Annotated in this window: 54 protein-coding genes, 6 tRNA genes, 1 other RNA gene, 3 pseudogenes and 1 riboswitch (2 of these 65 cut by a window edge); of the genes and pseudogenes, 34 read left to right on the top strand and 30 right to left on the bottom strand. The window is 41.7% G+C overall.

Annotation, left to right across the window (positions count from 1 at the left end):
- Window positions 1-11 carry the 5' portion of an All-trans-nonaprenyl-diphosphate synthase gene (gene sdsA / locus LZZ98_RS03610; RefSeq protein WP_237786688.1) on the bottom strand. Its footprint begins 967 nt before the window's first position, so the window shows 11 of its 978 coding nt (coding positions 1-11); it begins with the start codon at window positions 9-11; the stop codon falls past the left edge of the window.
- A gap of 425 nt (window positions 12-436) precedes the next feature.
- Between sdsA and rplU the strand changes: the two genes are divergently transcribed.
- The 9 genes from rplU to LZZ98_RS03655 all read left to right on the top strand — a co-directional run bounded on the left by rplU (window position 437) and on the right by LZZ98_RS03655 (window position 8,600).
- Window positions 437-748 (top strand): 50S ribosomal protein L21, encoded by a 312-nt coding sequence (gene rplU, locus LZZ98_RS03615; protein WP_086176296.1) that lies wholly within the window; start codon window positions 437-439, stop codon window positions 746-748.
- Between the two features lie 19 nt (window positions 749-767).
- Window positions 768-1,025 carry a 50S ribosomal protein L27 gene (gene rpmA / locus LZZ98_RS03620; protein ID WP_237786689.1) on the top strand — a complete coding sequence of 86 codons (258 nt, stop codon included), beginning with the start codon at window positions 768-770 and terminating at the stop codon, window positions 1,023-1,025.
- 219 nt (window positions 1,026-1,244) lie between these two features.
- Entirely contained in the window at window positions 1,245-1,940 is a 696-nt protein-coding gene (gene lolA / locus LZZ98_RS03625) for an outer membrane lipoprotein chaperone LolA (protein ID WP_237786690.1), read from the top strand.
- 274 nt (window positions 1,941-2,214) lie between these two features.
- Window positions 2,215-3,711, top strand: coding sequence for a carotenoid oxygenase family protein (locus LZZ98_RS03630; protein WP_237786691.1), 1,497 nt, complete (start codon window positions 2,215-2,217; stop codon window positions 3,709-3,711).
- A 134-nt stretch (window positions 3,712-3,845) separates the two neighbouring features.
- On the top strand, window positions 3,846-4,634 hold the full coding sequence (locus LZZ98_RS03635; RefSeq protein WP_237786692.1) for a DUF3298 domain-containing protein: 789 nt from the start codon (window positions 3,846-3,848) through the stop codon (window positions 4,632-4,634).
- Window positions 4,635-4,753: 119 nt separating this feature from the next.
- A complete protein-coding gene (gene serS, locus LZZ98_RS03640; protein ID WP_237786693.1) occupies window positions 4,754-6,025 on the top strand; it encodes a serine--tRNA ligase in 1,272 nt (423 codons plus the stop codon).
- Window positions 6,026-6,115: 90 nt separating this feature from the next.
- Window positions 6,116-7,492 (top strand): siroheme synthase CysG, encoded by a 1,377-nt coding sequence (gene cysG, locus LZZ98_RS03645; protein ID WP_237786694.1) that lies wholly within the window; start codon window positions 6,116-6,118, stop codon window positions 7,490-7,492.
- Between the two features lie 37 nt (window positions 7,493-7,529).
- Window positions 7,530-8,009, top strand: coding sequence for a tRNA (cytidine(34)-2'-O)-methyltransferase (locus LZZ98_RS03650; RefSeq protein WP_237786695.1), 480 nt, complete (start codon window positions 7,530-7,532; stop codon window positions 8,007-8,009).
- Window positions 8,010-8,207: 198 nt separating this feature from the next.
- Window positions 8,208-8,600 carry a hypothetical protein gene (locus LZZ98_RS03655; protein WP_237786696.1) on the top strand — a complete coding sequence of 131 codons (393 nt, stop codon included), beginning with the start codon at window positions 8,208-8,210 and terminating at the stop codon, window positions 8,598-8,600.
- A 133-nt stretch (window positions 8,601-8,733) separates the two neighbouring features.
- On the opposite strand, the gene LZZ98_RS03660 is transcribed toward LZZ98_RS03655, so the two are convergent.
- The 6 genes from LZZ98_RS03660 to rpoD form a co-directional block, all read right to left on the bottom strand.
- Window positions 8,734-10,131, bottom strand: coding sequence for an APC family permease (locus tag LZZ98_RS03660; RefSeq protein WP_237786697.1), 1,398 nt, complete (start codon window positions 10,129-10,131; stop codon window positions 8,734-8,736).
- Between the two features lie 265 nt (window positions 10,132-10,396).
- Window positions 10,397-11,581 (bottom strand): iron-containing alcohol dehydrogenase, encoded by a 1,185-nt coding sequence (locus tag LZZ98_RS03665; protein ID WP_086176288.1) that lies wholly within the window; start codon window positions 11,579-11,581, stop codon window positions 10,397-10,399.
- A 1-nt stretch (window position 11,582) separates the two neighbouring features.
- Window positions 11,583-12,116, bottom strand: a complete 534-nt coding sequence (locus tag LZZ98_RS03670) for a hypothetical protein (protein WP_237786698.1) — start codon at window positions 12,114-12,116, stop codon at window positions 11,583-11,585.
- Window positions 12,117-12,193: 77 nt separating this feature from the next.
- Window positions 12,194-12,853 carry a lipoyl(octanoyl) transferase LipB gene (lipB, locus tag LZZ98_RS03675; RefSeq protein WP_237786699.1) on the bottom strand — a complete coding sequence of 220 codons (660 nt, stop codon included), beginning with the start codon at window positions 12,851-12,853 and terminating at the stop codon, window positions 12,194-12,196.
- 165 nt (window positions 12,854-13,018) lie between these two features.
- On the bottom strand, window positions 13,019-13,306 hold the full coding sequence (locus LZZ98_RS03680) for a YbeD family protein (protein WP_237786812.1): 288 nt from the start codon (window positions 13,304-13,306) through the stop codon (window positions 13,019-13,021).
- Window positions 13,307-13,420: 114 nt separating this feature from the next.
- The gene (gene rpoD, locus LZZ98_RS03685) at window positions 13,421-15,307 is read right to left on the bottom strand and encodes an RNA polymerase sigma factor RpoD (RefSeq protein WP_237786700.1); all 1,887 of its coding nucleotides are present in this window, start codon (window positions 15,305-15,307) and stop codon (window positions 13,421-13,423) included.
- 374 nt (window positions 15,308-15,681) lie between these two features.
- Between rpoD and LZZ98_RS03690 the strand changes: the two genes are divergently transcribed.
- Both LZZ98_RS03690 and LZZ98_RS03695 read left to right on the top strand, forming a co-directional pair.
- The gene (locus tag LZZ98_RS03690) at window positions 15,682-15,891 is read left to right on the top strand and encodes a PA3496 family putative envelope integrity protein (protein WP_086176283.1); all 210 of its coding nucleotides are present in this window, start codon (window positions 15,682-15,684) and stop codon (window positions 15,889-15,891) included.
- A gap of 69 nt (window positions 15,892-15,960) precedes the next feature.
- Window positions 15,961-16,485, top strand: a complete 525-nt coding sequence (locus tag LZZ98_RS03695) for a YecA/YgfB family protein (RefSeq protein ID WP_237786701.1) — start codon at window positions 15,961-15,963, stop codon at window positions 16,483-16,485.
- A gap of 141 nt (window positions 16,486-16,626) precedes the next feature.
- Here LZZ98_RS03695 and LZZ98_RS03700 read toward each other — a convergent pair whose 3' ends face one another.
- The 4 genes from LZZ98_RS03700 to trhO form a co-directional block, all read right to left on the bottom strand.
- Entirely contained in the window at window positions 16,627-17,040 is a 414-nt protein-coding gene (locus LZZ98_RS03700; RefSeq protein ID WP_237786702.1) for an ABZJ_00895 family protein, read from the bottom strand.
- A gap of 29 nt (window positions 17,041-17,069) precedes the next feature.
- Window positions 17,070-17,687, bottom strand: a complete 618-nt coding sequence (locus tag LZZ98_RS03705; protein ID WP_237786703.1) for a DedA family protein — start codon at window positions 17,685-17,687, stop codon at window positions 17,070-17,072.
- An 83-nt stretch (window positions 17,688-17,770) separates the two neighbouring features.
- Window positions 17,771-18,055, bottom strand: a complete 285-nt coding sequence (locus tag LZZ98_RS03710; RefSeq protein WP_237786704.1) for an FUSC family protein — start codon at window positions 18,053-18,055, stop codon at window positions 17,771-17,773.
- A 194-nt stretch (window positions 18,056-18,249) separates the two neighbouring features.
- Window positions 18,250-19,182: an oxygen-dependent tRNA uridine(34) hydroxylase TrhO gene (gene trhO, locus LZZ98_RS03715; RefSeq protein WP_086176278.1), complete on the bottom strand. Its 933-nt coding sequence runs from the start codon at window positions 19,180-19,182 to the stop codon at window positions 18,250-18,252.
- Between the two features lie 205 nt (window positions 19,183-19,387).
- Here trhO and LZZ98_RS03720 point away from each other — a divergent pair, with 205 nt between their 5' ends.
- Window positions 19,388-19,876, top strand: coding sequence for a DUF1289 domain-containing protein (locus tag LZZ98_RS03720; RefSeq protein ID WP_237786705.1), 489 nt, complete (start codon window positions 19,388-19,390; stop codon window positions 19,874-19,876).
- A 58-nt stretch (window positions 19,877-19,934) separates the two neighbouring features.
- Window positions 19,935-20,546 (top strand): annotated as a pseudogene (locus LZZ98_RS03725) (LysE family translocator).
- Between the two features lie 53 nt (window positions 20,547-20,599).
- On the opposite strand, the gene ribB reads toward LZZ98_RS03725, so the two are convergent.
- From ribB to LZZ98_RS03785, 12 genes are all read right to left on the bottom strand, one after another.
- Window positions 20,600-21,259 (bottom strand): 3,4-dihydroxy-2-butanone-4-phosphate synthase, encoded by a 660-nt coding sequence (gene ribB, locus LZZ98_RS03730; protein ID WP_237786706.1) that lies wholly within the window; start codon window positions 21,257-21,259, stop codon window positions 20,600-20,602.
- 94 nt (window positions 21,260-21,353) lie between these two features.
- Window positions 21,354-21,514: riboswitch (FMN riboswitch) on the bottom strand.
- Window positions 21,515-21,663: 149 nt separating this feature from the next.
- Window positions 21,664-22,044, bottom strand: coding sequence for an aspartate 1-decarboxylase (gene panD, locus LZZ98_RS03735; protein ID WP_086176275.1), 381 nt, complete (start codon window positions 22,042-22,044; stop codon window positions 21,664-21,666).
- A gap of 143 nt (window positions 22,045-22,187) precedes the next feature.
- Complete coding sequence (gene pth / locus LZZ98_RS03740; RefSeq protein WP_237786707.1) at window positions 22,188-22,769, bottom strand: aminoacyl-tRNA hydrolase; 582 nt, start codon at window positions 22,767-22,769, stop codon at window positions 22,188-22,190.
- Window positions 22,770-22,788: 19 nt separating this feature from the next.
- The gene (gene rplY / locus LZZ98_RS03745) at window positions 22,789-23,082 is read right to left on the bottom strand and encodes a 50S ribosomal protein L25 (protein WP_237786708.1); all 294 of its coding nucleotides are present in this window, start codon (window positions 23,080-23,082) and stop codon (window positions 22,789-22,791) included.
- 100 nt (window positions 23,083-23,182) lie between these two features.
- Window positions 23,183-24,136 (bottom strand): ribose-phosphate pyrophosphokinase, encoded by a 954-nt coding sequence (locus LZZ98_RS03750; protein ID WP_086176272.1) that lies wholly within the window; start codon window positions 24,134-24,136, stop codon window positions 23,183-23,185.
- A 36-nt stretch (window positions 24,137-24,172) separates the two neighbouring features.
- Window positions 24,173-24,247, bottom strand: a tRNA-Gln gene (locus LZZ98_RS03755).
- A gap of 91 nt (window positions 24,248-24,338) precedes the next feature.
- Window positions 24,339-24,413 (bottom strand) — tRNA-Gln (locus LZZ98_RS03760).
- A gap of 41 nt (window positions 24,414-24,454) precedes the next feature.
- A tRNA-Gln gene (locus LZZ98_RS03765) sits at window positions 24,455-24,529 on the bottom strand.
- A gap of 27 nt (window positions 24,530-24,556) precedes the next feature.
- A tRNA-Gln gene (locus tag LZZ98_RS03770) sits at window positions 24,557-24,631 on the bottom strand.
- 1 nt (window position 24,632) lies between these two features.
- Window positions 24,633-25,463 carry a 4-(cytidine 5'-diphospho)-2-C-methyl-D-erythritol kinase gene (ispE, locus tag LZZ98_RS03775; RefSeq protein ID WP_237786709.1) on the bottom strand — a complete coding sequence of 277 codons (831 nt, stop codon included), beginning with the start codon at window positions 25,461-25,463 and terminating at the stop codon, window positions 24,633-24,635.
- Window positions 25,464-25,488: 25 nt separating this feature from the next.
- On the bottom strand, window positions 25,489-26,070 hold the full coding sequence (gene lolB, locus LZZ98_RS03780) for a lipoprotein insertase outer membrane protein LolB (protein ID WP_237786710.1): 582 nt from the start codon (window positions 26,068-26,070) through the stop codon (window positions 25,489-25,491).
- Window positions 26,071-26,078: 8 nt separating this feature from the next.
- Window positions 26,079-27,791 (bottom strand): tetratricopeptide repeat protein, encoded by a 1,713-nt coding sequence (locus LZZ98_RS03785; protein WP_237786711.1) that lies wholly within the window; start codon window positions 27,789-27,791, stop codon window positions 26,079-26,081.
- A gap of 78 nt (window positions 27,792-27,869) precedes the next feature.
- Here LZZ98_RS03785 and hemA point away from each other — a divergent pair, with 78 nt between their 5' ends.
- The gene (gene hemA, locus LZZ98_RS03790; protein ID WP_237786712.1) at window positions 27,870-29,159 is read left to right on the top strand and encodes a glutamyl-tRNA reductase; all 1,290 of its coding nucleotides are present in this window, start codon (window positions 27,870-27,872) and stop codon (window positions 29,157-29,159) included.
- A 22-nt stretch (window positions 29,160-29,181) separates the two neighbouring features.
- On the opposite strand, the gene LZZ98_RS03795 is transcribed toward hemA, so the two are convergent.
- On the bottom strand, window positions 29,182-31,089 hold the full coding sequence (locus LZZ98_RS03795; protein ID WP_237786713.1) for a DNA primase: 1,908 nt from the start codon (window positions 31,087-31,089) through the stop codon (window positions 29,182-29,184).
- 201 nt (window positions 31,090-31,290) lie between these two features.
- On the bottom strand, window positions 31,291-32,322 hold the full coding sequence (locus LZZ98_RS03800) for an outer membrane protein assembly factor BamD (protein WP_237786714.1): 1,032 nt from the start codon (window positions 32,320-32,322) through the stop codon (window positions 31,291-31,293).
- A 71-nt stretch (window positions 32,323-32,393) separates the two neighbouring features.
- On the opposite strand from LZZ98_RS03800, the gene rluD reads away from it, so the two are divergent.
- Genes rluD through LZZ98_RS03815 form a run of 3 tightly spaced genes read left to right on the top strand, consistent with a single transcriptional unit; the run spans window position 32,394 to window position 34,829 of the window.
- Window positions 32,394-33,446, top strand: coding sequence for a 23S rRNA pseudouridine(1911/1915/1917) synthase RluD (rluD, locus tag LZZ98_RS03805; RefSeq protein ID WP_237786715.1), 1,053 nt, complete (start codon window positions 32,394-32,396; stop codon window positions 33,444-33,446).
- A gap of 51 nt (window positions 33,447-33,497) precedes the next feature.
- Window positions 33,498-34,238: a peptidoglycan editing factor PgeF gene (gene pgeF / locus LZZ98_RS03810; RefSeq protein ID WP_237786716.1), complete on the top strand. Its 741-nt coding sequence runs from the start codon at window positions 33,498-33,500 to the stop codon at window positions 34,236-34,238.
- A gap of 39 nt (window positions 34,239-34,277) precedes the next feature.
- Complete coding sequence (locus LZZ98_RS03815) at window positions 34,278-34,829, top strand: flavodoxin family protein (RefSeq protein ID WP_237786717.1); 552 nt, start codon at window positions 34,278-34,280, stop codon at window positions 34,827-34,829.
- 69 nt (window positions 34,830-34,898) lie between these two features.
- Here LZZ98_RS03815 and smpB read toward each other — a convergent pair whose 3' ends face one another.
- Window positions 34,899-35,378 (bottom strand): SsrA-binding protein SmpB, encoded by a 480-nt coding sequence (smpB, locus tag LZZ98_RS03820; protein ID WP_131288808.1) that lies wholly within the window; start codon window positions 35,376-35,378, stop codon window positions 34,899-34,901.
- 138 nt (window positions 35,379-35,516) lie between these two features.
- On the opposite strand from smpB, the gene coaD reads away from it, so the two are divergent.
- The 4 genes from coaD (at window position 35,517) to LZZ98_RS03840 (ending at window position 36,833) form a co-directional block, all read left to right on the top strand.
- A complete protein-coding gene (gene coaD / locus LZZ98_RS03825) occupies window positions 35,517-36,008 on the top strand; it encodes a pantetheine-phosphate adenylyltransferase (protein WP_237786718.1) in 492 nt (163 codons plus the stop codon).
- A gap of 1 nt (window position 36,009) precedes the next feature.
- Window positions 36,010-36,273, top strand: a complete 264-nt coding sequence (locus LZZ98_RS03830) for a YfhL family 4Fe-4S dicluster ferredoxin (RefSeq protein WP_237786719.1) — start codon at window positions 36,010-36,012, stop codon at window positions 36,271-36,273.
- Window positions 36,274-36,299: 26 nt separating this feature from the next.
- Window positions 36,300-36,683: RNase P RNA component class A (rnpB, locus tag LZZ98_RS03835), an RNA gene on the top strand.
- A gap of 73 nt (window positions 36,684-36,756) precedes the next feature.
- A tRNA-Met gene (locus LZZ98_RS03840) sits at window positions 36,757-36,833 on the top strand.
- Between the two features lie 66 nt (window positions 36,834-36,899).
- Here LZZ98_RS03840 and LZZ98_RS03845 read toward each other — a convergent pair.
- Window positions 36,900-37,309 (bottom strand): annotated as a pseudogene (locus LZZ98_RS03845) (hypothetical protein).
- Between the two features lie 177 nt (window positions 37,310-37,486).
- Between LZZ98_RS03845 and LZZ98_RS03850 the strand changes: the two are divergent.
- Window positions 37,487-37,563: transfer RNA gene (locus LZZ98_RS03850), tRNA-Met, on the top strand.
- A gap of 89 nt (window positions 37,564-37,652) precedes the next feature.
- Here the strand turns inward: LZZ98_RS03850 and LZZ98_RS03855 are convergent.
- A complete protein-coding gene (locus tag LZZ98_RS03855; protein ID WP_237786721.1) occupies window positions 37,653-38,678 on the bottom strand; it encodes a hypothetical protein in 1,026 nt (341 codons plus the stop codon).
- A complete protein-coding gene (locus LZZ98_RS03860; RefSeq protein WP_237786722.1) occupies window positions 38,671-40,296 on the bottom strand; it encodes an NAD+ synthase in 1,626 nt (541 codons plus the stop codon). The genes LZZ98_RS03855 and LZZ98_RS03860 overlap by 8 nt, the downstream gene beginning before the upstream one ends.
- A gap of 263 nt (window positions 40,297-40,559) precedes the next feature.
- Here LZZ98_RS03860 and LZZ98_RS03865 point away from each other — a divergent pair, with 263 nt between their 5' ends.
- Window positions 40,560-41,033, top strand: coding sequence for a type IV secretion protein Rhs (locus LZZ98_RS03865; protein WP_442862683.1), 474 nt, complete (start codon window positions 40,560-40,562; stop codon window positions 41,031-41,033).
- Between the two features lie 97 nt (window positions 41,034-41,130).
- On the opposite strand, the gene gltA is transcribed toward LZZ98_RS03865, so the two are convergent.
- Window positions 41,131-42,408 (bottom strand): citrate synthase, encoded by a 1,278-nt coding sequence (gene gltA, locus LZZ98_RS03870; RefSeq protein ID WP_086176257.1) that lies wholly within the window; start codon window positions 42,406-42,408, stop codon window positions 41,131-41,133.
- Between the two features lie 1,016 nt (window positions 42,409-43,424).
- Between gltA and sdhC the strand changes: the two genes are divergently transcribed.
- From sdhC to pgaA, 11 genes and pseudogenes are all read left to right on the top strand, one after another.
- Window positions 43,425-43,823 (top strand): succinate dehydrogenase, cytochrome b556 subunit, encoded by a 399-nt coding sequence (gene sdhC / locus LZZ98_RS03875; protein WP_143002188.1) that lies wholly within the window; start codon window positions 43,425-43,427, stop codon window positions 43,821-43,823.
- Window positions 43,823-44,188, top strand: coding sequence for a succinate dehydrogenase, hydrophobic membrane anchor protein (gene sdhD / locus LZZ98_RS03880; protein WP_237786723.1), 366 nt, complete (start codon window positions 43,823-43,825; stop codon window positions 44,186-44,188). Before sdhC ends, sdhD begins: the two co-directional genes overlap by 1 nt.
- A gap of 12 nt (window positions 44,189-44,200) precedes the next feature.
- A complete protein-coding gene (sdhA, locus tag LZZ98_RS03885) occupies window positions 44,201-46,099 on the top strand; it encodes a succinate dehydrogenase flavoprotein subunit (RefSeq protein ID WP_237786724.1) in 1,899 nt (632 codons plus the stop codon).
- A gap of 14 nt (window positions 46,100-46,113) precedes the next feature.
- Window positions 46,114-46,824 carry a succinate dehydrogenase iron-sulfur subunit gene (locus tag LZZ98_RS03890; protein WP_086176254.1) on the top strand — a complete coding sequence of 237 codons (711 nt, stop codon included), beginning with the start codon at window positions 46,114-46,116 and terminating at the stop codon, window positions 46,822-46,824.
- Between the two features lie 585 nt (window positions 46,825-47,409).
- Window positions 47,410-47,500, top strand: a pseudogene (locus LZZ98_RS03895) (hypothetical protein); the annotation flags it as partial.
- A gap of 153 nt (window positions 47,501-47,653) precedes the next feature.
- On the top strand, window positions 47,654-50,494 hold the full coding sequence (locus LZZ98_RS03900) for a 2-oxoglutarate dehydrogenase E1 component (RefSeq protein WP_237786814.1): 2,841 nt from the start codon (window positions 47,654-47,656) through the stop codon (window positions 50,492-50,494).
- Window positions 50,494-51,711 (top strand): 2-oxoglutarate dehydrogenase complex dihydrolipoyllysine-residue succinyltransferase, encoded by a 1,218-nt coding sequence (odhB, locus tag LZZ98_RS03905; RefSeq protein ID WP_237786725.1) that lies wholly within the window; start codon window positions 50,494-50,496, stop codon window positions 51,709-51,711. Before LZZ98_RS03900 ends, odhB begins: the two co-directional genes overlap by 1 nt.
- A gap of 61 nt (window positions 51,712-51,772) precedes the next feature.
- A complete protein-coding gene (gene lpdA, locus LZZ98_RS03910; protein WP_086176251.1) occupies window positions 51,773-53,206 on the top strand; it encodes a dihydrolipoyl dehydrogenase in 1,434 nt (477 codons plus the stop codon).
- Window positions 53,207-53,376: 170 nt separating this feature from the next.
- A complete protein-coding gene (sucC, locus tag LZZ98_RS03915) occupies window positions 53,377-54,543 on the top strand; it encodes an ADP-forming succinate--CoA ligase subunit beta (RefSeq protein ID WP_237786726.1) in 1,167 nt (388 codons plus the stop codon).
- A gap of 13 nt (window positions 54,544-54,556) precedes the next feature.
- Complete coding sequence (gene sucD, locus LZZ98_RS03920) at window positions 54,557-55,447, top strand: succinate--CoA ligase subunit alpha (protein WP_086176249.1); 891 nt, start codon at window positions 54,557-54,559, stop codon at window positions 55,445-55,447.
- Between the two features lie 429 nt (window positions 55,448-55,876).
- Window positions 55,877-57,671, top strand: partial view of a poly-beta-1,6 N-acetyl-D-glucosamine export porin PgaA gene (gene pgaA / locus LZZ98_RS03925; protein ID WP_237786727.1) — the 5' portion only. It continues 626 nt past the right edge of the window; only the first 1,795 of its 2,421 coding nucleotides appear in the window; the start codon lies at window positions 55,877-55,879; its stop codon lies off the right edge, out of view.

The raw sequence follows: 57,671 nt of genomic DNA on the forward strand, positions 1-57,671 counted from the left end.
TCGATGGCCATATGAAGAGAAACCTCTAAAAATTGAATTGCTTATTATAGTGTAACAACTATAGTGGATATAAAGCTAAGATCTTAATATAGTTGTTTAAATCCTGACTAGGCAAATGGTTTTAAATTTGACTGGATTCTACTATTACACCAGATATGTGATCAAACTAGCATGGGTGTTTTATAGTAGCGAATTGATTTTAAAAATCTATTACATTTTATAAAATGTCAGCTTCAAATCTTCATGGTTATTTTTAATCAGTCTTAATCGTTTATAAAATCAGCAACAGCTAGGTGCAAAAAAACGCTGAAATGGCTTGTTGTTTGATTTATTATCACTTAATATGTTTGCCCTTAGATATCCCCCAGTGGCGTTCGTATTAAGATCGATATATTCCTTTATCGGCACGACGACACGGGCATGTTTGGAGTACATTATGTACGCAGTAATCCAAAGCGGTGGTAAACAACACCGTGTTGTTGAGGGTGAAACCCTTAAAGTAGAATTGTTGAAAGCTGAAACTGGCTCAACCGTTACTTTTGATGACGTGTTGATGCTTGTAAACGGCGAAAGCATTCAAATTGGTGCTCCAGTTGTTGCTGGTGCTACAGTAACTGCTGAAGTAGTTAGCCACGGTCGTCACGACAAAATCCGTATTGTTAAAATGCGTCGTCGTAAACATTACCGTAAACAACAAGGTCACCGTCAATGGTTTACCGAGTTGAAAATTACTGCTATTTCAGGCTAATTACGAGGAGTAAATAGACATGGCAACTAAAAAAGCCGGTGGTTCGACACGTAACGGTCGTGACTCAAACCCTAAAATGTTAGGTGTTAAAATGTACGGTGGTCAAGCTGTGACTGCTGGTAACATTATTGTTCGTCAACGTGGTACAGAATTCCACGCTGGTTTAAACGTAGGTATGGGCCGTGACCATACTTTATTTGCTACCGCTGATGGCGTGATCAAATTCGAAGTGAAAGGTCAATTTGGCCGTCGCTATGTATCTGTTGAAACTGCATAAGTTTTAATGGTACGAAAAACCCACATTTGATGTGGGTTTTTTTATGTCTGTAAATCGGTGAAATAATGGTTACCATCTTCATCATGATGTAGAAATGGCTACATTGGCTATTAATAACAATACAAAACTTCTTATTTTCTCAATTATTAGGATTAAAAATTGGTTTAAGATGGACGCATTGAACAAATTGCGATACCGCAAATAAAAAAAGGTGATGATATGAAAATGCTTCGTAAAACCCTGTGTGCGATGACCTTGGGTGCTGCAACGCTTGCACCGGTAATGAGTACAACTGTTTTTGCTGCCCCTGTAGCAGCATCGGAGCAGCAAGCAACCAACAATCTGGTGAAACAGTTAAGTAATATTCGTACTTTGTCAGCTAACTTTGAACAAACCACTAAAGCGACTTCGGGCAAAGCGCCGCAGAAAAAAGGTTTGACCGGACAACACATGAACCAGACCTTTAAAGGGGTGATGAAAGTTGCACGTCCTGGCAAGTTCTTCTGGGAAACCACCAGCCCATCCAAACAGACCATTGTGACTTCCGGTAAAACCGTATGGATTTATGATCCCGATTTACAGCAAGCAGTCCGTCAAAGTTTAGATGAGCAAGTGGCTAATACCCCTGCATTATTATTGTCGGGTAATACCAGCCAGATTATGAAGTCTTATCGGGTGACTCAGCCGGATAAAGGCAAGACCTATTACACCTTGTATCCAAAAGTTAAAGACAGTGCATTCCAAAGCCTGACCATTAGTTTTGGTGCGAATAAGGCACCAAGTTTGATGATTTTGCAGGATTCATTGGGTCAAACCACCTATGTACGCTTTAATAATGTGAAGTTGAATCCATCTATTGCTTCATCAACCTTTAATTTCGCACCGCCGAAAGGCACCGATATTATTGATCAATAATCAATTGATTGATCACTATTGAATTAAGTACTTATATCATTTAAAAAGCAGTCCTACGTGGCTGCTTTTTTAAATTTTATTGGCTAAAAAATACGAGGCATTTCGGGTAAAGCCTAATTATGCAAAAAGTTATGCAAAAATAAACACAAGATGTCTGGTTCATACAGCCATGTAGCCTATATACAGATAAGTAGATAGACATAAGCAGCAAAGGGAAAAATACAAAAAATAAGCTTGACCTAAAACAAAGATAAAAGCTCAGGAGGAATAAAAAGTGGAAAATAACAATACAGGTGCCTCAACCTTGGATTACCCACGTTTCACCAAATTAAAATCTAAGTTCAATACGTATCGTCAAAAAGTCATGGGGCTGGGTGTGACCTGGCTGCAAAGAAGATCAAAAAATTCAGCTAAAAACTCATCTAAAGCTAAGGCAGAAAATCCTTATCTGCATGGGATATTTGCTCCGGTAGAGGAGGTTGAGAAAAGTGAGTTTAGTGTGATTGGTGAAATTCCACAGCACTTAACCGGACTGTTATTAAGAATAGGTCCTAATCCCGTTCATGTTGAGAATCAAGATTTATATCACTGGTTTGCTGGTGATGGAATGCTGCACGCTTTAAAAATTGAACAGGGTCGAGCAGTATGGTTTAAGAGCCAGTATATCGAAACGGATTCCGTGCAAAAGCTAAAGCATGAACCAGTTAAAGCCGGATTTTGCCGTGGTCCAGGGGATGTAGTGAATACTAATGCTTTTTATCATGCCAATAAAATCTGGGCCAGTGTAGAAGCGGGTACTTTGCCGGCACGGCTGGACTTAAATTTAAATACGGAAGAACACCGTCTTTTTAATACCGATGCAGACCTGCCTTTTACTGCTCATCCACATAAAGACAATAACACAGGGCATTTACACGCCATTTGTTATGATGCCCTGGATATTAAACATGCCTATTATGAAGTGATTGATCAGCAAGGAATGTTGCTGCATTGGGCTAAAATTCCTGTCCAGCACGGCCCCATGATTCATGACTGTGCCATTACCGAGCAAGATGTTTTAATTTTTGATTTGCCGGTCACCTTCTCTTTGAAGCAACTCATCAAAGGAAATCCGTTGCCTTATGCATGGAATGAAAAGCATGTAGCACGAATTGGCATTTTGCCTAAATATGGCCGTGCCGATGAAGTACAGTGGATTGCTGTAGAACCGTGTTTTATTTTTCATGCCGCCAATGCTTATCGCAATGATCAACAGATCATTATTCTGGATGTAGTCGTTCATCGCTCCATGTTTAAAAAGTCCCATCAAGGTCCGTTTGAGCAGCAAAAAACACAATTGGAGCGCTGGGCCATTGATCTGAAGCGAAATGCGGTAGATCGCAAGGTTATTGATGAGCAGGCACAGGAATTTCCACGAATTGATGAGCGCTATACGGGGGAACGGCATCGTTATATTTATAGTGTCAGTTTTGATCCTTTAAACATAAGCAAAGCCAATCATTTGGTTTGTCATGATATACATACACAGGAAAAAACCACGTATGCCTATGGAGAACAATGGGTGACGGGAGAAGTGGTATTTATTCCCGAGTCAGTTGATGCCAAAGAGGGCATGGGCTATTTGTTATCTTATGTGCATCATATCCATAAAGAATCATCCAAAGTGGTGATTCTAAAAGCGCAAGGTTTAATGCTTCAGCCTCAAGCTGAAATTATCCTGGGTGTACATGTGCCCTTGGGCTTTCATGGTAATTGGGTAGATTTGTCTTAATTTAAGCTGATTTTCATCTTTTTATGGATATATAAGTCTATCTTTTTTGAAGATACATATTTTAAATTTCATTTGCTTACTGAGCTTTGTATAGTGAAGCCGCATGATAATAGGCACTAGGTTGTAAAAATAAAATGGAAACACGCACGAATAAACAATGGCTATGGGCTGTTCCAGTTTCTTTGGCAGCACTCGTCATAACGGGATGTCAGGAGCGACCAGCTCCAAAAACAGAACAGGCAAGTACTACAAAACAGAAAAACGTTCAGACAATTCCATTAATTCAAGCCAAAGTTGTTCCTGTGAAACTGAGCAAACCGGAAGCATGTGATGCAGAAGGATGTACCCAGTATGAAATTCAGACGGTAAAGAGCAACCTGAAATGGGTGGATGACTATTTTATCGATCGGGTAAAAAAAGCCGATCCGATTGCATTTTCTACAGCTCCCAATCAAAAGGTCAATACTGCCGATGGGGCGGCACCCAATTTAAGTCAAAGCTCGACCTATATCCGCTTTGTCAGTCAGCAGTATGACCGGGCAACTTTTGCCATTCAAACCTATACCTATTCATCCGGTGCTGCGCATGGCATGTATCATCAGGAATTTGTCAATTTCGATTTGAAAAACAAAAAGCGTCTGGCACTGCAAGATATTATGCTCAAGGGCACAGAACAGCAGTTACTGAATACCTTATATGATTCAAACAGCATCTGGCTGGAGCAGCACAGTATCGAAAGAGCGAAACTGAAATTAAGTGATAATTTTTATTATGGTGCCAATGGTATTGTATTTGTTTATCCCTTGTATGAGCTGGCTTCCTATGCAGAAGGCATGACTGAGCTGACCTTGCCTTATTCGGCCTTGGGCAAACTGATTAAAGTGGAATATCTGCCAAGTTTGCCCAAGTATCCAACGTCATAATTTCAGCTTAAATCGGGTAAATTTGCTCTAATAAGCCCCAGCTATCCGCTCGATCACTGTCTTTTTTAGTGTTTAGCGCTTACACTATAGCCAGTTTTTTTCTTTGCAAAAGATTGGCTATGATCGACCCGAAATTAATCAGAAATAATATTGAGGCTGTAAATTTAGCCTTGGCAAAACGTGGTGTACAGCTTAATGTAGAAGAGTGGGCTTCACTCGAAGCTCGCCGTAAAGAGCTCCAATCGAAAACAGAAGCTTTACAGGCAGAGCGTAATTCGGGTGCTAAACAAGTTGGCCAAATTAAAAAATCTGGTGGCGATGCATCTGAAATCATGGCACGTATGGCAGCCATTGGTGATGAAATTAAAGCTGCTGAAGTTGCGCTTGCAGAATTGCAAACTGAAATTGAAACCAAGTCTTTAACCATTCCCAATATGCCGCATGAATCTGTACCTGAAGGTAAAGATGAAGATGATAATGTTGAAATTTTAAAATGGGGCACACCACGTCAATTTGATTTTGAAATTAAAGATCATACTGACTTAGGTGAATGGATGGGCGGTTTGGAGTTTGAAACTGCGACCAAATTAACCGGTACACGTTTCAGTGTTCTTAAAGGTCCATTGGCGCGTTTACAACGTGCGTTAACCCAATTCATGCTCGATACCCATACGCTTAAAAATGGTTATACCGAAGCGTATGTGCCTTATTTGGTGAATGCGGATTCTTTGCGTGGTACAGGTCAGTTGCCTAAATTTGAAGAAGATTTATTCAAATTGCAGGGTGAAAAAGAGTATTACCTGATTCCGACTGCCGAAGTGCCAGTGACCAATTTCGTGCGTGATGAAATTGTTGATCCAGACCGTTTACCACTAAAATATGCCGCGCATACGCCATGTTTCCGTAGTGAAGCAGGTTCATATGGCCGTGATACCCGTGGTTTAATCCGTCAACACCAGTTCGACAAAGTTGAGATGGTGCAGATTGTAAAACCTGAAGATTCTATGCAGGCTTTAGAAGAATTGACCGGTCATGCTGAAGGCATTTTGCAAGCATTAGGTCTGCCATATCGTAAAATCATTCTTTGTGGTGGTGATATGGGCTTTGGCGCCATCAAGACTTACGATTTGGAAGTTTGGGTGCCTAGCCAAAATACTTACCGTGAAATTTCAAGTTGTTCATGCATGGGTGATTTCCAGGCACGCCGTATGAAAGCACGTTATCGTGTAGACCAAAAGAAAACTGAATTTGTGCATACTTTGAATGGTTCAGGTTTGGCAGTCGGTCGTACCTTGCTTGCAGTGATGGAAAATTATCAACGTGCAGACGGTTCGATTGAGATTCCTGAAGCACTTCGTCCATACATGGGTGGTGCAGAATTTATTGATTAATCTTCGGATTGATCAATAAATTGATAAACGGCACAGTTTTGTGCATAAAAATTGCTTAAGACAGTCAGATCTAAAATACTGAGGTAGTTCGTGGATATCTTTCCAATCTCTTTAAAGTTGCAACAGCAACCTTGTCTGATTGTCGGTGGTGGACATATTGCCTACCGGAAGGCAGTCCTTTTGGCAAAAGCAGGCGCAGTTATTCACGTGATTGCACCTGAAATTGAAAGTAATTTACTTGAGATTGTTGAATCAAGCCAAGGGCAATATGTCCAAGCCCCTTTTAGCCCAGATATTCCATTACGCCATTACCGTTTGGTGATTGCGGCAACCAATGATAAAGCGACCAATATCCAAGTTTTTGAAGCTTGCGAAGCTGAAAAAATTCTGGTGAATAGTGTCGATGATCCACCGCATTGTCGTTTTATGGTTCCTGCGATTATTGACCGTTCACCTTTGGTGGTCTCCATTGCCACCAATGGCACCTCACCCGTGTTATCACGTCAAATCCGAACCCAGCTGGAAGCTGCTATTCCTCATGGCATGGGCAAACTGGCAGATTTTTCTGGAAAATGGCGTGCTGCGGTGAAGGTAAAAATTGAAAACCCAGATGAGCGCCGTATTTTTTGGGAAGACTTATATGCAAGTCCGCTCAAAGAACAGGTGTTTAATGACAACATTGCCGAAGCTGACCGTTTAATTGAACAAGCTTTAATGGAGTGGAAAGCGCCTAAAGGCGAAGTCTATTTGGTGGGTGCGGGGCCAGGTGATCCTGAACTGTTGACTTTAAAAGCACTGCGTTTGATGCAACAGGCAGATGTGATTATTTACGACCGTTTGGTTTCACCGCCGATTTTAGACTTGTGTCGCCGTGATGCAGAAAAGATTTATGTGGGTAAAGCCCGTTCCAATCATAGTGTTCCTCAAGAAGGGATTAATGCACTATTGGTGGAATATGCTGCAAAAGGTAAACGTGTCTGCCGTTTAAAAGGCGGTGATCCATTTATCTTTGGTCGTGGTGGTGAAGAAATTCAGGAACTGTTTGCTGCCGGTGTGGCTTTTCAGGTGGTGCCGGGGATTACCGCTGCTTCTGGCTGTTCAGCCTATGCCGGTATTCCTTTAACGCATCGTGATTATGCTCAAAGTGTCCGTTTCCTTACTGGACATTTGAAGGAAGGTTCACCTGAGTTGCCTTGGAGTGAACTGGTTTATGAAAATCAGACCTTGGTGCTGTATATGGGCCTAGTTGGATTGGAAAAAATATGTGCGCAGCTGATTGCACATGGCCAGCGTCCGGATATGCCGGTTGCACTGATTTCTAAAGGTACTACACCAGAGCAAAAAGTGGTGGTGGGAACTTTAGCCGATATTGCGTCGAAAGTGGCAGAACATCACATTCAAGCGCCGACCCTGACCATTATTGGTGAAGTGGTAAAATTGCGCGAACAATTACAGTGGCAAGGCTAATTCAGGCCTTGTTGCGTTGAAAGAGTAGAGAAATCCTGTGATTCATGTTGTTTTGTATGAGCCTGAAATTCCTGCAAATACTGGGAATATCATCCGTTTATGTGCCAATACCGGTGCGCAGTTGCACTTGGTAAAACCGCTTGGTTTTGAGCTGGATGATAAGAAGCTCAGACGTGCGGGTCTGGATTATCATGAATGGGCACATATGAAAGTGTGGGAAAATTTTGCAGAGTGTCTGGCTCATTTAAAAGAGCAAGGTATTAATAATGATGCAATTTATCCTTTAACCACCAAGGGTTTTGAAACACCGCATACCTCAAATTTAAACCGTCCGGTTGCCTTGTTGATGGGGCCAGAAACCCGAGGTTTGCCTGAAGATGTGCGCATGATGTTCCCGAAAGAACACTGGATTCGTTTACCGATGGCAGTAAATTCACGCAGTTTGAACTTATCCAATGCTACAGCAGTTATTTTGTATGAAGCTTGGCGTCAACAAGGCTTTCAAGAATTGAAGTAAAGATTGAGCCAATCATTAAAAACCACCTGAGGGTGGTTTTTTTTATGTAAGTTTGACTCATTTTATCTTCTCCATTTGATCAATTTTAGTTATAAAAAGAGAATAAATAAGAACTAAAGTGAGTACACTTTGAACCTGAGAAAGAAATATACATTTTTTATTACTGGGCTGATTGCTCTTGCAATCGTTACAGCTATTATGCCGGCAACTTCTTTTGCGGAATCTCCAGTTGCTCATCAGGCAGCAACGGAAACAGTAAAACCGATTACTCAAGCCGAAATTCAGCAAGGCTTAAAAGACATGCAGCAACGAATGAATCAGCAAATTGAAGCATGGGGCAAGACTTTAACGAGTGATGATTTTGAATGGAGTTGGACTGGGCGGCAGCTTAAAAAAGAAAAACGTCAGCAAGTGTGTGGTATCTATCAAAATATCATTAATGACATCTATGGTCTGGCCGTTGAAAATAAAGCACGTTTGAGCGAGCAAGAGCAAAAACTGTTGCAAGACCGCAATGCTTTTATTCAGGCGCTAGGCTATCAGGACAATCTTGTAGATAGCAAAATGGGATTTAATTGTCGGATTAAATAGCTTGGCGCTTAAAAAATGACTTGATGAATAGGTATAAAAGGGAAGGATGAAGCCTAAAAAACTCCTGATAAAAAAATCAATGACCATAAAAAAGACGCATCAAGCGTCTTTTTTATTAAATGAAAACATTTATTTAGTGGTGAGTATCATCAAATTCATTATGTTGTGGAGCAGGGTGTTTAAAGCCCTTGGTCTTATAACCAAGATACAAAATCCCAAACATTGCCCACCATAGACCGAATTTCAATGCAGTGTCTTCAATTTCAAGCCACATGGCAAAGATACTGATGAAACCGAGCATCGGAATAACCACAAAGTTAAGTATATCTTTAAAGTTTTTAGTACGGCCATCACGCAATGCATAACGTGAAATCACCGATAAATTCACAAAAGTAAATGCGGTTAATGCTCCGAAACTGATCATGGAAATCACGATATCCAAATTAATGAAGCCGGCAGTTAAAGCCACAGCACCGACAATGAGGATATTGTAAACAGGGGTATAGCTTTTAGGACTGATGTGACCGAATATTTTTTTATTGATCACACCATCACGACCCATTACGTACATCAAGCGTGATACGCCTGCATGTGCAGAAATACCGGATGCCATAACAGTCACAATAGCGAAATAAAGCACCACGGTTTTAAATGCAACGCCGCCAACAGCCTGAAGAATATCTGGCTGAGTTGCAGCTACATCTTCAAAGTAAGTTTTAGGATCATTGGGGAAGTAAATTTGCATGAAGTAAGTGCTGATGATGAAAATCACCCCGGCAATTAATGCAGTCAGGAAAATTGCTTTAGGTAAGGTTTTTTCAGTATCTTTGGTTTCTTCTGCCAGTGAACTCAGTGAATCAAAACCTGTAAACGAGAAGCACAGTAAAGTTGCTCCTGTAATCAAGGCACCCACAGAAGTCATTGAATTCCAGAAAGGTTCCAGACTCCATAACTGATACTTGGCATTCACCAGTGAACCATCGGCATTTACACCACCAGCCAGCAAGCTATAAACCATCCAAGTGAAGTAAACGATGACAGCGATTTGAACGAGGACAATCAGACCGTTAAAGTTCGCAACGAATCTGGCGCCCCGGAGGTTCACCGCAGTCATAAATGCAGTTAAGCCTATAACCCAAATCCAGTGATTAATATCGGGGAACAAGGCTTCCAGGTAAATTACCGCCAAAATGATGTTGACCATTGGTGACAACAGGTAATCTAGCCATGATGACCAGCCCACCATAAAACCGACATTGGGATGAATCGATTTTTGCGCATAAGTATACGCAGACCCGGATGACGGGTAACGGCGGATCATATGTCCGTAACTGATGGAAGTAAATAGAATTGCAACCAGGGCAATAATGTAAGACGTTGGTACATGGTAATGACTTTCTTCGGAAACCAGACCGAACGTATCAAATAATGTCATTGGTTGAATATAAGCTAAACCAATAATAATAATGTGCCAGAGTCCAAGCGTTTTTTGCAGTTTAGCTGCCGGTTGAGTCCCAGAGATATTTGTCAACGGCGTTATCCTCTTAATCGTTGATCAAGGATCAGTCATGTTTACAAGGATCGTTTGAGACGAACGATCCCCCCTAAATGAATAAAACAAAAGTGCGCCAATCTACTCTAGTTTGTTACCTTTTGCCAATATCTTTATGATTTTTTAATGCAAAAAATATGCCATCTGGTATAAAAAATCAGCTTTAATTTTCCACAAAGCAAAAGCCTGATGCTTAAAAAAACATCAGGCTAATTTTTAGCTATATTCGCTTAATTTTCAATACTTACCAAGCTTTTTCTAAAATCGCTTTTAAATCACTAAACGTGGCTTCTTTAGGATTATAAATAATGGAACCATCATTTAATGCTTTATCTGCTACTTCATCCAATTGTGCTTCTGAAACTTTGCCAGTTTCACGTAAAGTACGCGGCAATTTGGTTAATGCATATAAGCGATCACGCATGGTTAGAATAGTAGCAATAGCTTTGTCAGCACGTAAATGTGCAGGCGTTTGTGCATAAATATCCGCACCGGCCAAAGGCAGCAATAATTCTGCAATTTTGTCACCATTGACTTCCTTATTGTACTCAAGCACATAAGGCAGGAACAGGTTCATGCATAGACCATGGGGCAAATGAGCCACCGCACCTAAAGCATGCCCGAGCGAGTGTACCAAGCCAACCATGGAGTTAGAGAATGCAATGCCGGCCATAGTCGAAGCTTGTGCCAATTCCAGGCGGCCAAATTCATCTGTTGGATTATCCAGAACATTGAACAGGCTGTTGCTAACTTTTTTAATGGCAGCCGTTGCATAGGCATCACTGATTGGATTTGCTGCCATGCAGGTATAGGCTTCAACCGCGTGGGTCAATGCGTCCATAGCCGTCATGGCAGTTAAATGTGGCGGCAAGGTTTGCGTCATGCGCGGATCAAGAATCGCAGCATGCGGCATCAGGTAATACGATGCAAACGGCATTTTGACATTTTTTTCAAGATCAGAAACCACAGCAACCATAGTCACTTCTGAACCTGTACCTGATGTAGTCGGAATAACGAAGAATGGTTTTAATGGTTTTGGCAGGTTATGTGCGCCTGAATACTTAAGCAGATCATCACCACCTTCAGTCACCAAAATGTTGGTTGCCTTGGAGGTATCAATCACTGAACCGCCACCTACGGCAATAATCGCATCACAACCATTGTCACGATAGGCTTGTGCTGCCTTACGTACGGTTTCTACGCTCGAATCTGGTGGAACATCATCAAAAATAGCACCAATCACCGCCTCTGTAGATTCAAAAGCAGCTTCAATTGGAGCAAGCAGGTTATTGCTGCGTACGCCTTTATCGGTAATGATCAGTGGACGTTTTGCACCTAAAGTGGCAAGTTCAAAAGGAATGTGCTCTAACGCGGCATGACCTGCGATCACTTTTACCGGACAGAAAAATTCGTAATAAGGCTTAGCCATGTTATGCACTCCGTTTAAAATATGATTGAGCTAGTTTCAAATAAATATTTGCAGCTCCAGTAAGTTTTTCTTTTAGGCTTAATTCTGTTGGATATTGTTTTACAGCAAGCTCAGCCAGGAGTTTAGGTAAAATAAGCGCTTCCATTTTGTTTAAGCAACGTACCAGACGAATGGCAAATGAAATATCTCCATCAGCAATCATGCGGTCGTGAGCAAAAGCCTGTGCCGTGCTTTCCTGAAAAGAAAACACTAAAAAAGCATGAGTTAAGTGCTTAAAAGTAATGGTAAGGTCAGGCTTGCTGTTTACAGATTGAAGTAATTGTAATTGATGGTCTTCCGTGACTTTTGCAATAAAAGCTGGGCCATTGGGAAATACTTTCATCGTTAGAACGAAACCCACAGGGAATTTAGCAACTTCCTGTTTTACTTCGGCGTCGACTTGACTCGCCATTACCAGACCTCTGCCAATCACATCCATCATGAGTTTGACGTAGGTCAGTTGTAAAGCGGGCTTAACGGATTTGGTTGAAATCACTCGCGTATCCCTTATCTAAAAAATATTTTATTAGTTTAGAGTAAATACTCTAATTTATTTTTATGTCAAAAGCAAAGTTATTGTTGCATGACTTGAACTTCATTAAAGTAACCGCTGTTGTGTAAAGTTTCAATGATATCGACGCATAAGTTCTCGAATTTAGGGTAGTCCTGCACTAAATCCTGAATGCGGACCATTTCCAGACCGGCATAACCACATGGATTAATGGTGTGGAAACCAAACAGGTCACAATCAATATTCAGTGCCAAACCATGATAGCTGCGCCCTTTACGGATTTTAAAGCCTAAAGACCCAATTTTGCGCTCGGCTACATAAACACCCGGTGCATCCGGCTTGGCATAGGCTTCAATGTCGTATTTTTTCAGCAGTCCAATCATTAAATTTTCAGCATAGGACACTAAAGTACGTACATTCCAGCCCAAACGGTTTAAATCAAACATGAAATAGGCCACCAGCTGACCAGGGCCATGCCATGTCACTTGTCCACCGCGGTCTGTTTGCACGACTGGAATATTACTCGGCAGCAGAATATGTTCCGGTTTACCTGCCTGTCCCTGGGTCAGTACATCATGATGCTGTAAAATCCACAGTTCATCCGGCGTGTTTTCATCGCGGTTTTCAGTCAGGTTTTTCATGTCCTGAAAACGGTCGAGGTAGGGAGTAAGCTGGTTAAATTGATGAATAATCAGTTTGGGTTTTAGAACAGCATCAGTCACGTGAAGTGCGTCCTTAAAAATTTTCAACAGGATAGAATGATTATAATGAAATCATACTGGGATAGGGGATGATCGCTGGACGATTTAAAGTTTTTTTCAGATTTAGTCATATTTTTATTGTTATATAAATAAAAAAAACACGCCTGAAGCGTGTTTTTTATGTTCTTAAAGTGCTGTTTTAATCAATGGGCAGGCTGCCAAGTCAGCATATAATGCATGAACCTGTTCCAGCTCCACAAAGACAATCTGAGCAGTTAAAGAATGATATTTCCCGGTACGTGAAGGTTGTACCTTAATACTGGTACCATCGAAGTCGGGAAAATGTTTTACCAGGATTTCTACAACGGCAATATGTAATTCTGTGCTGGCTTCACCAATCAGTTTAATTGGATAATCCATTGGGAAGACCCATAGATCTTCTCGGAGTTCGCGAGATGGCGTACGGTCTAACATGGTCATAGTAGTCCCCTTATATCAAACGCCTGCATGAATGCAGGCGTTATATGTCTTGAATACTAGATGGAGATACTTGGCTGTTTTTCAAGTCTCCATCGGTATCACAATGGCTTAGTCATTTTCCAGGAATGAACGTAAGTGTTCAGAGCGGGAAGGGTGACGTAATTTGCGTAATGCTTTGGCTTCAATCTGACGGATACGTTCACGTGTTACGTCAAACTGTTTACCGACTTCTTCCAAAGTATGGTCAGTTGGCATATCAATACCAAAACGCATTTTCAAGACTTTCGCTTCACGTTCAGTCAGGTTTTCCAGTACTTCTCGAGTCGCTTCTTTTAAGCCTTCTGAGGTTGCAGCATCAATCGGAGAGGTGATGTTGCCATCTTCAATGAAGTCACCCAAATGCGAATCTTCATCATCACCAATCGGCGTTTCCATAGAAATCGGTTCTTTGGCAATTTTAAGCACTTTACGTACTTTGACTTCGTCCATTTCCAGACGTTCGCCCAATTCTTCAGGCGTCGGTTCACGCCCCATTTCTTGAAGCAATTGACGTGATACACGGTTGATCTTGTTAATGGTTTCGATCATGTGTACTGGAATACGAATGGTACGTGCCTGATCCGCAATTGATCGGGTAATCGCCTGACGAATCCACCAAGTTGCATAAGTCGAGAATTTATAACCACGACGGTATTCAAACTTGTCCACGGCTTTCATCAAGCCGATGTTACCTTCTTGAATCAAGTCAAGGAATTGCAAACCACGGTTGGTGTATTTTTTCGCAATCGAAATTACCAGACGCAAGTTGGCTTCAACCATTTCTTTTTTCGCACGACGGGCTTTGGCTTCACCAATCGACATACGTTTAGAAATGTCTTTAATGTCCTTAACATTCAAGCCCAATTCTTTTTCGATGTCGGCAATCTTTTGCTGAAATGCTAGTACATCTGGACGTACTTTTTCTAAATAAGTTTTTTGCTCGGCAGGTGCTTTGGCAATTTGCTCATCTAACCAGGCTGGATTCGACTCCTGACCCGGGAAAGAAGTGCGGAACTGGGTACGGTCCATACGGCCACGACGTACCGCATAACGCATGACTTCACGTTCAGAAGTACGGATCTGTTCATGTGTGCCACGAATCATTTCAGAAATAATGTCAAATAAACGCGGGGTAAATTTGAACATCATAAACACGGTTGCCAATGCTTCAAGCGCTTCTTCTGCCTGCTTGCTATTACGGCCATGCTTTTCAATTGCAGCTTTAGTTAGTTTCCATGCATCTTCCAATTCGGTGAAACGAATACGGGCAATTTCTGGATCAGGACCTGACTCGCCTTCAGAATCATCATCACTTTCAGACTCTTCTTCGTCATCATCGTCCAGTTTTACATCTTTGGTTGTTTTAGAACTTGCTTCTTCATCTTCATCGATTTCAGCTTCCTCTTCTAAAACTTCTGGAATTTCTTCATCAGATTCCGGGTCTAAATAACCCGATAAAATATCAGCAAGACGACGTTCACCTTCAGTGACATCGTTATATTCTTTTAATACAACTTCAACTGCATTTGGCCAATACGCAATAGAATGAAGAACGTCACGAATACCTTCTTCAATGCGTTTAGCAATGCTGATTTCACCTTCACGCGTTAATAGTTCAACCGTTCCCATTTCACGCATGTACATACGTACTGGATCGGTCGTGCGACCAGGTTCGCTTTCAACTGACGCAAGAACAGCGGCCGCTTCTTCTTCAGCAACTTCATCGGTTGTTTCAGTATTCGAGCCATCGAACATGGTGTCATCAGATTCAGGCGCACGTTCATGCACAGGAATGCCGACGTCTTGAAGCATCTGAATAATGTCTTCAATCTGTTCGCTTTCCGTGATCGAGTCCGGGAGATGATCGTTAACCTCAGCGTAAGTTAAGTAACCTTGCTCTTTGCCTCGGCTAATCAGAGCCGCTACTTGCGAAGTAGGGGAAGTCATATCGCTCATCTTTGCTTACTCTTCGTTGAATCTGTGGCAGTGAAAAACCGTGCATGATAGCACAATTCGATTAAAATTGTTTTGAATATTGATTGCTCAAGTCTCATTTAAAAAACATGAATTTGATTTAACAATTGTTTTCAATATGGGGCTGGAATTTTTTTTTTCAAGGCCGGGTGAGGGATCGCCTACAAAATATTTTGAGTTTGCTTTATCCGGCGTAATAAAAATTCTCAGCGTTCATAAATACACAATTTTAGAGGTAAAAAACAAGATAAAATGGTGTTTCTAAGATAAAAAAATAAAAATACTTGACAAAATTACATAAGTGCGATAAATAGCGCCTAGGCCCATTCACTTTTTTTCACCATGAGGTAGTTTTAGTGTCTTCTACAGATTTTGAACTAGATGATAGCTACAGTGATGATGATGTTAGTTTTGATGAAGTATCAAGCAAAATTAGTGCTAAAGAGTCGTTAGAAAAACGTCGTCTCATTGATGACCTTCTCGCACAACGTCGTTTAGAGCGTGAACTGAAAGATTTTGATTATGATCTTGATGACGACGACGATTTTGATGATGAAGAAGACTAAAATAGGATTCTGCACAGCCAGCTAAAATGCTATGCTATGCGGCAGTTATTTTACAAACCTGGATTTTAAATGAGTGCTTTAGATTTAGACCTTTTGAGCGATTATCTAGATGGCGACCAAAATGAATATGGTCTGGATTTTGCGGCAACTCATGGTTTTCTGTGTGCAATTGCAGTTGGCCCTGCTTTTGATAAGTGGCTCGATGAACTCTTTGACAATAATCAAAAGAAAGTTCCGAGTGAAATTGTTGCACAAGTAAAAGCCTGGTTAGAATCGATTCGTCAGAATTTGGCGAACGAAGAGGGAATTGAATTTCCTTTTGAAATAGAAGAAGCAGATGTGGATTCAAGTTTAGGCGACTGGAGCGTTGGTTTTGTCGATGCCATGTTCTTAAACGAAGATGCTTGGTTTACACCAGAACATGAAGAGCAACTGGTAGATTTAACTTTACCGATGATGGTCTTCAGTGGTGTAGATGAAGAAGATCCACAAATGGAATCTTTCCGCCGCAATGGTCAGCTCATGGATGAAATTGCTGAAGAAATTCCAGATAACTTGAATGAATTATATTTAATGTACCATACGCCAGCGTGATGGTGCGCCTTGCGCCGTTCCAATCGCGGCTTATGTATCACACAGCAAATTAATTCGTTAAATAAAAAAGCACCTTGGGGTGCTTTTTTTAGGCGCGAATTTCCATTTTTATAGTGGATAGAGAAAATTTCTCAGCAAAAGTTATTTATATTTATTCAAAGTGTATCGGGCATAACCATTATAAGCGATATGAAAGATCAGCCCATGTAAAGCAATGGCACCCGCCACCAGCAATGAATTGCGGGCTCTCCCAGCATAACCCATGGTCATGAGAATTTCCTCAGCACGTGGATGCATAAAAATCAAAATAAACATCACGATAAAGCCCATGGTCATGGCGATGATTGTTGATCCCCAAACCAGGGTATTTTTTTCTTTGGCATTCGGTAAGCGCTGTTCTTTTTTGACAAAATGTCTGGCGCTCAGAAAAGCAGAAGCGATCAAGCCAGGCAGCAGGGTGATGACACCGAGCTTTAGCGCATAAATCAAGATGCTGACCAACAGGATTAAGGCAATACTATAAACGGCTGCAAAATATTTAAGATAATGCGACATCGTTTTAGTCTCCCTCGGGTAACCTTTGTTCATGATGGGCGATTTTTACGCTGCTGTCTACGGTATACAATCCAGCCAATAAGGAGCACGACAATGACAATAATCACATCACTGACTTTACTGAAAATTTGCTGCATGAGCTGCTGATTTTCACCAAAATAAAATCCGACACAGGCCAGAAAAGTGGTCCAGATGATGGTACCCAAGCTGCTATAAAACATAAATTTCCAAAAGGGCATGTGGCTCATGCCCGCTGGAATACTAATCAGGGAACGTACGGCGGGAATCATGCGGCCAAAGAATACGATGCGATGTCCATAATGCTCAAACCAGCCCAGTGACTTTTTCACATCTTCAGATTTGATAAACAGATATTTGCCATAACGGTCTATAAATCGAAAAATGCCTTCATGCTTGAACTGATAGCCAATCCAATATAGAAAAGCTGCAGCGAGCAGTGAACCGAAACAGCCTGCGATAATGACACCAAGGAGTATGAGCTGACCTTGTGAGGCTGAGTAACCTGCGGAAGGCATAATAATTTCAGAAGGAATCGGAGGAAATACATTGTCGAGAAACATGAGCAGGGCAATACCGAGGTAGCCCAGTTGTTCCATAATGGAAATAATCCACTCAGTCAGATTCATATGGCTGTAAAAATAATAATGATATTTCAACCATCCTAAATATTATTCAGCTCAGGGTAAAGTATCCTTCTAAATACAGCAGATTATTCTTGGCTATGGATTAAGGTATGGATATAAACTTTTCTTAAACTATAGGCTAGTGCAAAAGGAATCGCGCTGAGTAGGGCGTATTCTATAAAATTAGGTGTAAGGTGATAGGCGATGAATATAGACAAGATACTGCCGATCATGGCACCTAATACCACAATAAAAAGATGTGATTCTTGCTCTAAAATCTGTTTTTGTTGTTCTATTTTTAGGTGATTTTTTTCCCGAATCTGGTGAAAACGACGGGTATAATCAATTGAACGGCTAATTGCTCTAGGCATAATTTTTATCCTTTTTCACGTTAAATATGAATAAGTTAGCTCTTATTGTGTGTTGCAGTTCTCAGATTAACAGATTATTGATGATTATATATACATTATTTGTGTGTCTTGGTATCTTTTTTTATCTTTTGTTTTTTAGTAAATAAAAAAAGTCCTCTAAAGAGAACTTTTTTAAAAGATTTTCTTGGTTTGAATTACAGACGTTTACGTTTAGCCGCTGCAATCTGCGATTGACGCATACGGAATCCGGCTTTCTGTTGTTCTGTGGTTTTGTCGATGCAGTATTTGCATGATACGCCATGTTCATAACTTGGAAGTTCAACTTCTTGAGGAAGTAGCGGCCAACCACAAGCATGACACTTAACGTTCTGACCTTCTTCTACACCGTGGGTAACTGCGGTACGGCCATCAAATACGAAACATTCGCCTTCCCACAGACTTTCTTCAGCAGGGGTTTCTTCCAGGTATTTTAAGATACCGCCTTTTAAATGATAGACCTCATTAAAACCTTCTTGCAGTAATAATGAAGTTGATTTTTCACAGCGAATCCCACCGGTACAGAACATGGCAATTTTCTTGTCTTTGTGCTGTTCAAGGTTCTGTTTGACGTATTCCGGAAATTCACGGAAAGTTTCAGTTTTAGGATCAACCGCGCCTTTAAACGTACCTGCTTTATATTCGTAGTCGTTACGCGTATCAATCAAGATCACGTCATCACGTGCAATCAGTTCATTCCATTCTTTAGGATCAAGATAGTGACCGACTAAGTCGCGTGGTTTAACTTCCACACCCAAAGTCACAATTTCAGTTTTTAGTTTAATTTTCATTTTACGAAATGGTTTGTCAGAGCTGTGAGACTCTTTGTATTCCATTGCGTTAAAACCTTCATTCAGTAGAAATTGATGGATGGTATCAATCGCTGCACGGTCGCCCGCTACAGTTCCGTTAATGCCTTCACCAGCCACAATTAGAGTTCCACAAAGATTGATGGTTTTTACCAAATCAAGTAAGCGTTGTTGAAGATCGGCAGGATCTTGAACTTCTTTGAATTGATAAAGTGCTGCAACAACCCATTCAGTGGTCGCTTGCTGTTCTACAGGTGCAAGCTGTTCTACAGTAGCGTTCATGGAATACTCCAAATGTATTTAAGATAGGACAAAATTTAAGGCGCATATTCTAACCTGAATTGCCTAAATTTGCGAGAAAACCATGTATGAAATATGGTTTTTAATTTGCTGTTTGGAGATGTATTATGCCTGTGCAAATTGAATGTTAAATATAAAGTGGTCTTTATCTGTCAGACCTGAATGTTATTGAATTTCGGAGTTTATTTTGAATACTGATCGTCGAATTGCCTCTTTGACTCCATGTGCAGGGCGCTGCTCTACGGTGTTTGGTGATTCGGTATGTCGTGGTTGCCGTCGTTTTAATCATGAAGTGATTAAATGGAATACTTATACAGCAGAACAGCAAACGGCTGTTTGGAAACGTCTGGATGCCCAGCTGGATCAAATTTTAGTGCCGATGTTGCCATTTGCCGATATTTGGCATGTCGAAGGCTTTGTATTATCTAAACGGGTTCGTTTGCGTGATGATGCCTCGAAGGGTCGTAAGCTGTATCACGCTTTAAAAATCTGTGAAAAGAATCGACATTTTACTGATGATAGTGGTTTAGGCATTCATTACAAAGATGTACGTCCTTTGTGGCAGGAGTTTGAGCGTCGTGTACTGGCGCTGGCGACAGCAAGCTACAATTTTGCCTTTTTACGTGCCGATGGGATTAGTCATCACTTATTGCGTGAAGTGGAAGAGGATGACTAAGTCCTCTTTGTTATGTGGGTTTAAAAATAATAAAAGATCAAATCAAGCGAGTTAGCCCGTGAATATTGGAGAATTCCTGCTGTATGTTGTTGCAGTCATTATTATGATTGCAACCCCAAGGCCGGTAAATGTTACGGGTAGCAAGTGCTGGATTAAAAGGCGGCTATCGCAAAGCATTAAAAACCATTTTTGGAACCAATTTCGCTTCATTGATCCTGATCACTATTTCTATTTTAATATTAAAAGGTTTTCTGGAGCTTAATCAGCAATGGTTTAACAGCATTAAAATTTTAGGCTGTATTTATATTGCTTATCTGGGTTTTCAGATTTTAAAAGAAGCCTTCTCAAACTCAGTTAAGGGTCATTCAGCACAATTAAAAGCAGCGGATGGCGGTTTTAAACGGGGTTTTCTGTGGGCATTTCCAATCCTAAAGACATTTTTTTCTTGGCTGCATTTTTTCCTCAATTTATACAGATCACTCCTGATTTAGATATTAGTCTGGGGATTCTAACTTTGAGTTGGATTATTCTAGATTTTGCCACTTTATCATTGGTTTATTTGAGTTTTAATCGGTTCTCTCAGTCCAAAAATTACAGTCAATTACTGGGGGCGTGTGGTGCAATACTAATTTTAATAGCCGGATATGGTCTGTATTCCAGCTTGTTCTAAATATTCCGAATAATAAAAAAGCCCCGACTTTAGGGGCTTTTATTTTTTTAATCTTAAAGATTATGCACTAAGCGATATTGCACAATTTCTTCAATGGTAATCACGGTTAATTGATGGGTTTGCGCATAAGACAACACCTGAATGCCTGAAGCCATAGTGCCATCCGGATTGGTCAATTCACATAAAACACCAGCAGGTTTAAGGCCGGCTAAACGTGCTAAATCAATTGTACCTTCAGTATGGCCGCGACGGGTGAGTACACCACCTTCACGAGCACGCAAGGGGAACACATGGCCTGGGCGGTTGAGGTCGCTGGCTACGGCACCTTCTTTAATTGCTGCTTTAATGGTAGTGGTACGGTCTTTGGCTGAAACCCCGGTAGTTACGCCTTCCGCAGCTTCAATCGTCACCGTAAAGGCAGTTTTAAACTGGCTGGAGTTATCAGCCACCATCGGAGGAAGTTCTAGATGATTAGCCAATTCATCGGTTAGACATAAACAGACAATACCTGAACCATCACGAATCATGCGTGCCATGGTTGCTACCGTTAATGTGTCTGCAGCTACAATCAGGTCGGCTTCATTTTCACGGTCAAAGTCATCCATGACCAAAACGGGTTTGCCTTGGCGGATATCTTCGAATGCTTTTTGAATACGTTGTTCAGCTGGGGGAAGGGCTGAAAAGAAAATTTCGGGTTGAATCAAACTAGACATTGAAACGCTCTCGTAAAATAAACATACGGTTGAACATTTCAGGACTGATGTAGAAATGGGGTCGCAGCGATATATCAAATATAAATATCCGTTACGTCGTCTTCTTTCATCCGGACTATACCGTCGGCTTTGGCTTTTCACCAAATCTGCGAGTAAACCATTTTTAGTTTAGAGGCTCGTGGGCTGATTAAATGCTATAAAAATACAGTTTTAATTTACCACCGGTGGGGAATTACACCCCGCCCTGAAGCGATGTGCAATAAGTATAGACCTGTTTTGCAAGGATGACTTAAGTTTCTATAGATGAATCAGTCATATGGTTAGTCAAACTAGGCATAAATTAAAATGTGAAAAGTTGCGCATAAAAAAGCCCGCATGATTGCGGGCTTTCATATCTTTAAATCTTAAGCCACTTGAACAGGAATACAGTTCGCAGTGTGATTTACAGTATTATTCGGGTTGGCATAAACCAGACGTGGTTTATGGGCATTTGCTTCAGCTTCGGTGAAATCACCAAATGTAGCAATGATCATCAGATCACCAACATCAGCTTGCAGGGCAGCACCGCCATTGACTGAAATAATGCCAGAGTTTTCTTCACCACGGATGGCATAAGTGGTAAAACGCTTACCATTAGTCACGTTCCACATATGAATTTCTTCATATTCGCGGATACCAGCTAAATCCATTAACACGCCGTCAATTGCACAAGAACCTTCATAATGTAATTCTGCTTGTGTAACGACACAACGGTGAATTTTAGCTTTTAATAAACGAGAAAGCATGGCTAGCGTCTCCTTAGTTGACCTAAGATTTTATCTTAGTTAAATCAAATCACTTCTTACTGGATCAATAATCCGCAGAAAGCGCATTTTGCTCCGAAAAAAGCAACATGGCAAGAAGGAAAATTCAATTATTTGTAGAATGATCAGTTCGGTTTGTGAGCATTAATTTGATTCATGGCTTGCTGTATGTCACCGTTTACCAGCAATTTAATGCGAGATAAAGCGTGGGCAATGGCATCATCCATTAAATCTTGTTCGCTGCTCGGTGCTTTGCTGAGTACATGACCCGATACACGTTCTTTGGAACCAGGATGACCAATACCGATACGCAAGCGATGGAAATTAGGGCCTGTATGAGGAACGATATCGCGTAAACCATTATGACCACCGTGACCACCGCCGGTTTTCAGGCGGATGACACCGGGATTCATATCCAGTTCATCATGTGCAATGAGCATTGCTTCGGGAGCAACTTGATAGAATTTGGCGAAGGGAACAACACTTTTGCCTGAGGCATTCATAAAGGTTGTGGGTAACAGCAGACGGACGTCTTGACCTTCAATATTACCTCGACCACTGATTCCGTGGAATTTAGGATCGGCTTTGAGAGAAATGCCATATTGTTCTGCAAGGCGTTCAACGAACCAAAAGCCTGCATTATGGCGGGTTTGGGCGTATTCCTTACCAGGATTGCCCAAACCAACAATTAGCGAAAGTTTTGACACTAATTTACACCATCAACACTTATGCGCGTTTGAAGTCAGCATGCATTGGAGTGTTTTTAGCTGGGTGACGTTGTAAAGCTTGGATTTTAACGCTTTCAACTTTATCGCCAACTTTAATTTCTACAACTTCTTCAAAGAAAGCATTGTTTTCTAAAGCTTTAATTAATTCGCGAAGTTCTAAAGTTACTGCAACAGGCTCACCTGAACCGTAGATGATTGCTGGAACTTTGTTTTGAAGACGAAGGCGGCGGCTCGAACCTTTCCCTTGAACTGCTTCTTCACGTGCTACTGCATTTAATACGAAGTTTGCCATGATAGACATTCCTAATTTAAGTTTAATTGACTAGGCCTTCGACCAGCCTAGTGATAGAAAACCCTGCCACAGGGCAGGGTTTTGAAAATTCAGCGCTATATTATAGATAAGAATCGAACATTGCGCTAATAGATTCTTCGTTGTTAATACGACGAATTGTTTCAGCAACCATGCTGGCTACTGAAACTTGGCGAATCTTACCAAGTTCTTGGGCTTCTTGAGAAAGCGGAATAGTATCTGTTACCACAAGTTCGTCGATTACAGAGTTTTTCAAGTTCTCAATAGCTTTACCAGAAAGTACTGGGTGAGTTGCATAAGCAACAACGCGGCGAGCACCAAATTGTTTGAGTGCATCAGCGGCTTTACACAAAGTACCTGCAGTATCCACCATGTCATCTACGATGACGCAGTCACGATCTTTAACATCGCCAATTAAATGCATCACTTGTGATTCATTTGCTTTTTGACGGCGTTTGTCGATGATTGCAAGATCGATATCACCCATTTGTTTCGCTACAGCACGGGCACGAACTACACCGCCTACGTCTGGAGAAACAACCATAAGGTTATGGTGTTGCTGTTGACGAAGGTCAGCAAGTAATGCAGGAGTGCCGTAGATGTTGTCTACAGGGATATCGAAGAAACCTTGAATCTGGTCGGCATGAAGGTCGATCATTACAACGCGGTCAATACCTACAGTAGTGAGCATGTCTGCTACAACTTTTGCAGTAATTGGTACACGACTTGAACGAGGACGACGGTCTTGACGAGCATATCCGAAGTAAGGAATAACAGCGGTAATACGACCTGCACTTGCACGACGTAAAGCGTCAGCCATAACAAGGACTTCCATCAGGTTGTCATTGGTTGGCGCACAAGTAGGCTGTACAACGAATACGTCTTTACCACGAACATTTTCAGTAATTTCGACAGCGATTTCACCGTCAGAAAATTGACCTACAGATGCTGCACCTAAAGGAATGTGCAGGTGGCTTACGACTTTTTGGGCGAATTGTGGATGTGCAGTTCCACTAAAAACGACAAGATTGGGCATGAAGCACCCTTGGCGGTTGGAATGTTTGAAAATAGATGGCAGGGGCGGCTGGATTCGAACCAACGGATGCCGAGATCAAAACCCGGTGCCTTACCACTTGGCGACGCCCCTAATGCGGCAGAACTTTAATAGTTTTGCTGCTCTATGTCAAGGTGAATTAACAAATGAACAAGCAAATACTGTACTGTCTTTTTTGAGAAAATGGCAGGGGCGGCTGGATTCGAACCAACGGATGCCGAGATCAAAACCCGGTGCCTTACCACTTGGCGACGCCCCTAAATTTGATCACTGTAATATTAATTTAAACGACTGTTTAAATGGCAGGGGCGGCTGGATTCGAACCAACGGATGCCGAGATCAAAACCCGGTGCCTTACCACTTGGCGACGCCCCTAATACAGTAATCTACAGATGAAAATGATGGCAGGGGCGGCTGGATTCGAACCAACGGATGCCGAGATCAAAACCCGGTGCCTTACCACTTGGCGACGCCCCTATCATATAACCTTGAAATGACGTAATGGTGATTCATTTAAACTATTAACCAAGTAAGCTTTACAAGGTGAATGAGCTAAAATCTCATCAATATTCATATCGGCAGTTACTTCAGTAAAAACACAAGCACCTGTACCCGTAAGTTTTGCAATACCGAACTGATCTAAATACTGCATCGCTTCATTTACTTCCGGATATAAGCTTCTTGCCAAAGGCTCAAAGTTATTTCCAAAGTTAAATGGCTTTAACTGATAGGCGCAAAATTTAGTAGGCTTCGTGTCTCTTGTCAACGTTTTTTGTGAAAAAAGCAGTTGAGTGCTGATAAAACAGTCAGGTTTTAACACGATGTATTGTTTTTGATCTAAGTCTATGAATGTTAAGTGTTCACCAATGCCTTCTGCCCAGGCATTACGGCCATGAACAAAAATGGGCACATCGGCACCCAGTTTTAAACCCAGTTCTGCCAATTGCTCAATATTTAAACCACATTGCCATAATTGGTTTACCACAATCAGGGTGGTGGCGGCATCGGATGAACCTCCGCCCAGTCCAGCACCCATGGGAATGTTTTTTTCAATGCTGATATTTAAGCCCGAATACATTTTTGCATAAGGTTTTAAAATCTGCGTGGCCTTGAAAATGAGGTTTTGTTCCAAATCGACGCTGCTTAATCCATCAATACTAATTTCAGGACTGACTGTTTGGCTAAATTCCAGCCAGTCACACAAGTCAATCAGCTGAAAAATGCTTTGCAATTCATGATAGCCGTCGTCACGACGACTGGTGATATGCAAAAAAAGATTGAGCTTGGCAGGAGAGGGAACACGAATCATAGAATTTTGGACTTTTTAAATAGACTTAACGATTTTGAATGAGCATTGTAATACGGTTTTCCTGACCTGACTCAAGTGTCTGTTTTAAAATCAGCTTGTTCGGTAACTGGGCTTGTGCATTATAACTCAGGTCGACGATCCAGCCCTCTTCCAGAAACTGGATGGGACGATTTTGCTCGTCTTTACTGATTTTTGCTTGTGTCGTTGCCGGTCGGGCCTGAACCCAGTCGACTAAATGGGTGATTGGTGCTTGCCAGCCGGTTGCACGTTCCAGTAATTCTTCAGGCGTACCAGCTTGAATCAGACCTGTTTTGGCACTGTTGAGGCTGACATTACCCGGTTGACCTGAAATCTGGGTTTTACCGACACCTAAAATTCCGCTTAACTCGATGTCAAATTCATCCTGCTCTTGTACCCAGGTGAAAAAAGCACTCCCTGATTGTCCGGGTGTTTTTACCCCAATTTTACCTTGCAGATTGAAATGATTGGCGGCTACCGGAAGTTGAGAAACGCCGGGTGCCTGAGGCTGGGTATATTGCTGGCAACCGCTTAGGATCAAGGTGCTTGTGGCAATCAGGCTTAAGCTCAATTTTGAAAAAATGTGCATACAGATAATTAACTCTTTTTCATTTGTTGCGGTAACACTAACGATTTCAATTGCTCTAATTGCGGATCATTAGGATGATTTTTTTGTAATTGTTGTAACACTTTACTAAATTTTGTCAGATCACCTTGCATGTATAACGATTTTGCATAGCGCACCCCGATTTTCACGCTTTGACTCAATTGATAAGCCTGTTCTAACACCTGAGCCGAGGTTTTAAAGTCGTTTTGTAAAAAGGTGATATAGCCCAGGGTATCTAAAATAGACGCTTGTTCGGGAGCAAACTCCAAGGCATGTTCAACATACTTGCGGGCTTCATCCAGACGCCGGTTTTGCAGCGCAAGGGTATAGGCATAGGCATTCAGATAGGTTGGGCTATTAGGCTCAATTTCCAGCAATTTTTGTAATAATTTATCAAGTTTGTCCCGATCTTGATAAGGATCGAGTAATAGCACTTCTGAGTAAATCAGTTCCGGATCATCCGGGACATTTTTGATGGCTTCATCGAGCAGGCGTATGGCTGCCTTTTTATTGTCCATACGTTTTAAAATATCGGCCTGCGCCTGATATAAAAAACTGGCATATTGCGGATAATTGACCCGTTCTTGGGTCAGAAAGCGCAGTGCATCGGCAAGCTGATTTTGGGCAGAAAAAATATTAATCATGTTGCGGCGTGAAACCGTGTACAGGCTACCATCTACCAGCCGGTAATAGGCTTTTGCTGTTTCAAAATGCTGCTTTCTTTCGGCATTAACTGCCAGATAGTAATAGGCTTCATTCTGGTATTGGTTGGAAGAACGCAGTTCTACCAAATATTTTTCTGCTTGTTCATATTCTTTTAAGTCAATACTGGTCAAGCCGGCAATAAACAGCGCTTCTTCTTCATGGGGCCATTTTTTTAGTAAGCCTTGTAGTTTACTGAGGGCTTTTCCCGACTGATTGAGTTTAATCAGATATTTAATTTCGGCCAAACGCACTTCTAAATTGTTTTTATGTTTACGGCTAGCTTTATCATACCATTTTAAGGTTTCTTCTTCATTTCCCAAGGCACTAAGCAAATTGGCCTTCATCAAAATGAAGGCTGTGACATTAGAACGCTTCCTTAATGCACGGTTAATGGTGGTCAGTGCCTGTTCCAGCTGTCCGTTTTGTGCTTCTAGGCCTGCAATCAGTACCAGTACCGAGGGATTCTCCCGTTCTTTACTTTTGCGCAAGGCCTCAATCAATACTTCGCGATCTTCTGGCTGTTCCGGGGCAATACCGACTAGAATTTTTTCCAGGTCTGCATCTGGGTCGATGTTTAAAATCTTGTCCAGTGTGTCCGCAGCCAGTTCATACTCATGCGATTTCAATGCAATATGTGAAAGATAAAATAAGGCTGGAACGTCAGTTGGTTCTTGAACCACCCAATGGGTGGCAATATCCAGTGCCGCCTTCAAGTCATTTTGCTCTAAAGCAACATTTAATGCGCGCTGTTTAACCGTGCTTGAATTGCTTTTAATTGCCAGCACCGTGTAGTTGTGCAATGCTGTGGGAATGTCATGATAGGTCAATGCAAATTCAGCAATCATGCTTTGTTTTATGGCATTATAGTTTGAATTGGCATGAAAAATTTCTCCAGATGCTCTAATATGAGCACTGGAAGCCATGCTACCCACAAGTAAGAATGTGGTAGAATATTGCTTAATTGTCATGCCGTTAATCCGGCCATTTGTTTGACGCAATTTTTCTTGATCCAAGTAATGCTTTTTATGACACCAATACCGCACAATAGCATAAATTTAGCGAAATGATGATCTGATATGTCTTTCTTTGCATTGGGTGTCAACCATCAAACCGCTTCTGTAGAACTGCGTGAGCAGATTGCATTTAATCCTGAAAAATTAATGCAATTGCTTAGCCTACAAAGCCAAAAACATGACCTGAACGATATGGTCGTGGTGTCTACCTGTAACCGCACCGAAGTTTATGCCATGTCTGAAAACGCAGATATGGTAATGAATTGGCTCGCCCAAGCAAATGGCATAGATGCTAAACAATTATTTAATCATGTCTATCGCTATGAAAATGCACAGGCTGTAACGCATCTGATGCGAGTTGCCAGTGGATTGGATTCCTTGATGCTGGGTGAACCGCAAATTTTAGGACAAGTAAAGTCTGCACTTTCTCTGGCTAAAGATGCAAATACTGTTTCTGCAAACTTGAACGGTATTTTTGAATATGCCTTTTATGCAGCGAAACGTGTGCGTTCGGAAACTGCTGTGGGTAGCCATGCGGTTTCTATGGGCTATGCGGTTGCCCAGTTGGCCTTGCAAGTATTTAGCAAACCAGAAAAGCTGACCGTGATGGTGGTTGCTGCAGGTGAAATGAATAGTCTGGTGGCGAAACATCTGGCGGAAATGGGCGTGGGTAAGGTTTTGATTTGCAATCGGACCCGTGCTCGTGCTGAAACCTTGGCACAAGAAATTGCCCATCGTGTCGATGTAGAAATTATTGAATTTTCTGAACTGGCTGCAAATTTGCACCGTGCAGATGTCATTTCCAGCTGTACCGGTAGTTTGCATCAGGTCATTTCATATCAAGATGTCAAGACAGCTTTAAAAAAACGTCGCTATCAACAAATGCTGTTGGTTGATTTGGCTGTTCCTCGCGATATCGATCCCAAAGTTGAATCTCTAGATGGTGTCTATCTGTATGGCGTCGATGATTTACAGAGCGTGATTGATGACAATCTGGCCCAACGTCGCCAAGCTGCAGTTGAAGCAGAGGTAATGGTCAATCAGTTAGCTACAGAGTTACTGACCCAGCAAAAAATTAAAAAAGCTGGTAGTACCATTCAAGCTTATCGTGAACAGGGTGAAGCACTTCGACAAGAAGAACTGGCTTTGGCGATGTCTCGTATGGCCAGTGGTGACAATCCGGAGCAGGTTTTACAGGAATTGTCGCATCGCCTGACACAAAAATTACTGCATCCGACGTCTATCTTATTGCGACAAGCCGCCAAGGCTGAAGATCCGGGTTATTTCGAATCGCTGCGTGATCAATTAGAAGATGTATTTGCCAAACGGCGTAACACCAAGCACGAATCATAAGCAGTAAGTGACTGCGGCTCGCTTATTCTTCTAACAGGGTCAGCGAGCGTTTTTTATCAATCTCATAAATTTTCTGTTTCAGATTGCGCATTTCGGCAATGCTGGCAAATTTCTTCGATTTAAGTTTTTGTTGCAGGCATTGGTATTGCAGTTTAATGGAGAAATCTTCCGCCAGTTTATCGGCCTGCTCAGGTGAAGAGGTGTAATCACTGATATTGGCTTGCAGTAAAATATGTTGCAAGTCATGGTGATAAGCTGCGCAGGCCCCTAATACATAATACTGTGACAGCTCGGTATCATCGGGTAAATCATCAAAAATAATATTCAAGATATTTAAAATTTTAAACAGCAGCTGATCAGGTGAAATCAATGCCCGCAGCGGTTCAAAATGAATATACAGATAGGGGTGATTCATCAAAATCGCAATCACATATTCTTCAGCATCAATCTTGGTGCTAAAACTTAAGGATGCATCATTGTTAATTTGCGGCTGCCATTTGCGGCTATAACCGAGCTTTTCACGGAAATATTGCTGTAGTAAATAACGATAAGAGCCATGTTTTGGTAGCAGTTCAGTGAGCTGTTTTAACTCACCCATGACCTGACTTTTACCTTCAGGCGATGTGCTGTTATGATTTTGAGTTAAATGCGCAAAAACAAACTCGGACAATAAAGGCGCGGCTTGCAACATGCGTTGAAAGCTTTCAATGCCTTCACGGCGAATCAGAGAATCCGGATCGTGATCATTGGGCAGTACAAAAAACTTCAGTTCACGGCCATCATTCAGCAGCGGCAGGGCTATTTCCAAAGTACGACGGGCAGCTTTTTGTCCAGCTGCATCTCCATCAAAAGCAATCGTGATACGGTTATTCTGCTTGAATAAAATATTCAGGTGTTCGGTGTTACTTGCTGTACCTAGTGTTGCGACGGCTCCAGCAATACCATATTGCTGCAAGGCAATCACATCCATATAACCTTCAACCATCAGCCAGTCTTGGGCTTTCTGTTTGCGGCCTTCATATAAACCATACAGTAACTGGTTTTTATGGAATACTTCAGAGTCAGGCGAGTTGATGTACTTGGGCTTGATTTCATCATTTAAGGCACGACCACCAAAACCGACTACACGTCCTTTAGCATCTCGGATCGGGAAAATCACCCGGTCACGCAGCAGGTCAAAATCACGGCCATTGTCACTGGTACGGATCAGACCCAGCAATTTTAAGCCTTCGAGATCTTGTGGAAAGGCCTTTTCAAGGTGTTGCCAATCCTCGGGTGCATAGCCTAAGCGCCAATAATCAATGGTCTCTGCACTTAAGCCACGCTGCTTAAAATACTGCTGTGCACTGGCGTTTTGAGGTAATTGACGTTGGTAATACTGGGCAATATTTTCCAGTAAATCAAACAGGTTGCCGTCTTGTGCGGTTTCTTCCATTGGCATCTGTTCAAAGGATGCAAAGGGATCGCCATAGTATTCGGTTTCTTGAGCCTGAAATTCTGCAAAAGGATCAAAATTCGCTACAGGTGCTGCATCTACCGTTTGATCGGCGGTGCTTTTCGGCTTTTCTTGCACCTGTAATGTGGGAGCAGGTTTTGCTGCTTCACGTTTATATTTGATTTTATTGCTGTCGTTATTGTCTTTCGGTAGTTCAATCCCGGTTCGGCTCGACAGATCCTTCATCACGTCGATAAAGTTACGACCGTCAATATCCATTAAAAAGCGAATGGCGTTGCCGTTGGCCTGGCAGCCAAAACAATGAAAATATTGCTTGTCGCGATAGACATGAAAAGATGGCGATTTTTCCTGATGAAAAGGGCAGCATCCTGAATAGGTGCGACCGGTTTTCTTGAGTTTCACGCGCTGACCAATCAGATCGACAATATCGGTACGATCCAGGATTTGATCAATCGTGTGTTGAGGAATAGCCATAGGTATGCAATCGGGTTGTGATCTATCTATAAATGACTGACAAATAAGCTGTCAGAATGTACGCAAGTTAAAATTGCGTGATTCGGTTAAAAGTTAATTTGTATACCTTTTGCGCAAAATGATCAATATGACGCATTGAAATAACAAAAGGGCAAGTATGATAACTTGCCCTTCATGAAAATGCGACCGATTAAGCTACGCTTATTTTGCGGCTGGTGCTTCAGTCGGTGTTTCTGGTTGAGGTTGTTGCTCTGGTGCAGGAGGAATGCTGCTTTCAGTTTTAGGACGATCCAGCAAACCAAAACTTAAACGATTGGTGAGACTGCGCTTTTCAGGCTGTTCTGAAATTTGCTGTTGCTCTGCTTCGGTAGAGTTTTGCGCTTCACGACCAAAAACACCTAAAGTAGCGCGGTTAAACCAGCTACCTTCACCATGTGCGGCACGCATATTCACGCTACCATCTGCTTTAACCAGATGTGGATAATTCAGCTTTAACACTTCAACGTATTGCTGTGAAGTTTGCGTATCGCCTAGCTTGTCATAGCCATAAGCCATGGTCGCTAAAGCTTCAGGAACTTGAGGTGTTTGTGGATAGTGTTCGACTACCCATTGTGAACGTTCAATAGCCGCTAGCCAGGCTTTACGTTTAATATTAAAACGTGCTGCGTTCATTTCACTTTCAGCCAGTTCATTGCCAATAAACTTCATGCGCTGTGCTGCATCTACTGCATAGGTGCTGGATGGGAAACGACGGATGAAATCGACAAAGTTCTGATAAGCGACTTTTAAATAGCTCACATCACGGTGAGCCTGCTTTAATGAGGTATAACGCAATAGACTATCGTAGTTCTGTTCCATATTCGCCACGCCACGAACATAGTAGGCATAGTCCACATTTGGATGTTGCGGATTTAAACGAATAAAACGTTCGGCAAGGGCAATTGCACCCTCATAATCTTTTTGTTGAAATTTAACGTACAACAATTCTAATTGTGCTTGTTGCGCATATTCACCTGTAGGGTAATAGGTATCTATGGCTTCAAGATGTTTGGCCGCGTCGGTATATTGACCACGTTCAAGGGCTTTTTCTGCTTTTTGAATATAAACTTGTTCGCTAGACTGCGGTCCTGTGTCCACCACATCTTTCTTTGGATTACTGCTACAGCCCACTATTGCCGACGCAACGCCTAAAGATAAAGCAAGCATTGTCATTTTATAACGTGGTAACGACATAAAAATTCCTCTGTTAATACGGGCAATGAGCTACAATTGCACTATTAAACCACTTTTGTCTGAATGAGCAAATGAGTCAAGCACAATCTTCTAATTCTAATGTCCCTGAAACTGATTTCAATTTACTTGAAGATTCTGAGGATGCAGATAACCATACTTCAGACTCAACTGCAACACGTTTATCGTTGCAATTTCAATTGGATGAAAGCTATTTGGGGCAACGTATCGATCAGGTTGCAGCGTTAATCTGGAATGATTTTTCCCGTGAAAAATTAAAGCAGTGGCTGAAAGATGGTCATTTGTTGGTAAATGGTAACACTGTTAAACCTAAGTATAAATGTGAAGGCAATGAGCTGTTAACGCTCGATGTTGAGCTGGAAGTTCAAACCACAAGCCAGCCGGAAAATATTCCCTTAAATGTGGTGTATGAAGATGACGATATTATTGTCATTAACAAACCGGTTGGCATGGTGGTTCATCCGGGGGCTGGAAACAGCTCGGGTACTTTGGTCAATGCCTTGCTTTATCATTATCCAAAATCTGCCGAACTGGCACGCGCCGGTCTGGTGCACCGTATTGATAAAGACACCAGTGGTTTGCTGGTGGTGGCAAAAAATCTGGAAGCGCAATTTTCTTTAAGTAAGCAATTGGCGAAGAAATCGGTTTACCGGGTCTATGACCTGATTGTTTACGGCAATATTATTGCTGGCGGTACCATTGATGAGCCAATCAAGCGCCATCCGGTAGATCGCGTGAAAATGGCAGTTTTGCCAGGTGGTCGAGATGCGGTCACTCATTACAATGTCAAAGAGCGTTTCCAGCATTTTACCCGTGTGCAGGCGCGTCTGGAAACCGGTCGTACCCATCAGATTCGTGTACATTTTAGTTATTTGGGCTTTGGTCTGGTTGGTGATCCGGTCTATATGAGCCGTGTTCGTGTACCGGCAGGTGCTTCAGAATTGCTGGGTGATACTTTACGTAACTTTAGACGTCAGGCCTTGCATGCAGCCAAACTTGGCCTAGTTCATCCTCGTAGCGGTGAAGAAATGATGTTTGAAGCGCCATGGTCAGATGACTTCGCACAACTGGTTGAGGTATTGCGCAGTGAAAATAAAGCCTATTAAGCTGTTTTAAGGCTGGGTATGAATCATAGGGAAAAGCACAAGGAAATAAACATGCAATTTGTTCAAGGGCTTCCACAAGGTGTATATGTTGGGCAGACTCGCGTGCATCATGAAAAAACGCTGGCCTCAGCTCAACCTGAACTGGCTGGATTTAACCTGGCATTGCATGTCCATGATGACGCAAAACGTGTACAACAGCACCGTATGGCCTTGCTGCAACAGTTTGCTGAATTTGGCGTCGATAAAGTCACCTGGATGACACAAACGCATAGCACCATCTGCCATAGCATCAATGAAGAAATTCTTTTTCTGGCCTTGGAAGGAGATGGTCTGGTCACACAGCGTAAAGCACATGCTTTAATGATGATGACGGCCGATTGTTTGCCTGTCGTGCTTGGCAATGCAGATGGCACGGAAATCGCGAATCTCCATGCCGGTTGGCGTGGTCTGGCGGGTGGTATTGTGGAAAATACTATTGCGACCATGCAAACTCAGCCGACGTGGGCATGGTTAGGCGCTGCGATCAGTCAGCCTTGTTTTGAAATTGGTGAAGAAGTCAAAACGGCTTTTTGCTCCAAATATCCTGAACTGGACAGTGCTTTTAAAGCCGGTGAAAAAGCGGGTAAGTTTTATGCAGACTTATACGCTATTGCACGGTTTATCTTAAAGCAACACGGTGTTGAGCTGGTGCTGGGAGGCGATCAATGCAGCTATCAGCAGACAGGGGAATATTTTTCCTATCGCCGTGAAGCCAAAACAGGACGCATGGCGACATTCGTGTTTATGGCTTGAAACTGTTAAACTTGATTAAAATTTATTGTTTTTATTGATATGTCTTTATCTTCTAAATCGCTTGCCATCGTTTATCACAGCCCATATGGACATACCGCAAAGGTTGCTTCTTTTATTACACAAGGTGCCAAGCAAGCGGGTATTCATGTGCACTGCATGAACATTGAACAGGTGGATTGGGAGGTGCTGGATCAGGCCGATGCGATCATGTTGGGTTGTCCTACCTATATGGGCAGCATTACCTCTGGCTTGAAACAGTTTATGGAGCAATCTTCCAAACGCTGGTTGGCACGCACCTGGCAAGGCAAGATCGCGGCCGGTTTCACCAATGGTGGCGGTTTAAGCGGAGATAAGCTGGCAGTATTGCAACAGATTAACCTGTTTGCCATGCAGCATGGCATGTTGTGGACCGGTTTGCCGATGATGCCCACCGGGCGCAGTACACAGGACTTAAACCGGATGTCGAGTTTTTTGGGGTTGATGACCCAGTCCGATAATGCACCTATTGAAGTGACGCCTCCCCAAGGTGACTTGGATACGGCAATCTGGTTTGGTGAATATGTTGCGCTGTTGTTGAATAAATTCAAATAATCATTTTTGAATATCAAAAAAAACCTCCTTAGTTGGAGGTTTTTTTATTGATGCAAAATTATTTATGGATTATTTATGGAAAATCCGGGCCTTATCGCGTTGCCAGTCACGATCTTTTTCTGTGGCACGCTTGTCATGTAACTGTTTACCTTTAACCAAGGCAATTTCCAGCTTGGCATTTGGACCTTTCCAATAACATGCCAATGGCACACAGGAATAACCTTTTTGGTTAATCGCACCCATGAGCTTTTCAATTTCACGGCGGTTCAGCAAAAGTTTACGTGTACGCGTTGCTTCAGGAACGACGTGTGTGGATGCACTCAGCAAAGGCTGAACTTGTGCACCAAACAAGAAGGCTTCACCATTTTTAAAGGTAATATAGCTTTCTACAATGGTCATGCGACCTGCACGCATTGATTTGACTTCCCAACCTTGTAAAGAAAGCCCCGCTTCAAATTTTTCTTCAATAAAATAATCGTGGCGTGCACGTTTGTTGAGTGCAATCGTGCCGCCGTTATTTTTTTTAACTACAATACTTGCTTTCGCCATAATCTGATACTTCCAAACTTACTGCTATTGTACCGCATCTTGAATTGAGTTGAAGTTTTTAAATTAATGGAGTTTCTTCACCAATAAATCAAGATTTTGCTAAAATACAGTTCTACATAACAAACAGGGTACAAATGGATGTCTAAAACTCGCGTGATTTATCCGGGAACTTTTGATCCAATCACCAACGGCCATATTGACCTTGTGACACGTGCATCAAAAATGTTTGATGAAGTCGTGGTCGCGATTGCCATTGGTCATCATAAAAACCCGGTGTTTAGTTTGCAAGAACGCGTAGAGTTGGCAAAAGCATCGCTTAGCCATTTGGACAATGTTGAATTTGTAGGTTTTGATGGTTTGTTGGTCAATTTCTTTAATGAACAAAAAGCCACTGCGGTGCTACGTGGTTTGCGCGCCGTCTCTGACTTTGAGTACGAATTTCAGTTGGCTAATATGAACCGTCGACTAGATTCAAATTTTGAAGCGGTGTTTTTAACCCCTTCAGAACAATATTCATTTATTTCATCTACGTTGGTACGTGAAATAGCACGTTTAAATGGTGATGTGACCCAGTTTGTACCGCAAGCTGTGGTTGAAGCCTTTAAGCGGAAACAGCAGCAAGGTTGGTAGCGTGTCTTTATATATTACCGATGAATGCATCAATTGTGATGTCTGTGAGCCGGTGTGCCCGAATGAGGCAATATTTATGGGTGAAGTCATTTATGAAATTCACCCTGATTTATGTACCGAATGTGTCGGGCATCATGATCAACCGCAGTGTCAATTATTCTGTCCAGTCGACTGTATTCCGCATGATCCCCAGCATGTGGAATCGCAAGATGAGCTGATGGAAAAATATAAAAAGCTGATTGCACAAAAAAGCACCAGTAATTAATGCTGAAATTTGTTAGCATACGCCCCGAAGTGAGCCAGACGATCGCTGCTGTGGAAATCTCCGTGATTGAAGCAGGGGAGGAAAGTCCGGGCTTCATAGGGCAGGGTGCCAGGTAACGCCTGGGCGGTGAAAGCCGACGGCAAGTGCAGCAGAGAGTAGACCGCCATCTTTGCAATTTCCTTTCGGGGAGACCAAGAGAGATGGTAAGGGTGAAAGGGTGCGGTAAGAGCGCACCGCGTGTCTGGTAACAGTTCACGGCAAGGTAAACCCCACCAGAAGCAAGACCAAATAGGAATCCTTCAGGCACGGCCCGTGCTGGATTCGGGTAGGTCGCTTGAGCGTACGAGTGATTGTACGCCTAGAGGAATGATCGTTCACGACAGAACCCGGCTTATCGGCTCACTTCACCAGATTTTTTTATAATTATTGCGTGATATTTCTTGACATAAAGTTACCTGAAATAGATAATATGCGCACAGTTTTGGCTATGTAGCTCAGTTGGTTAGAGCACCGCACTCATAATGCGGGGGTCACAGGTTCAAGTCCCGTCATAGCCACCATTTTAATAGACCACGTTTCTAAAAGCGTGGTCTTTTTTTATGCGTAAAATTTATCTTAAAAAATTATTATTCACATTGAATTGCACTAGCCTCGAGTTTTACTTTCGGAAATTCTTGATCATATTTTTCCAGAATCTGTTGCTTTTTATCTTTGCCAAATACAATCAGTTGCAGTTGATTTATTTTATGTTCTGAAACATGGAGCTGGGCGCAATGTAAGGCAATCTGGTTTTGCGTGGCAATGGCTAATTTCTGATCTTGCGGAATCTGTTCAATTCGATAAAGTTTTTGTTGTGCTTTACTCAGCTGGGCAAGACTGCGTTTTTGTTGCATGCTCAGAAGCTACTGATTGTTGATCCAACGTGCTACACATCCATACGTACCCCATTGTAGTTCACAAACAAAGGTGAAATCAGTTGGCAGGCTGTGGTGGTCAACGTGATTAAACTGATAGCGATGAATTTGAATTGAGGTATCTTTATCTAGACTTTTAAATGCTTTGTTGATGAGATTAAAGAAAAAATAGCATGAATAAATGGTAGTTTTGCTTAAATATTAACTGAAAAGAAATAAAGTGCTCAAACTCTGAACACTCATCAAATAAAGGGCTTGACGCTAATCTCTGAAATTTAGATAATGCGCACACAGTTTACGGCTATGTAGCTCAGTTGGTTAGAGCACCGCACTCATAATGCGGGGGTCACAAGTTCAAGTCTCGTCATAGCCACCATTTTTATAGACCATGCTCTCAGCATGGTCTCTTTTTTTGTGGGTTAAAAAAGTGAGTGCCATAACTAAATGGCCACATATAAAAGAAACTTACAATTTTTCCTGAATGAACTGCTCAATAAATTGATGGGTGCTTTCACTTGAATAGAAGGGTGAAATCAATTCCTGAATAATGCCATCCAATAAACCCTGTTGTTCCAAAGCCTGAAGAGTGTAGGGTAAAAAGCGTCGTGTTTCTTGATATAAATCTTCTTCATTCAATCCTACAGATTGCAACAGTTCCTGTAGGTCGTAGTCGGCAAAGTAATCATAAAAACCTGCAACCACATCCAGAACTACTTGCTGTAGGTATTCACCTTGTCTGAGCTGTCGCCATGTTTCATAGACCAAGATGAAGAACTCTTCAAAGTCGATGGCCTGAAATTGAGAAAAAGCTTCTTGTAGGGTTCTTTGCTTAATATCTTCCCATAAATGCAGGCTGATATCTGCCAGCTCTTCATTCGGCAGTAAAAACAGGTTGGCAAGCTGTTTGACCAGAGCGTGAGCAAGTTGCTGCTCCAGTTTGAGCTCAATAGCCTGTTGCTGGTCTTGAATAAAACTGAGTATTTTAGAACCCAAACCTTGTTGATGGGTATTGAGCTTGCGTAGATGATCCAGCCATGGCGTATTGCTTTCAAGAATCTGATTGGCCAGTTGTAAGCTGACATGCTTGACTTGCGGATTGTGCTGCAAGCTGTCATGGATGTAATGACGCAATTGGTCCAGTTCAAGAATCTTGTACATCCATAATTCAAAATTTTCATCTGAAAGCAGCGCGTTGATTTGAGTCTGGCTGTTCATTGCCAGCTGATGAATTCTTTGAGAAACAACCCCGATGAACTCTAAAATTTCAGCACCTAGATTCAATTCAAAGGCATATTTTTGAACCACCTCTTGTAAAGACTGAAATGTGATGACCTGTTTTAACAAAACCTGTTCGGAATGGGTATAAAGATAATGAACAAATTTTTCGATATAGGGATTATTTTGTTCTGCTAATAATTGTTTTTTTATAAAAAGGGTTTGCTCAAGCATAAGTGCTTGAGCAAACTGTTGGGCTAGGTCCTGCTTAGACACCTGGTGCCCATCCATTCATGATTGGATAGCGGCGTTCGCGGCCAAATGTACGTGGACTAATACGTGGACCAATCGCAGCTTGACGGCGTTTATATTCGTTACGGTCTACCAAACGAATCACTTTCTTGACCACCTCTGCATCAAAACCTTTGGCAATGATGTCATCCTGACTCATATCTTCTTCAATATAAGCATAAAGAATAGCATCAAGCACTTCATACGCCGGTAATGAATCCTGGTCTTTCTGGTCAGGACGAAGTTCTGCAGAAGGTGGACGGGTAATCACACGTTCCGGAATGACTGGCGCATCGGCAATGCTGTTACGGTATTTAGCCAGTTCAAACACAATGGTTTTATATACATCTTTAAGAACTGCATAACCACCGACCATATCGCCGTACAGGGTGCAGTATCCTACAGAAAGTTCAGATTTGTTGCCGGTAGACAGTACCATATTGCCAAACTTGTTCGACAAGCCCATCAACAAAGTGCCACGAGCGCGCGCTTGCAGGTTTTCTTCAGTCGCATCAGCAGGGCTGTTGCCAAAGAATGGATACAGGGTTTGCATGAAGCTGTTCACAATAGGGTTGATTTCGGCAATACCAAAAGTCACACCCATATTTTTCGCCTGTGCAGCTGCATCTTCCACACTGATTTGCGCAGTATAGGTATAGGGCATCATCACCGCCTGGACTTTATCTGCACCAATGGCATCTACGGCGATCGCCAGTGTTAATGCAGAGTCGATCCCGCCGGATAAACCAAGAATGACGCCAGGAAAACCAGAGCGCTGAACATAATCACGGGTTGCCAAAACCAGACCTTGATAAATTTCGGCCATGGTATCCAGCACAGGGGTAACTTGCCCAACAGTGAAGGCTTTTTGTTCAGCTTCGTATTCCGCGTAATAAAGATCTTCTTTAAAGCTTGGCGCTTGTAAGGCAATACCGCCATCTTTATTGATCACGAAACTGGTGCCGTCAAAGATTAGATCATCTTGACCACCAACCTGGTTGGCATAAACCAGATTAATGTTCAATTGTTTAGCCAGCTCACTCATGGTGCTCAGACGGTGCTGAGGTTTGCCGACTTCATAAGGTGAAGCATTTAACACTAAAGCAGTTTCAACATTGAGCTGAGACAATTGGTGTACAGTGTTGAGTGACCAGATATCTTCACAAATCAGCACACCAAACTTATGACCTAGGTATTCAAATACCAGATGCTGATGTCCTTCATTAAAATAGCGTTTTTCATCAAATACACTGTAGTTTGGCAAGTTTTGCTTGTTATAGATTCCAAGAACTTGACCATCTTTCATTACGGCAGCCGCGTTATAACGCTGACCATCTTCAGTTTGATTAACGAAACCAAACACCATCACAATATCTTTGACTTGGCTTAATTGTTCAAATGCTTTCTGCGTACGTTTCACCAAGCTAGGGCGAAGTAACAAGTCTTCTGCAGGGTAGCCTAATGTTGAAAGCTCTGGGAAGATAATTAAATCAGCTTTTTGTTTTTTGGCTTCATTCACCTGTTCAAGCATTTTTTGAGCATTTGCTTCGATATTGCCAATATGCGGAGAGAATTGTGCAAGGGCAATTTTAAAACTTTTCATTCCAACTTAATCCTATACCTATAGGGATGTATACACAGACTGATGATTGTTTATGGTTATTGATTCAACGCTGTGTATGCGATAATAAACAAAACAAAAAGAAGAATTAATCAATAATTAGCAATCCGATACTATATACGAATTGAGTCATTTGTAGAGAAAAAAACAAAAAAAAATCCGAATTTAGACAAAAAGCTACAGCGATCATGAGAAAATGAACAAGCGGTTCATTTGTAGTGGTGATGAGGCACAATGACATTTTTATGAAAGCTATTTGGCAAAGATTTAATCGCTTGTTTGAAATTAAAAGCCGAAAGCTGAGCGCAGGTGAGAGAAGGCTTGCGGAGTCTGTTTTTGGGCCTCATTTGCAGCTGGATGCTATTTGCATCGTGGCACATCGCGCTGTTTTGAAGAATTATGCAATCAGCCCGAACGGGCATATTTATTTCAATCCGAAGAACTGGTGTGAAGATTTCTCCAAAATGCCGCTGGGGCAACAATCCTGGTTTATTCATGAGTTAACCCATGTTTGGCAAATTCAGCAAGGTTTGGCGGTGGTGCGTAAAGCGCTATTTGACCGTAAATATCATTATGTACTGGAGCAGGGTAAACAGTTTTTGCAATATGGAGTAGAGCAGCAGGCGCAGATGGTGCAGGACTATTTTATTAAAAAAACGCGTGGCGAAGAGTGCGGTGCATATGAAGCCTGTATTCCCTTTTTGATGCAAAAAGCCTGATTTTTATCTGGTTTATCAAATACTTTAAATTATTTTATTACAGGCATTAAAAAACCACCCGAAAGGGTGGTTTTTTAAATCATCAATTCTTGAAGAATTAACGACCTTGGATGTCACGTTGAACTTCACCAGTGTAAAGCTGACGTGGACGACCGATTTTGTAAGGGCCGCTGTGCATTTCTAACCAGTGGCTGATCCAGCCAACAGTACGTGCAAGAGCGAAGATTACAGTAAACATTTCAGTCGGGATACCAATCGCTTTAAGGATGATACCTGAGTAGAAGTCTACGTTAGGGTATAAGTTACGCTTGATGAAATATTCGTCAGAAAGCGCGATACGTTCAAGTTCCATAGCCAAAGCAAGTTGTGGATCGTTGATACCAAGAGCAGCAAGAACTTCATCACAAGTTTCTTTCATTACTTTCGCACGTGGATCGAAGTTTTTATAAACTCGGTGACCGAAGCCCATAAGTTTAACTTCTTTAGTTTTCACTTTTTCCATGAAGCCAGCAACGTTTTCTACAGTGCCGATTTCATCAAGCATCTTAAGAACGGCTTCGTTCGCGCCACCGTGAGCAGGACCCCAAAGAGCAGAAATACCTGCAGCGATACATGCGTAAGGGTTAGCACCAGTAGAACCCGCTAAACGTACTGTAGAAGTAGACGCGTTTTGTTCGTGGTCAGCATGAAGCGTAAAGATACGGTCCATTGCTTTAGCAAGAATTGGGTTAACTTTGTAGTCTTTGTCTGCAGGAGTAGCAAACATCATGTACAAGAAGTTTTCAGCGTAGCTCAAGTCGTTACGTGGGTAAACGAATGGTTGACCAACTGTATATTTGTAGCTCCAAGCTGCTAGTGTAGGAACTTTAGCAATCAAGCGGATTGCAGTAATTTCACGGTGGTTAACATCTTCGATGTCCAAGTTGTTGTGATAGAACGCAGAAAGCGCACCAACTACACCAACCATAATTGCCATCGGGTGAGCGTCACGACGGAAACCATTGAAGAAACGGCTAACTTGGTCGTGAACCATAGTGTGGTTACGAACTTTAGCATCAAATTCTACTTTTTGTTCAGCTGTTGGAAGTTCGCCGTTTAACAATAAGTAGCAAGTTTCTAGATAGTCTGCTTTAGTTGCAAGCTGGTCGATTGGGTAACCGCGGTGTAGAAGAACACCTTTGTTACCATCGATGAATGTGATTTTAGATTCACATGCAGCTGTTGCCATAAAACCAGGATCAAAAGTAAAGTGACCTGCGGCCAACACATCTTTAACGTCGATTACATCTGGGCCCAATGTGCCGCTGTAAATTGGTAATTCAATTTCTTTGCCATCAAGCTGTAAAACGGCTTTTTTGCCAGTTGCTTCAGACATTCAATAGATCTCCTGTCCTGGTGAATGTTTTATCTGACTCGTAGTACTAATCTTTTAATGCGCGAATCAGACGGGTCAAAAATTTGCTATAAGATTAGTGAGTACTGAAATTTTGTCAATTATACTTATGGATAAAAAGAGACGCTCTCACAGGGATTTGGTCAAAAATAATCCAGTAGCGAAAAGGAAAATATCAGTATCGACGCAGTATAATATGTCAAATGAAAATAAGTTGCAGAAAAAAATATGCATGTTGTTTGAATTGTAAGCAATTTTTAATTCTTAAAAACTCTGATAAATCCCGGCTATTTGTTGGTTTTTATATTCTAAATGATTAGAATTTTCGTAACTTACCTCTTTCTGGTGTTTTTGTTGTTGTTTTCTTGGTCATAATTAAAAGCGATAAGTGAAGAGTAAAATAAAGTTTGTTTGGTTAAAAAATAGCTGCTGAATATGTGCTGAAATGCTGTTTATTTGTTCAAAAGATGAAAAATATCCCATAATTTTGCTGAAGAATTAAGCGTGATTTTGCTATGTAGGGAGGTTATACACAGATTAAGTGGTTATTTCGTTTCATGATGTTTAATGAGTATAATTTTAGTAAATGTTGTATATTTATATTAAAAATAAAATCTATTATAGAGAGTGTGAATGTGGCTAATGGTGTTGTAAAATATAGTAATTACTTGTTCATCTTTAGTCTAAATAAATTATTTAAATTATTAAAGTAAAAAACGATCAGTAAATTTAAACTTTAATTAATAAAAACCAACTATATAGGTTAATTTTGTTAGATTTATTTTGTCTGCATATATCGAACAATTAATGTTAATGATTCTTATTTAATGGTTTTTTATAGAAAAGCTAAATGTGACTGTTTGTGTTTTGATAGTTCACGTTTTATAATTCAGTGTCGTTTTAAATTTAGGTATTGCTAGATATAGTAATGGCCTAAAAATGCTAGCTTTCCTTCGAATTAATTCCAACAAACTCCGGATGGAGTTTTTACTTACAGGATGCCCGCTGTGAAAAGCAACAGACCTGTCAATTTGTCCATGGGTCAAGTTTTAGAAGTAAACTTAAAATCCCCTGTGGCTATTGCATCAATTCTACACCGTCTTTCTGGTGTGATCGTATTTTTACTTGTACCGGTACTTTTGTGGCTTTTAGACAAATCATTGTCTTCTGCTGAAGGTTTTGCTGAAGTTCAGGCAATCTTTGGTGGCTTCATTGTACGTTTTATCGTATGGGTATTTGTAGCCGGCTTACTTTTCCATTTCATTATGGGTATCAAGCATTTACTTGCTGACCTTGGTTTTGCTGAAGAACTGCAAAGTGGTCGTGTAGCAGCTACTATTTCATTGATCTTGGCTGCGATTTCAATTGTCGCATCATTTGTATGGATTGTTCTCTAATGAAAAGTGCTACAGGTTTAACGGGTTCAGGTTCTCGCGATTGGTATATCCAACGTGTAAGTGCTGTTGTATTAGCTGTTTATACTGTTGTGGTATTGGGTTGGATCCTTTTTCATGGTGGATTCAATTATGAACAATGGTACGGCTTCATGATGACATTACCAATGAAGATTTTATCTTTATTGGCAGTCTTATCTCTTGTCGCACACGCTTGGATCGGCATGTGGCAGGTATTCACTGATTATGTGACTACTCGTCAAATGGGTCCTTCAGCTTCAGGCTTGCGTTTGGTGCTGACTTCAGCAGTGATCATTGCTGTATTTGCATATGCAATCTGGGCGATCCAGATTTTTTGGGCGAATTGATAGGAAACAATCATGGGCGCTATAACCCCTAAAGAAGATTACACAAATATTCCACATCAAACTTTCGATGCAGTCATCGTTGGTGGTGGTGGTTCAGGCATGCGCGCTTCTTACCAACTTGCTCAAGCGGGTTTGAAAGTTGCAGTACTGACTAAAGTATTCCCAACACGTTCACACACTGTTGCGGCACAGGGTGGTATTGGTGCATCTCTTGGTAATATGCAAGAAGATAACTGGCACTATCACTTCTATGACACAGTGAAAGGTTCTGACTGGTTAGGTGACCAAGACGCGATCGAGTTCATGACACGTGAAGCGCCTCAAGTTGTTTATGAACTTGAACACCTTGGTATGCCATTTGACCGTAACGCGGACGGTACAATTTACCAACGTCCATTCGGTGGTCACTCTGCGAACTACGGTGAAAAAGCTGTTCCTCGCGCATGTGCTGCTGCCGACCGTACTGGTCACGCGCTTCTTCACACGCTTTATCAAAGCAATGTGAAAATGGGTACTCAATTCTTCGTTGAATGGATCGCGCTTGATTTGATCCGTAATGAAGCAGGCGATGTACTTGGTGTAACTGCAATTGACCAAGAAACTGGTAAAATCGCAGTATTCCAAGCGAAAGCAACATTATTCGCTACTGGTGGTGCTGGTCGTGTTTACCGTGCATCTACAAACGCATATATCAACACTGGTGACGGTCTTGGTATGGCAGCTCGTGCAGGTATTCCATTACAAGATATGGAGTTCTGGCAGTTCCACCCTACAGGTGTTGCGGGCGCAGGCGTATTGTTGACTGAAGGTTGTCGTGGTGAAGGTGCAATCCTTCGTAACAAAGACGGCGAACCGTTCATGGAACGTTATGCTCCAACTTTGAAAGACTTGGCGCCACGTGACTTCGTATCACGTTCTATGGACCAGGAAATCAAAGAAGGTCGCGGTTGTGGTCCTAAAGGTGATTATATCCTTCTTGATATGACTCACTTGGGTGCTGACACAATCATGAAACGTCTTCCATCTGTATTCGAGATTGGTAAGAAATTCGCGAACGTTGACATCACTAAAGAGCCAATTCCAGTAGTACCAACAATCCATTACCAAATGGGTGGTATTCCTACGAATATTCATGGTCAGGTTGTTGTACCTGAAAGCCGCGAAACTACGCCGCTTGAAGCACATTACAACAAAGAAACTGATGTTTATTCTACCAATGCTGAAGGTCGTAACTTCACTAAACCTGTAAAAGGTTTTTATGCAATTGGTGAATGTTCATGTGTATCTGTACACGGTGCAAACCGTTTAGGTACCAACTCACTGCTTGACTTGGTTGTATTTGGTAAAGCTGCTGGTGAACACATCATCGACTACGTGACTAAACACCACGGCGATGAATATGCACCGCTTCCAACGACTGTACTTGAGCAAACTGTTGCACGTATTCGTAAACTAGACGAATCAGCTACAGGTGAAAACGCTCAAGAAGTTGCTGATGCAATCCGTGATATCGTTCAAGATCATGCGGGTGTATTCCGTACATCTGCGCTTCTTGATGAAGGTGTTAAGCAAATTCTTGCGATCGAGCCACGTGTTCGTAACATTCATTTGAAAGACAAATCTAAAGTATTCAACACTGCGCGTATTGAAGCTCTAGAAGTTGAAAACTTGTATGAAGTTGCTAAAGCGACCTTGATTTCAGCCGCTGCTCGTAAAGAGTGTCGTGGTGCGCATACAGTGGTAGACTTTGAATTGTCACCTGATCATGCTGACTACCCATATGGTCGTCGTGATGATGAGTGGATGAAGCACACATTATGGTTCTCAACAGATAACCATCTTGAGTATAAGCCAGTGCGTTACCGTCCATTGTCGGTTGATGCTATTCCACCTAAACCACGTACGTTCTAATTAGGAGAAGTAAGATGAGTAGAGGTACTCGTACATTTAATATCTACCGCTACGATCCTGATAAGGATAAAGCACCGTACATGCAAACTTTTAAACTTGAGTTGACTGACAAGCACCGTATGTTGCTTGATGCTCTTCTTGCGTTGAAAGTACAAGACGAATCTTTGACATTCCGTCGTTCATGCCGCGAAGGTATTTGTGGTTCTGATGGTGTGAACATCAATGGTAAAAATGGTTTGGCGTGTCTTTGGAACCTGAACGATTTACCGGAAGTGATTACGGTTCGTCCTTTACCTGGTTTACCCGTGGTAAAAGATTTAGTTGTGGATATGAATCAGTTCTACGATCAGTACGACAAGATTCATCCATTCTTGATCAATAACCAGCCTGCACCAGCGAAAGAGCGTTTACAGTCTCCTGAAGAACGTGAACACTTAGATGGTTTGTATGAATGTATTCTTTGTGCATGTTGTTCAACTTCATGCCCATCATTCTGGTGGAACCCGGACAAATTCTTGGGTCCTTCAGCATTGTTGAATGCATACCGCTTCATCATTGACTCTCGCGATACTGCAACTCAAGATCGTTTGGCTCGTCTTGACGACCCATTCAGCTTGTTCCGTTGTAAAGGCATCATGAACTGTGTATCGGTTTGTCCTAAAGGTCTTAACCCAACTAAAGCAATCGGTCACATCCGTAGCATGTTGTTAGACCAAGCAGGTTAATCTGTACCTAGTCAAAAAAAGCACACCTTGGGGTGTGCTTTTTTTATGCTGATCATAGTTGCGTGGTATGAATGAGATATGAAATATCAATGTAAATAACTTGGGGGGAGGCTGATAATGATTTTTTAAAGAGATATGGCTGATTAAAATAAAAACGAAAATGTGCTTAAAAATGATCTGTTTGTTGTGAGACTGTTTTATTCGACAATTTAAGCGCTAATTGCAAGTTTGAATCTGCAAAGTTGAGATTAAGATGTTATCATATAACGTATATAAAGAGGGCTCAGTGTAAAAATTGTGCTCTCTTTTGTTATATGTGGTGGTGAGGCTAGGACTATGGTCTACATTGAATCTAATTTTTAGATAAAGCACCATATGTTAGAGGAAAATGATATCTATGTATTTCGCCAAGTTATGGAGGGTATGTGTCAAAAAAATCAATTGTAACTGGAGAACATGTTACGATTTGACACAAAGCTATATTTAAAAAAAGCCCTGTATTTACGTACATTTTTTCAACATTTGAAATTATGTATAAGGTTTATAAATAGATATAAATCGCTTTAGAAAAATTAAGTCGCGTAGTTATTTTTTCTAAGTCGATTTGCAAAAAATTGCTCGGTCTTGGTCGAGTATTTAAATGAGTGATGATGCCAATGAGGGCGTTATGATTCATTATTCACATTGGGTTATTCCTAATGTAGTGATAACGCCTCATGGCTTATGCCTGATGGGGACTAATGTCATATTACCAATTTGGCATTATTAATCATGGGTTCGCTTAAAAAGCATCCTGAAAATGTTTTTGCAATAGGAAATGGGTCCACAAATGCAAGAAGTTGCTGACGCACTGCGTCTTGACACTGAACTAAGCGCTGACAGTGCAGCGTATATTGAAGAACTTTATGAGCAGTATTTAACGTCACCAGACTCAGTTGGAGCTGACTGGCAGGAATACTTCGGTAAATTCCCTAAAGGTGATCAACCCCACAGCAATGTACGTGAGCAATTCCTTTTATTAGGTCGCAATTCAAGTCGCGTGCAACCTGTTGTGCAAAGTGCTGTAAGTTCTGAGCATGAACGTCGTCAAATTGGCGTTTTACAACTGATTGCTGCTTATCGTAACCGTGGTCACCAAAAAGCAAAATTAGATCCACTTGGTTTGGCTAAGCGTGAAATCGTGCCTGATCTAGATCTTGCTGCGCATGGTTTGACTCAATCTGACCTAGACACAGTATTTAACACGGGTAATCTTGCAATCGGTAAGACTGAAGCGACTTTGGCTGAAATGGTCAATGCCATGGAAGCAACATATTGTGCTTCTATTGGTGCTGAATACATGCACATTGTTGATACCAAAGAAAAACGCTGGATTCAACAACGTCTAGAAGGCGCTAAAGGTCAATTTGGTTTCTCTGCTGAGCAAAAGAAACACGTATTAGAGCGTTTAACTGCAGCTGAAGGCCTAGAAAAATACCTCGGTAATAAATACGTAGGTGCAAAACGCTTTGGTGTTGAAGGTGGTGAATCTTTCATCCCGATGGTAAACGAACTGATTCAACGTGCAGGTTCTGTAGGTTGTAAAGAAGTTGTGATCGGTATGCCTCACCGCGGCCGTTTAAACCTTCTTGTCAACATCATGGGTAAAAACCCGGCTGACCTGTTTGGTGAGTTTGAAGGGAAATCACTGACCAAAAAAGGTTCTGGCGACGTTAAATATCACCAAGGTTTCTCATCTAACGTGATGACTCCAGGTGGTGAAGTTCACTTGGCATTGGCATTTAACCCATCACACCTGGAAATTGTTGGACCTGTAGTAGAAGGTTCAGTACGTGCGCGTCAAGTACGTCGTCGTGACATTGGTGGTGATGATGTATTACCAGTCATCGTTCACGGTGATGCTGCATTTGCGGGTCAAGGTGTAAACCAAGAAACCTTCCAGATGTCACAAACTCGTGGTTACACAGTGGGTGGTACGGTTCATATTGTTGTAAACAACCAAGTTGGTTTCACAACATCTGATCCTCGTGATGCACGTTCAACAGAATACTGTACTGACATCGCGAAAATGATCCAGGCGCCAATCTTCCATGTAAATGGTGATGATCCTGAAGCAGTACTGTTTGTTTCTCAATTGGCACATGACTTCCGTCATACTTTCCGTAAAGACGTAGTGATTGACATGTTCTGTTACCGTCGTCGCGGTCATAACGAAGCTGATGAGCCAGCTGCAACTCAGCCAATGATGTACCAAATCATCAACAAGAAAACCACGACTCGTACTTTGTACGCTGATCAACTGGTACAACAGGGTATTCTTGATCGTGCTGCAGCTGATGCAATGGTTGAACAGTACCGTTCAGACCTTGAAGCGGGTAAACACGTTGCCAATGCCTTGGTATTGGAACCAAACACCAAAATGTTTGTAGACTGGACTCCATACTTGGGTCATGACTACACTGACATTTGGGATACGACTTTCCCTATCGAGCGTTTAAAAGAACTTGGCACTAAAATGCGCGAGCTTCCAGAAGGCTTCGTAATGCAACGCCAAGTGGCTAAAGTGATTGATGATCGCTTGAAAATGCAAACAGGCGAAATGCCACTGAACTGGGGTGCTGCTGAAACTTTAGCCTATGCCACCATTCTTGATGAAGGCTTCCTTGTGCGTTTAACGGGTGAAGACGTGGGTCGTGGTACATTCTCACACCGTCATGCAAAATTGCATAATCAGGTAGATGGTTCGACATACATTCCACTTTGTCATATCAAAGAAAACCAGCCACGTACTGCAATTTATGACTCATTGTTATCAGAAATGGCGGTTCTTGCGTTTGAATACGGTTATGCAACCACATTACCGAAAAGCTTGGTGATTTGGGAAGCTCAGTTCGGTGACTTCGCAAACTGTGCGCAAGTGGTGATTGACCAGTTCATCTCATCTGGTGAAACCAAATGGGAACGTGTATGTGGTTTAACACTGCTTCTTCCACACGGTTTTGAAGGTCAGGGTCCAGAGCATTCATCTGCACGTTTAGAACGTTTCTTGCAGCTATGTGCTGAAGACAACATGCAAGTGATTACGCCAACTACACCGGCTCAGATTTTCCATGCTATGCGTCGTCAGGCAATCCGTCCAATCCGTAAACCAATGATCGTGACTTCACCGAAGTCATTGCTTCGTCACAAACTTGCAACTTCTACATTAGAAGAACTTGCAACTGGTACATTCCAGACTGTGATTGATGAAATCGATCAAATCAATAAAGCAGACGTTACTCGTCTGGTACTCTGTGGTGGTAAGGTTTATTACGACTTGCTTGAAAAACGTCGCGAGCAAGAACTTAATAACACTGCAATCGTTCGTATTGAACAATTGTATCCATATCCAGAACAACGTATCGCTGAAGTACTTGCTTCTTATCCAAATGTTAAAGAAGTAGTTTGGACTCAAGAAGAACCGAAAAACCAAGGTGCTTGGTTGTTCATTGCGCCGCGTTTATATGACGATGTAATGAAAACAGGTAAACAAGTACGTATTAGCTTCGCAGGCCGTCCAGCATCTGCTGCGCCAGCTTGTGGTTCACCATATTTGCATGCAAAACAACAAGCTCAGCTGGTAAATGACGCATTAGCGATTGCAGCTGAACAATCAGGAGATTCTAAATAATGGCAACCGAAATTAAAGCACCGGTATTCCCAGAGTCAGTTGCAGACGGTACGATCGCAACTTGGCACAAACAACCAGGTGAAGCTGTATCACGCGATGAAGTGATCTGCGATATTGAAACTGATAAAGTTGTTTTAGAGGTTGTTGCTCCTGCTGACGGTACAATTGCATCAATTATCAAAAATGAAGGCGAGACTGTACTTTCGAATGAAGTGATTGCACAGTTTGAAGAGGGTGCTGTTTCTGGCGCTGCTCAAACTCAAGCAGTTCAATCTGAAGGTCAGGTAGAACAAGCCGCTGCTCAAACTGAAGCGGGTGCTGCACCTGTAGTTGAACGTAGCCAACCTGTTCAAGATCAAGCGCCTGCAGTTCGTAAGGCGTTGGCTGAAACTGGTATTGCTGCAAGCGATGTTGCTGGTACAGGCCGTGGTGGTCGCATCACTAAAGAAGATGTTGTAAGCCATCAAGCTAAACCAGCTGCTCCTGCTGCTGCGCCTTTAAGCGTTGCTGTAGGTGAGCGTATTGAAAAACGCGTTCCAATGACTCGTTTACGTAAACGTGTTGCTGAACGTCTACTTGCTGCTACTCAATCAACAGCAATGTTAACGACGTTCAACGAAGTGAACATGAAACCAATCATGGAAATGCGTGCTCAATACAAAGATGCATTCGAGAAACGTCATGGTGCACGTCTAGGCTTTATGTCATTCTTTGTTAAAGCGGCAACTGAAGCACTTAAACGCTACCCAGCGGTAAATGCTTCTATTGATGGCGACGATATCGTTTACCACGGTTTCTATGACATCGGTGTAGCGGTTTCTTCTGAACGTGGTCTTGTGGTTCCTGTTCTTCGTGATACAGACCGCATGAACTATGCTGAAGTTGAAAATGGTATCCGTGCTTACGCTGCGAAAGCGCGTGATGGCAAATTGGGCATTGAAGACATGACTGGCGGTACATTCACCATTACTAATGGTGGTACATTCGGTTCATTGCTTTCTACTCCAATCTTGAATACACCACAAACTGCAATCTTGGGTATGCACAAAATCCAGGAACGTCCGATGGCTGTAAATGGTCAAGTAGAAATCTTGCCAATGATGTATTTAGCGCTTTCTTATGACCATCGTTTAATCGACGGTAAAGAGGCGGTAGGTTTCCTTGTAGCGATCAAAGAATTGTTAGAAGAACCTGCTCGTCTTATCCTTGATCTTTAATTCTAAAGAATAAATCCATGGGCTTAGGGCGATCCTCTAAGCCCATTTTTTGGAGATAAACATGTCTCAACAATTTGACTTAGTTGTAATTGGCGGTGGACCAGGTGGTTATGAAGCAGCAATTCGTGCGGCTCAACTTGGTTTCAAAGTTGCTTGTATCGAAAAGCGTATTCATAAAGGCAAACCATCTTTAGGTGGTACTTGCTTAAACGTGGGTTGTATCCCGTCTAAAGCTTTACTTGATTCTTCACATCGCTATGAAGATACCGTTCAGCATTTAGATGACCATGGTATTACTACCGGTGAAGTTAAATTTGATCTTTCTAAAATGCTGGCTCGTAAAGACAAAGTTGTAGATCAATTGACTGGCGGTATCGATCAATTACTTAAAGGTAATGGCATCGAGTGGTTAAAAGGTACGGGTAAATTACTTGCAGGTAAAAAAGTAGAATTTGTTTCTCACGAAGGTGAAACTCAAGTTTTAGAGCCTAAATACGTGATTCTTGCGACGGGTTCTGTTCCTGTAAATATTCCAGTGGCTCCTGTAGATCAAGACTTAATCGTTGATTCTACAGGCGCTCTTGAATTCCCAGAAGTACCTAAGCGTTTAGGTGTGATTGGTGCTGGTGTAATCGGCCTTGAGCTTGGTTCAGTATGGCGTCGTCTGGGTGCGGAAGTTGTTGTATTTGAAGCAATGGATGCATTCTTGCCAATGGCTGATAAAGCTTTGGCAAAAGACTTCCAAAAACTGTTGACCAAGCAAGGTATGGATATCCGTATCGGTGCAAAAGTTGCAGGTACTGAAATCAACGGTCGTGAAGTAACGGTTAAATATAACCAGGCTGGCGAAGACAAAACTGAAACTTTCGATAAATTAATTGTTTGTGTAGGTCGTCGTGCCTATGCTGAAGGTTTATTGGCTGATGATTCAGGCATTAAATTGACTGAACGCGGTCTGGTTGAAGTAAATGATTGGTGTGCAACTTCTGTTGAAGGTGTATATGCAATTGGTGACTTGGTACGTGGTCCAATGCTTGCTCATAAAGCAATGGAAGAAGGCGTAATGGCAGTTGAACGTATTCACGGTCATGCTGCACAAGTGAACTATGACACGATCATTTCTGTAATTTACACACACCCAGAAGCGGCGTGGGTAGGTTTAACAGAACAGCAAGCGACTGAAAAAGGTCACGAAGTTAAAACGGGTCAATTCGGTTTTGCTGTGAACGGTCGTGCTTTAGCTGCGGGTGAAGGTGCTGGTTTCGTTAAGTTTGTTGCTGATGCAAAAACGGATCGTTTATTGGGTATGCACGTGATTGGACCTGCTGCGTCTGATATCGTTCACCAAGGGATGATTGCGCTTGAGTTTGTATCTTCAGTTGAAGATCTACAGTTGATGACTTTCGGTCACCCAACTTTCTCTGAAGTGGTACATGAAGCTGCACTGGCAGTCGATGGACGCGCAATTCACGCGATTCAACGTAAGCGCAAGTAATTCGAAAAAAGAGCGACTTAGGTCGCTCTTTTTACATTCCATGGTTGTTTTTATTGGAACAATCATCTAAAAATAAAGATAACGATTTTAAAAAATGCCAATACTGCTTTGACGGACGTCTGGGTATTGGTGGGTCATAACAAAGCAAAAAAGTAATAAAAGGTTATTCGATGAATTTACATGAGTATCAAGCAAAAGCGTTATTAAAAAAATATGGTATGCCAGTTCAAGAGGGTGTACTGGCAACCAATGCAGCAGAAGCTGTAGCAGCATTTGAGCAACTCGGCGGTAAGTTTGCCGTAATGAAGGCTCAAGTTCATGCGGGGGGACGTGGTAAAGCAGGTGGGGTTAAAGTCGTAAAATCAAGTGATGAAGCCGCTGAATATGTAAATGGCATTATTGGTACACGGCTTGTGACTTACCAAACCGATGCCAATGGTCAGCCGGTAAATAGTGTTCTTGTGTGTGAAGATGTCTATCCCGTTGAACGTGAATTGTACCTAGGTGCAGTGGTCGACCGTTCCAGTCGTCGCGTAACTTTTATGGCATCCACCGAAGGTGGTGTCGAAATTGAAAAAGTGGCAGAAGAAACCCCAGAAAAAATTATTAAGGTAGAAGTGGATCCTTTGGTGGGATTAATGCCTTTTCAAGCGCGTGAAGTGGCCTTTGCACTTAATTTAAAAGATGGACAAATCAACCAATTTGTCAAAATTATGACGGCTGCTTATCAGGCATTTATTGAAAATGATTTTGCCCTATTTGAAATTAATCCACTTTCAGTCCGTGAAAATGGTGACATCTTATGTGTTGATGCCAAAGTAGGCATCGACTCTAATGCATTGTACCGTTTACCAGAGATTGCAGCGATGCGCGACAAGTCTCAAGAAAATGAACGTGAATTGAAAGCTTCAGAACATGACCTGAATTATGTAGCCCTAGAAGGCAATATCGGTTGTATGGTCAATGGAGCCGGTCTTGCCATGGCAACCATGGACATCATCAAACTGTATGGTGGTCAGCCTGCAAACTTCCTGGATGTCGGCGGTGGTGCCACCAAGGAACGGGTGATTGAAGCCTTTAAAATTATTTTGGCAGACAGTTCGGTACAAGGTGTTTTAATTAATATTTTTGGTGGAATTGTACGTTGTGACATGATTGCTGAAGCCATTATTGCAGCGGTTCAGGAAGTTCACGTAGCCGTACCGGTTGTTGTGCGTTTGGAAGGAAATAATGCAGAACTGGGCGCCCAGCTATTGGATGAATCTGGACTAACGTTAATTTCTGCATCAGGTTTGGCTGATGCTGCAGAAAAAATTGTTGCTGCTGTAAAAGCTTAAGGGAGTATCAAACATGAGCGTATTAATCAATAAAGACACCACTGTATTGGTACAAGGCTTTACAGGTAAAAATGGTACTTTCCATTCAGAACAATCCATTGCCTATGGCACCAAAGTCGTTGGTGGCGTAACCCCAGGTAAAGGTGGGCAGCAGCATTTAGGGCTTCCGGTTTTTAATACCATGAAAGAAGCTGTTAAAGAAACAGGAGCAACAGCAACTTCCATTTATGTTCCGGCACCTTTTGTTTTAGATTCGATTATTGAATCAATTGATTCAGGAATTGAGTTAATTGTGGTGATTACTGAAGGCGTCCCAACCTTGGACATGCTGAAAGCAAAACGCTATCTAGAGACTTATGGTAATAATGCACGTTTAATTGGGCCAAACTGTCCAGGCATTATTACACCGGGTGAATGCAAGATCGGCATTATGCCAGGGCATATTCATCAACCTGGTAAAATTGGCATTATTTCTCGTTCAGGCACATTGACCTATGAAGCAGTCGCGCAAACGACTAAATTAGGCTTGGGTCAGTCAACCTGTATTGGTATTGGGGGTGACCCGATTCCAGGCATGAACCAGATTGATTGCTTGAAGTTATTCCAGGAAGATCCGCAAACCGAAGCTATTATCATGATTGGTGAGATTGGTGGTACCGCAGAAGAAGAAGCAGCAGAATATATTCAGTCGCATGTGACTAAGCCGGTTGTGGGCTATATTGCAGGCGTGACTGCACCGAAAGGCAAGCGTATGGGACATGCGGGTGCGATTATTTCTGGCGGTAAAGGCACAGCTGAAGAAAAATTCGCAGCCTTTGAAAAAGCGGGTATGGCATATACCCGTAGCCCGGCAGAACTTGGCTCAACCATGTTTGAAGTATTAAAGAGCAAAGGTATGGCTTAACACAAACCTGGCAAATGTAATAAAAAGCCCTCGATAGAGGGTTTTTTATTGAGTACTATTTGATGGCTTAGCAATGATTGGCCATTAAAAAATTCAATATTGAAAAATGATGGATTGTAAGAGATGATTTTTTTGTAGTAAAAATTAAATATTGAACAAAAAATATACTGATTAAATAAAGAAAATATCATAATTAAAGTAAAGCAATAAGTTAAAAACAATATAGTTTATAATTTAAATAACGTGATATATATCACATAAAATAATAAAAACACAAAACGAAACACAATATTTTGTTAATTGGTTATTTTAAGCACATATTGTGGACTACAATATGACCATTAATAACAATGAATAAAGAATATTTTAATTATGAACTTTAAACTCAATATACTTTTTCTATCTTGTGGAACTTTACTGTTTTCTACATTGTCATATGCAGAATTGATCTATAACGACGTTGTCGATCAACAACGTGAAAAGATTGTACCTTTAATTAAACAAGGCCAGGTGGATAGTGGATTACAAAAACTCAGACAATTATTGGTCCGTTATCCCAATAATCAGAAATTGATCGCTGATTTTGTGGTGCTCGCCTATGAAAATAAAAAATTTACAGAATCAGATATTCAGTACCTTAAGGGTATAAAAAGCCAACAATTTCCAGATTATGCAAAGGTGAATGTGCTTAAGGCCTTGCGTGATTTAAAAAAATTTGAATTAGGAGAATTTTGGGCAAAAAAATTCGCCCAAACAGATCAAAATCAGATGTGGACAGTATGGACGGGTGTCTTGCAAGCGGAAGCAGGCAAAACTGCTCAAGCAAGAAATACTCTAAAGCCGATTGATATCAACTATGTAGAGGCCGATTATTTGGCACAACTTGCATATACCTATCGACTTTTAAACATGCCGATCGATGCAATCAATGCAGCGACTCTGGCCATTGAGAAAAATAAAGATTTAAGTACCGATGAACAATATGTATTGGCACTTATGGCGAATTCAAATTATGCCAAAGCTGAACAGTACCTGAGCCGTAATGAAATAAGTCAAAAACAGCCGCAATTGGGAACCACGGTAAAAATCAGTGAATTTACCCAACGTATTCAAAATGCGGAGCAATATATTAAATTAGCCAATTATCGTGCTCGTGGCAGTAATCCTTATCAGCCTCTAGATCGTGTTCTTGCCGATATGGAAAGCTATGAAGCCCAGATCCCTAATAATGACGTCAATTTAAAACGTCGATTTTACTATGAATATATATATGCATTAAATGTAAGAAATCGATCAAAAAAAGTTATTGAGCAGATCCCCAAAGTTGGTTTGCCGGTTGAGCAAATGCCAGCTTATGTACGTCAAGCGATTGCAGAAGCATATTTGAGTGATCATCAACCTAAAGTGGCTGAAGTGCATTATAAAAATTTGCTCAAGGATAAAAAGAATGCAAATTATAAAATTTATGCAGGTTTGTATTACGCTTTAATTGAACAGGAAAAATATAAGGAAGCGGATCAGTTCCTCAAAAGTCTGGATAAATTGTTGCCGACTTATTTCTATAGTAGTGCCAAAGGGGTAGATAAAGTTACCCATGATGACCGTGCTGAATATTTGGGACTTGTGGGTCTTAATTATTTATATCGCAATGAAAATAGTAAAGCAGAAAAATATTTTGATGAGTTAGTGGCGAAGGCACCCAATAACGTGGTGTATCAAACTTATCGTGCACAAGTGCAACGCGCGCGTGAAAATCCTCAGCAGGCTGAAATGATATTGTCGCAGTGGGATAGTATGACCCCAGTTGATAGTAGTGTAAAAATCAATCATATGCTGAATATGCAGGCCTTGGGTGATATTCAACAATGGCGTGCTCAAAATGCTGAGCTCATGCGCACCTTACCTGAAGATACCGGGGTGGTAAAAAGTAAAAAAGAACTTGATGATCGTGATCATGCATCTATTCAGCACCAAAGTCTTTTTTCAAAAAGTGAATCAGACAATGCAGCTTTGCTGGATCGTTTGAAGGGTAGTCGTGAACAGGAAAACTGGACACGTATAAATACGCCTTGGTTTTATGACAATTTCCGAGCTTATGTCGATCATAGTATTCGATCCGCTGATTACGATGACGGCAAGGTGGATGATCAGCGCGTAGGTTTGGGGCTGGAATGGGAGTCGCGTCGTAAAGCTGCAAATATCCTGCTGTCCCAGAGTATAAATG

Origin of the sequence: Acinetobacter sp. SM34, from assembly GCF_022012365.1 — a bacterium.
Classification (GTDB): domain Bacteria; phylum Pseudomonadota; class Gammaproteobacteria; order Pseudomonadales; family Moraxellaceae; genus Acinetobacter.

What these genes read in the sequence shown, in the direction of transcription:
- hemA (WP_237786712.1), top strand. Translation starts at nt 27,870, where the DNA reads ATGTCTTTCTTTGCATTGGGTGTCAACCATCAAACCGCTTCTGTAGAA.
- ispE (WP_237786709.1), bottom strand. Translation starts at nt 25,463, where the DNA reads ATGATTCGTGTTCCCTCTCCTGCCAAGCTCAATCTTTTTTTGCATATC.
- LZZ98_RS03800 (WP_237786714.1), bottom strand. Translation starts at nt 32,322, where the DNA reads ATGTCGTTACCACGTTATAAAATGACAATGCTTGCTTTATCTTTAGGC.
- LZZ98_RS03695 (WP_237786701.1), top strand. Translation starts at nt 15,961, where the DNA reads ATGAGTGCTTTAGATTTAGACCTTTTGAGCGATTATCTAGATGGCGAC.
- rpoD (WP_237786700.1), bottom strand. Translation starts at nt 15,307, where the DNA reads ATGAGCGATATGACTTCCCCTACTTCGCAAGTAGCGGCTCTGATTAGC.
- gltA (WP_086176257.1), bottom strand. Translation starts at nt 42,408, where the DNA reads ATGTCTGAAGCAACTGGCAAAAAAGCCGTTTTACAGCTTGATGGCAAA.
- LZZ98_RS03635 (WP_237786692.1), top strand. Translation starts at nt 3,846, where the DNA reads ATGGAAACACGCACGAATAAACAATGGCTATGGGCTGTTCCAGTTTCT.
- pgeF (WP_237786716.1), top strand. Translation starts at nt 33,498, where the DNA reads ATGCAATTTGTTCAAGGGCTTCCACAAGGTGTATATGTTGGGCAGACT.
- sdhC (WP_143002188.1), top strand. Translation starts at nt 43,425, where the DNA reads ATGCCCGCTGTGAAAAGCAACAGACCTGTCAATTTGTCCATGGGTCAA.
- LZZ98_RS03680 (WP_237786812.1), bottom strand. Translation starts at nt 13,306, where the DNA reads ATGTTAGACCGTACGCCATCTCGCGAACTCCGAGAAGATCTATGGGTC.
- ribB (WP_237786706.1), bottom strand. Translation starts at nt 21,259, where the DNA reads ATGTCTAGTTTGATTCAACCCGAAATTTTCTTTTCAGCCCTTCCCCCA.
- trhO (WP_086176278.1), bottom strand. Translation starts at nt 19,182, where the DNA reads ATGAACGCTACTGTAGAACAGCTTGCACCTGTAGAACAGCAAGCGACC.
- LZZ98_RS03890 (WP_086176254.1), top strand. Translation starts at nt 46,114, where the DNA reads ATGAGTAGAGGTACTCGTACATTTAATATCTACCGCTACGATCCTGAT.
- LZZ98_RS03815 (WP_237786717.1), top strand. Translation starts at nt 34,278, where the DNA reads ATGTCTTTATCTTCTAAATCGCTTGCCATCGTTTATCACAGCCCATAT.
- LZZ98_RS03900 (WP_237786814.1), top strand. Translation starts at nt 47,654, where the DNA reads ATGCAAGAAGTTGCTGACGCACTGCGTCTTGACACTGAACTAAGCGCT.
- sucC (WP_237786726.1), top strand. Translation starts at nt 53,377, where the DNA reads ATGAATTTACATGAGTATCAAGCAAAAGCGTTATTAAAAAAATATGGT.
- LZZ98_RS03860 (WP_237786722.1), bottom strand. Translation starts at nt 40,296, where the DNA reads ATGAAAAGTTTTAAAATTGCCCTTGCACAATTCTCTCCGCATATTGGC.
- lolB (WP_237786710.1), bottom strand. Translation starts at nt 26,070, where the DNA reads ATGCACATTTTTTCAAAATTGAGCTTAAGCCTGATTGCCACAAGCACC.
- LZZ98_RS03705 (WP_237786703.1), bottom strand. Translation starts at nt 17,687, where the DNA reads ATGAATCTGACTGAGTGGATTATTTCCATTATGGAACAACTGGGCTAC.
- lpdA (WP_086176251.1), top strand. Translation starts at nt 51,773, where the DNA reads ATGTCTCAACAATTTGACTTAGTTGTAATTGGCGGTGGACCAGGTGGT.
- LZZ98_RS03710 (WP_237786704.1), bottom strand. Translation starts at nt 18,055, where the DNA reads ATGCCTAGAGCAATTAGCCGTTCAATTGATTATACCCGTCGTTTTCAC.
- odhB (WP_237786725.1), top strand. Translation starts at nt 50,494, where the DNA reads ATGGCAACCGAAATTAAAGCACCGGTATTCCCAGAGTCAGTTGCAGAC.
- LZZ98_RS03865 (WP_442862683.1), top strand. Translation starts at nt 40,560, where the DNA reads ATGAAAGCTATTTGGCAAAGATTTAATCGCTTGTTTGAAATTAAAAGC.
- sucD (WP_086176249.1), top strand. Translation starts at nt 54,557, where the DNA reads ATGAGCGTATTAATCAATAAAGACACCACTGTATTGGTACAAGGCTTT.
- sdhA (WP_237786724.1), top strand. Translation starts at nt 44,201, where the DNA reads ATGGGCGCTATAACCCCTAAAGAAGATTACACAAATATTCCACATCAA.
- panD (WP_086176275.1), bottom strand. Translation starts at nt 22,044, where the DNA reads ATGCTTTCTCGTTTATTAAAAGCTAAAATTCACCGTTGTGTCGTTACA.
- LZZ98_RS03665 (WP_086176288.1), bottom strand. Translation starts at nt 11,581, where the DNA reads ATGGCTAAGCCTTATTACGAATTTTTCTGTCCGGTAAAAGTGATCGCA.
- rplU (WP_086176296.1), top strand. Translation starts at nt 437, where the DNA reads ATGTACGCAGTAATCCAAAGCGGTGGTAAACAACACCGTGTTGTTGAG.
- LZZ98_RS03655 (WP_237786696.1), top strand. Translation starts at nt 8,208, where the DNA reads ATGCCGGCAACTTCTTTTGCGGAATCTCCAGTTGCTCATCAGGCAGCA.
- sdhD (WP_237786723.1), top strand. Translation starts at nt 43,823, where the DNA reads ATGAAAAGTGCTACAGGTTTAACGGGTTCAGGTTCTCGCGATTGGTAT.
- rpmA (WP_237786689.1), top strand. Translation starts at nt 768, where the DNA reads ATGGCAACTAAAAAAGCCGGTGGTTCGACACGTAACGGTCGTGACTCA.
- LZZ98_RS03750 (WP_086176272.1), bottom strand. Translation starts at nt 24,136, where the DNA reads ATGCCCAATCTTGTCGTTTTTAGTGGAACTGCACATCCACAATTCGCC.
- serS (WP_237786693.1), top strand. Translation starts at nt 4,754, where the DNA reads ATGATCGACCCGAAATTAATCAGAAATAATATTGAGGCTGTAAATTTA.
- lolA (WP_237786690.1), top strand. Translation starts at nt 1,245, where the DNA reads ATGAAAATGCTTCGTAAAACCCTGTGTGCGATGACCTTGGGTGCTGCA.
- LZZ98_RS03700 (WP_237786702.1), bottom strand. Translation starts at nt 17,040, where the DNA reads ATGTCGCATTATCTTAAATATTTTGCAGCCGTTTATAGTATTGCCTTA.
- smpB (WP_131288808.1), bottom strand. Translation starts at nt 35,378, where the DNA reads ATGGCGAAAGCAAGTATTGTAGTTAAAAAAAATAACGGCGGCACGATT.
- rluD (WP_237786715.1), top strand. Translation starts at nt 32,394, where the DNA reads ATGAGTCAAGCACAATCTTCTAATTCTAATGTCCCTGAAACTGATTTC.
- rplY (WP_237786708.1), bottom strand. Translation starts at nt 23,082, where the DNA reads ATGGCAAACTTCGTATTAAATGCAGTAGCACGTGAAGAAGCAGTTCAA.
- coaD (WP_237786718.1), top strand. Translation starts at nt 35,517, where the DNA reads ATGTCTAAAACTCGCGTGATTTATCCGGGAACTTTTGATCCAATCACC.
- LZZ98_RS03795 (WP_237786713.1), bottom strand. Translation starts at nt 31,089, where the DNA reads ATGGCTATTCCTCAACACACGATTGATCAAATCCTGGATCGTACCGAT.